At 73.1% G+C, this 52,427-nt stretch carries 66 protein-coding genes and 2 pseudogenes (1 of these 68 running past the window's edge); 36 read left to right on the top strand and 32 right to left on the bottom strand.

Annotation, left to right across the window (positions count from 1 at the left end; translation table 11 throughout):
- Positions 1 to 177: 177 nt before the first annotated feature.
- A complete protein-coding gene (locus QP939_RS43310; RefSeq protein WP_285452591.1) occupies positions 178 to 909 on the bottom strand; it encodes a GAF and ANTAR domain-containing protein in 732 nt (243 codons plus the stop codon).
- Between the two features lie 114 nt (positions 910 to 1,023).
- Here QP939_RS43310 and QP939_RS43305 point away from each other — a divergent pair, with 114 nt between their 5' ends.
- Entirely contained in the window at positions 1,024 to 1,767 is a 744-nt protein-coding gene (locus tag QP939_RS43305; protein WP_285452590.1) for a GAF and ANTAR domain-containing protein, read from the top strand.
- A 1-nt stretch (position 1,768) separates the two neighbouring features.
- Here QP939_RS43305 and QP939_RS43300 read toward each other — a convergent pair whose 3' ends face one another.
- The gene (locus tag QP939_RS43300) at positions 1,769 to 1,990 is read right to left on the bottom strand and encodes a hypothetical protein (protein ID WP_285452589.1); all 222 of its coding nucleotides are present in this window, start codon (positions 1,988 to 1,990) and stop codon (positions 1,769 to 1,771) included.
- A gap of 90 nt (positions 1,991 to 2,080) precedes the next feature.
- Here QP939_RS43300 and ligD (QP939_RS43295) point away from each other — a divergent pair, with 90 nt between their 5' ends.
- The 5 genes from ligD (QP939_RS43295) (at position 2,081) to QP939_RS43275 (ending at position 5,621) form a co-directional block, all read left to right on the top strand.
- The gene (gene ligD, locus QP939_RS43295) at positions 2,081 to 3,004 is read left to right on the top strand and encodes a non-homologous end-joining DNA ligase (protein WP_285459978.1); all 924 of its coding nucleotides are present in this window, start codon (positions 2,081 to 2,083) and stop codon (positions 3,002 to 3,004) included.
- Between the two features lie 291 nt (positions 3,005 to 3,295).
- Entirely contained in the window at positions 3,296 to 3,715 is a 420-nt protein-coding gene (locus QP939_RS43290) for a DUF6292 family protein (protein WP_285452588.1), read from the top strand.
- Positions 3,716 to 3,755: 40 nt separating this feature from the next.
- Entirely contained in the window at positions 3,756 to 4,730 is a 975-nt protein-coding gene (ligD, locus tag QP939_RS43285) for a non-homologous end-joining DNA ligase (RefSeq protein WP_285452587.1), read from the top strand.
- A complete protein-coding gene (locus tag QP939_RS43280; RefSeq protein WP_285452586.1) occupies positions 4,727 to 5,182 on the top strand; it encodes a GNAT family N-acetyltransferase in 456 nt (151 codons plus the stop codon). Before ligD (QP939_RS43285) ends, QP939_RS43280 begins: the two co-directional genes overlap by 4 nt.
- Positions 5,183 to 5,282: 100 nt before the next feature.
- Positions 5,283 to 5,621: a DoxX family protein gene (locus QP939_RS43275; RefSeq protein WP_285452585.1), complete on the top strand. Its 339-nt coding sequence runs from the start codon at positions 5,283 to 5,285 to the stop codon at positions 5,619 to 5,621.
- On the opposite strand, the gene QP939_RS43270 is transcribed toward QP939_RS43275, so the two are convergent.
- The gene (locus QP939_RS43270; RefSeq protein WP_285452584.1) at positions 5,582 to 6,436 is read right to left on the bottom strand and encodes an alpha/beta fold hydrolase; all 855 of its coding nucleotides are present in this window, start codon (positions 6,434 to 6,436) and stop codon (positions 5,582 to 5,584) included. The two genes, QP939_RS43275 and QP939_RS43270, sit on opposite strands and share 40 nt — an antisense overlap.
- A complete protein-coding gene (locus tag QP939_RS43265; protein ID WP_285452583.1) occupies positions 6,433 to 7,455 on the bottom strand; it encodes an alpha/beta hydrolase in 1,023 nt (340 codons plus the stop codon). The genes QP939_RS43270 and QP939_RS43265 overlap by 4 nt, the downstream gene beginning before the upstream one ends.
- 133 nt (positions 7,456 to 7,588) lie before the next feature.
- Here QP939_RS43265 and QP939_RS43260 point away from each other — a divergent pair, with 133 nt between their 5' ends.
- The 6 genes from QP939_RS43260 (at position 7,589) to QP939_RS43235 (ending at position 12,285) form a co-directional block, all read left to right on the top strand.
- On the top strand, positions 7,589 to 8,248 hold the full coding sequence (locus QP939_RS43260) for a hypothetical protein (protein ID WP_285452582.1): 660 nt from the start codon (positions 7,589 to 7,591) through the stop codon (positions 8,246 to 8,248).
- Positions 8,248 to 8,796 carry a DUF6529 family protein gene (locus tag QP939_RS43255; protein ID WP_285452581.1) on the top strand — a complete coding sequence of 183 codons (549 nt, stop codon included), beginning with the start codon at positions 8,248 to 8,250 and terminating at the stop codon, positions 8,794 to 8,796. The genes QP939_RS43260 and QP939_RS43255 overlap by 1 nt, the downstream gene beginning before the upstream one ends.
- Before the next feature lie 13 nt (positions 8,797 to 8,809).
- Positions 8,810 to 9,238: a Rieske (2Fe-2S) protein gene (locus tag QP939_RS43250; protein ID WP_285452580.1), complete on the top strand. Its 429-nt coding sequence runs from the start codon at positions 8,810 to 8,812 to the stop codon at positions 9,236 to 9,238.
- A 112-nt stretch (positions 9,239 to 9,350) separates the two neighbouring features.
- Complete coding sequence (locus QP939_RS43245) at positions 9,351 to 10,283, top strand: DUF3800 domain-containing protein (RefSeq protein WP_285452579.1); 933 nt, start codon at positions 9,351 to 9,353, stop codon at positions 10,281 to 10,283.
- A 194-nt stretch (positions 10,284 to 10,477) separates the two neighbouring features.
- Positions 10,478 to 11,380, top strand: a complete 903-nt coding sequence (locus tag QP939_RS43240) for a bifunctional helix-turn-helix transcriptional regulator/GNAT family N-acetyltransferase (RefSeq protein WP_285452578.1) — start codon at positions 10,478 to 10,480, stop codon at positions 11,378 to 11,380.
- Positions 11,380 to 12,285: an NAD-dependent protein deacetylase gene (locus tag QP939_RS43235; RefSeq protein WP_285452577.1), complete on the top strand. Its 906-nt coding sequence runs from the start codon at positions 11,380 to 11,382 to the stop codon at positions 12,283 to 12,285. Before QP939_RS43240 ends, QP939_RS43235 begins: the two co-directional genes overlap by 1 nt.
- Here QP939_RS43235 and QP939_RS43230 read toward each other — a convergent pair.
- The 3 genes from QP939_RS43230 to QP939_RS43220 form a co-directional block, all read right to left on the bottom strand.
- Positions 12,257 to 12,823: a TIGR03086 family metal-binding protein gene (locus tag QP939_RS43230; protein ID WP_285452576.1), complete on the bottom strand. Its 567-nt coding sequence runs from the start codon at positions 12,821 to 12,823 to the stop codon at positions 12,257 to 12,259. The genes QP939_RS43235 and QP939_RS43230 overlap by 29 nt on opposite strands.
- Positions 12,824 to 12,974: 151 nt before the next feature.
- Complete coding sequence (locus tag QP939_RS43225; protein ID WP_285452575.1) at positions 12,975 to 13,424, bottom strand: group II truncated hemoglobin; 450 nt, start codon at positions 13,422 to 13,424, stop codon at positions 12,975 to 12,977.
- Between the two features lie 40 nt (positions 13,425 to 13,464).
- Positions 13,465 to 14,403, bottom strand: a complete 939-nt coding sequence (locus QP939_RS43220; RefSeq protein WP_285452574.1) for an NAD(P)/FAD-dependent oxidoreductase — start codon at positions 14,401 to 14,403, stop codon at positions 13,465 to 13,467.
- 77 nt (positions 14,404 to 14,480) lie between these two features.
- On the opposite strand from QP939_RS43220, the pseudogene QP939_RS43215 reads away from it, so the two are divergent.
- Positions 14,481 to 15,066: pseudogene (locus tag QP939_RS43215) on the top strand (helix-turn-helix domain-containing protein).
- A gap of 2 nt (positions 15,067 to 15,068) precedes the next feature.
- Here the strand turns inward: QP939_RS43215 and QP939_RS43210 are convergent.
- Entirely contained in the window at positions 15,069 to 15,299 is a 231-nt protein-coding gene (locus tag QP939_RS43210) for a TetR family transcriptional regulator C-terminal domain-containing protein (protein ID WP_285459977.1), read from the bottom strand.
- Positions 15,265 to 15,681, bottom strand: coding sequence for a TetR/AcrR family transcriptional regulator (locus tag QP939_RS43205; RefSeq protein WP_285452573.1), 417 nt, complete (start codon positions 15,679 to 15,681; stop codon positions 15,265 to 15,267). The genes QP939_RS43210 and QP939_RS43205 overlap by 35 nt, the downstream gene beginning before the upstream one ends.
- Positions 15,682 to 15,761: 80 nt before the next feature.
- On the opposite strand from QP939_RS43205, the gene QP939_RS43200 reads away from it, so the two are divergent.
- Positions 15,762 to 16,508, top strand: a complete 747-nt coding sequence (locus QP939_RS43200; RefSeq protein WP_285452572.1) for an alpha/beta fold hydrolase — start codon at positions 15,762 to 15,764, stop codon at positions 16,506 to 16,508.
- 9 nt (positions 16,509 to 16,517) lie between these two features.
- Here the strand turns inward: QP939_RS43200 and QP939_RS43195 are convergent, their stop codons facing one another.
- Positions 16,518 to 17,015, bottom strand: coding sequence for a GNAT family N-acetyltransferase (locus QP939_RS43195; RefSeq protein WP_285452571.1), 498 nt, complete (start codon positions 17,013 to 17,015; stop codon positions 16,518 to 16,520).
- A gap of 18 nt (positions 17,016 to 17,033) precedes the next feature.
- Here QP939_RS43195 and QP939_RS43190 point away from each other — a divergent pair, with 18 nt between their 5' ends.
- The 4 genes from QP939_RS43190 to QP939_RS43175 all read left to right on the top strand — a co-directional run bounded on the left by QP939_RS43190 (position 17,034) and on the right by QP939_RS43175 (position 19,849).
- Positions 17,034 to 17,603 carry a helix-turn-helix domain-containing protein gene (locus tag QP939_RS43190; RefSeq protein ID WP_285452570.1) on the top strand — a complete coding sequence of 190 codons (570 nt, stop codon included), beginning with the start codon at positions 17,034 to 17,036 and terminating at the stop codon, positions 17,601 to 17,603.
- A gap of 234 nt (positions 17,604 to 17,837) precedes the next feature.
- On the top strand, positions 17,838 to 19,025 hold the full coding sequence (tuf, locus tag QP939_RS43185) for an elongation factor Tu (protein WP_285452569.1): 1,188 nt from the start codon (positions 17,838 to 17,840) through the stop codon (positions 19,023 to 19,025).
- Between the two features lie 80 nt (positions 19,026 to 19,105).
- The gene (locus QP939_RS43180; protein WP_285452568.1) at positions 19,106 to 19,381 is read left to right on the top strand and encodes a hypothetical protein; all 276 of its coding nucleotides are present in this window, start codon (positions 19,106 to 19,108) and stop codon (positions 19,379 to 19,381) included.
- 69 nt (positions 19,382 to 19,450) lie between these two features.
- Positions 19,451 to 19,849 (top strand): superantigen-like protein SSL4, encoded by a 399-nt coding sequence (locus tag QP939_RS43175; RefSeq protein ID WP_285452567.1) that lies wholly within the window; start codon positions 19,451 to 19,453, stop codon positions 19,847 to 19,849.
- Between the two features lie 20 nt (positions 19,850 to 19,869).
- On the opposite strand, the gene QP939_RS43170 is transcribed toward QP939_RS43175, so the two are convergent.
- Together QP939_RS43170 and QP939_RS43165 are read right to left on the bottom strand one after the other, a co-directional pair.
- Positions 19,870 to 20,085, bottom strand: coding sequence for a hypothetical protein (locus tag QP939_RS43170; RefSeq protein ID WP_285452566.1), 216 nt, complete (start codon positions 20,083 to 20,085; stop codon positions 19,870 to 19,872).
- Positions 20,086 to 20,135: 50 nt separating this feature from the next.
- Positions 20,136 to 20,516 (bottom strand): OsmC family protein, encoded by a 381-nt coding sequence (locus QP939_RS43165; RefSeq protein ID WP_285452565.1) that lies wholly within the window; start codon positions 20,514 to 20,516, stop codon positions 20,136 to 20,138.
- Between the two features lie 87 nt (positions 20,517 to 20,603).
- On the opposite strand from QP939_RS43165, the gene QP939_RS43160 reads away from it, so the two are divergent.
- Both QP939_RS43160 and dmpG read left to right on the top strand, forming a co-directional pair.
- The gene (locus tag QP939_RS43160; RefSeq protein WP_285452564.1) at positions 20,604 to 21,503 is read left to right on the top strand and encodes an acetaldehyde dehydrogenase (acetylating); all 900 of its coding nucleotides are present in this window, start codon (positions 20,604 to 20,606) and stop codon (positions 21,501 to 21,503) included.
- Positions 21,500 to 22,525, top strand: a complete 1,026-nt coding sequence (dmpG, locus tag QP939_RS43155; RefSeq protein WP_285452563.1) for a 4-hydroxy-2-oxovalerate aldolase — start codon at positions 21,500 to 21,502, stop codon at positions 22,523 to 22,525. Before QP939_RS43160 ends, dmpG begins: the two co-directional genes overlap by 4 nt.
- Here the strand turns inward: dmpG and pip are convergent.
- On the bottom strand, positions 22,522 to 23,466 hold the full coding sequence (gene pip, locus QP939_RS43150) for a prolyl aminopeptidase (RefSeq protein ID WP_285452562.1): 945 nt from the start codon (positions 23,464 to 23,466) through the stop codon (positions 22,522 to 22,524). The two genes, dmpG and pip, sit on opposite strands and share 4 nt — an antisense overlap.
- An 87-nt stretch (positions 23,467 to 23,553) precedes the next feature.
- Entirely contained in the window at positions 23,554 to 25,071 is a 1,518-nt protein-coding gene (locus QP939_RS43145) for an FAD-dependent monooxygenase (protein ID WP_285452561.1), read from the bottom strand.
- A 64-nt stretch (positions 25,072 to 25,135) separates the two neighbouring features.
- On the opposite strand from QP939_RS43145, the gene QP939_RS43140 reads away from it, so the two are divergent.
- A complete protein-coding gene (locus QP939_RS43140; protein ID WP_285452560.1) occupies positions 25,136 to 25,774 on the top strand; it encodes a TetR/AcrR family transcriptional regulator in 639 nt (212 codons plus the stop codon).
- 147 nt (positions 25,775 to 25,921) lie between these two features.
- The gene (locus QP939_RS43135) at positions 25,922 to 26,182 is read left to right on the top strand and encodes a hypothetical protein (RefSeq protein WP_285452559.1); all 261 of its coding nucleotides are present in this window, start codon (positions 25,922 to 25,924) and stop codon (positions 26,180 to 26,182) included.
- On the opposite strand, the gene QP939_RS43130 is transcribed toward QP939_RS43135, so the two are convergent.
- Together QP939_RS43130 and QP939_RS43125 are read right to left on the bottom strand one after the other, a co-directional pair.
- Positions 26,098 to 28,740 carry a tetratricopeptide repeat protein gene (locus QP939_RS43130; protein ID WP_285452558.1) on the bottom strand — a complete coding sequence of 881 codons (2,643 nt, stop codon included), beginning with the start codon at positions 28,738 to 28,740 and terminating at the stop codon, positions 26,098 to 26,100. The two genes, QP939_RS43135 and QP939_RS43130, sit on opposite strands and share 85 nt — an antisense overlap.
- A gap of 372 nt (positions 28,741 to 29,112) precedes the next feature.
- A pseudogene (locus QP939_RS43125) lies at positions 29,113 to 29,995 on the bottom strand (LysR family transcriptional regulator ArgP).
- A gap of 70 nt (positions 29,996 to 30,065) precedes the next feature.
- On the opposite strand from QP939_RS43125, the gene QP939_RS43120 reads away from it, so the two are divergent.
- Positions 30,066 to 30,668 (top strand): LysE/ArgO family amino acid transporter, encoded by a 603-nt coding sequence (locus tag QP939_RS43120; protein ID WP_285452557.1) that lies wholly within the window; start codon positions 30,066 to 30,068, stop codon positions 30,666 to 30,668.
- Positions 30,669 to 30,678: 10 nt separating this feature from the next.
- On the opposite strand, the gene QP939_RS43115 is transcribed toward QP939_RS43120, so the two are convergent.
- Genes QP939_RS43115 through QP939_RS43105 form a run of 3 tightly spaced genes read right to left on the bottom strand, consistent with a single transcriptional unit; the run spans position 30,679 to position 32,308 of the window.
- On the bottom strand, positions 30,679 to 31,167 hold the full coding sequence (locus QP939_RS43115) for a methylated-DNA--[protein]-cysteine S-methyltransferase (protein WP_285452556.1): 489 nt from the start codon (positions 31,165 to 31,167) through the stop codon (positions 30,679 to 30,681).
- Entirely contained in the window at positions 31,164 to 31,544 is a 381-nt protein-coding gene (locus QP939_RS43110) for a hypothetical protein (RefSeq protein WP_285452555.1), read from the bottom strand. The genes QP939_RS43115 and QP939_RS43110 overlap by 4 nt, the downstream gene beginning before the upstream one ends.
- A 50-nt stretch (positions 31,545 to 31,594) precedes the next feature.
- A complete protein-coding gene (locus QP939_RS43105; RefSeq protein ID WP_285452554.1) occupies positions 31,595 to 32,308 on the bottom strand; it encodes a 2OG-Fe(II) oxygenase in 714 nt (237 codons plus the stop codon).
- Between the two features lie 77 nt (positions 32,309 to 32,385).
- Between QP939_RS43105 and QP939_RS43100 the strand changes: the two genes are divergently transcribed.
- Positions 32,386 to 33,021, top strand: coding sequence for a Pr6Pr family membrane protein (locus QP939_RS43100; protein WP_285452553.1), 636 nt, complete (start codon positions 32,386 to 32,388; stop codon positions 33,019 to 33,021).
- Here the strand turns inward: QP939_RS43100 and QP939_RS43095 are convergent.
- From QP939_RS43095 to QP939_RS43080, 4 genes are read right to left on the bottom strand one after another with little or no spacing between them, the layout of a single operon-like run.
- Positions 32,999 to 33,595 (bottom strand): methylated-DNA--[protein]-cysteine S-methyltransferase, encoded by a 597-nt coding sequence (locus QP939_RS43095; RefSeq protein WP_285452552.1) that lies wholly within the window; start codon positions 33,593 to 33,595, stop codon positions 32,999 to 33,001. The genes QP939_RS43100 and QP939_RS43095 overlap by 23 nt on opposite strands.
- Entirely contained in the window at positions 33,592 to 34,074 is a 483-nt protein-coding gene (locus QP939_RS43090) for an RNA polymerase sigma factor (RefSeq protein WP_285452551.1), read from the bottom strand. Before QP939_RS43090 ends, QP939_RS43095 begins: the two co-directional genes overlap by 4 nt.
- 44 nt (positions 34,075 to 34,118) lie before the next feature.
- Positions 34,119 to 34,895, bottom strand: coding sequence for a putative protein N(5)-glutamine methyltransferase (locus QP939_RS43085; protein WP_285452549.1), 777 nt, complete (start codon positions 34,893 to 34,895; stop codon positions 34,119 to 34,121).
- A 12-nt stretch (positions 34,896 to 34,907) separates the two neighbouring features.
- Positions 34,908 to 35,408: a L,D-transpeptidase gene (locus QP939_RS43080; RefSeq protein WP_285452547.1), complete on the bottom strand. Its 501-nt coding sequence runs from the start codon at positions 35,406 to 35,408 to the stop codon at positions 34,908 to 34,910.
- Between the two features lie 140 nt (positions 35,409 to 35,548).
- On the opposite strand from QP939_RS43080, the gene QP939_RS43075 reads away from it, so the two are divergent.
- From QP939_RS43075 to QP939_RS43055, 5 genes are read left to right on the top strand one after another with little or no spacing between them, the layout of a single operon-like run.
- Positions 35,549 to 36,253 carry a transglycosylase SLT domain-containing protein gene (locus QP939_RS43075; protein WP_285452545.1) on the top strand — a complete coding sequence of 235 codons (705 nt, stop codon included), beginning with the start codon at positions 35,549 to 35,551 and terminating at the stop codon, positions 36,251 to 36,253.
- 1 nt (position 36,254) lies between these two features.
- A complete protein-coding gene (locus QP939_RS43070; RefSeq protein WP_285452544.1) occupies positions 36,255 to 36,971 on the top strand; it encodes a hypothetical protein in 717 nt (238 codons plus the stop codon).
- Positions 36,950 to 37,246, top strand: coding sequence for a CHAP domain-containing protein (locus tag QP939_RS43065; RefSeq protein ID WP_285452543.1), 297 nt, complete (start codon positions 36,950 to 36,952; stop codon positions 37,244 to 37,246). Before QP939_RS43070 ends, QP939_RS43065 begins: the two co-directional genes overlap by 22 nt.
- Positions 37,243 to 37,494: a YbaB/EbfC family DNA-binding protein gene (locus QP939_RS43060; protein WP_285452542.1), complete on the top strand. Its 252-nt coding sequence runs from the start codon at positions 37,243 to 37,245 to the stop codon at positions 37,492 to 37,494. Before QP939_RS43065 ends, QP939_RS43060 begins: the two co-directional genes overlap by 4 nt.
- Complete coding sequence (locus QP939_RS43055) at positions 37,491 to 37,838, top strand: hypothetical protein (RefSeq protein ID WP_285452540.1); 348 nt, start codon at positions 37,491 to 37,493, stop codon at positions 37,836 to 37,838. Before QP939_RS43060 ends, QP939_RS43055 begins: the two co-directional genes overlap by 4 nt.
- 6 nt (positions 37,839 to 37,844) lie before the next feature.
- On the opposite strand, the gene QP939_RS43050 is transcribed toward QP939_RS43055, so the two are convergent.
- Complete coding sequence (locus QP939_RS43050) at positions 37,845 to 38,618, bottom strand: ESX secretion-associated protein EspG (protein WP_285452538.1); 774 nt, start codon at positions 38,616 to 38,618, stop codon at positions 37,845 to 37,847.
- Positions 38,619 to 38,666: 48 nt separating this feature from the next.
- Here QP939_RS43050 and QP939_RS43045 point away from each other — a divergent pair, with 48 nt between their 5' ends.
- Positions 38,667 to 39,455, top strand: a complete 789-nt coding sequence (locus QP939_RS43045) for a helix-turn-helix transcriptional regulator (RefSeq protein WP_285452537.1) — start codon at positions 38,667 to 38,669, stop codon at positions 39,453 to 39,455.
- Between the two features lie 81 nt (positions 39,456 to 39,536).
- Here QP939_RS43045 and QP939_RS43040 read toward each other — a convergent pair whose 3' ends face one another.
- The 5 genes from QP939_RS43040 to QP939_RS43020 all read right to left on the bottom strand — a co-directional run bounded on the left by QP939_RS43040 (position 39,537) and on the right by QP939_RS43020 (position 42,765).
- Positions 39,537 to 40,088 (bottom strand): hypothetical protein, encoded by a 552-nt coding sequence (locus QP939_RS43040; RefSeq protein WP_285452536.1) that lies wholly within the window; start codon positions 40,086 to 40,088, stop codon positions 39,537 to 39,539.
- Positions 40,085 to 40,774 (bottom strand): hypothetical protein, encoded by a 690-nt coding sequence (locus tag QP939_RS43035; protein ID WP_285452535.1) that lies wholly within the window; start codon positions 40,772 to 40,774, stop codon positions 40,085 to 40,087. The genes QP939_RS43040 and QP939_RS43035 overlap by 4 nt, the downstream gene beginning before the upstream one ends.
- A gap of 86 nt (positions 40,775 to 40,860) precedes the next feature.
- Positions 40,861 to 41,154: a hypothetical protein gene (locus tag QP939_RS43030; RefSeq protein ID WP_285452533.1), complete on the bottom strand. Its 294-nt coding sequence runs from the start codon at positions 41,152 to 41,154 to the stop codon at positions 40,861 to 40,863.
- Positions 41,151 to 42,302, bottom strand: a complete 1,152-nt coding sequence (locus QP939_RS43025) for a PPE domain-containing protein (protein WP_285452531.1) — start codon at positions 42,300 to 42,302, stop codon at positions 41,151 to 41,153. Before QP939_RS43025 ends, QP939_RS43030 begins: the two co-directional genes overlap by 4 nt.
- Entirely contained in the window at positions 42,295 to 42,765 is a 471-nt protein-coding gene (locus QP939_RS43020) for a hypothetical protein (protein WP_285452528.1), read from the bottom strand. The genes QP939_RS43025 and QP939_RS43020 overlap by 8 nt, the downstream gene beginning before the upstream one ends.
- Positions 42,766 to 42,882: 117 nt before the next feature.
- Between QP939_RS43020 and QP939_RS43015 the strand changes: the two genes are divergently transcribed.
- Positions 42,883 to 43,407, top strand: coding sequence for a copper resistance CopC family protein (locus QP939_RS43015; protein WP_285452527.1), 525 nt, complete (start codon positions 42,883 to 42,885; stop codon positions 43,405 to 43,407).
- Between the two features lies 1 nt (position 43,408).
- Here the strand turns inward: QP939_RS43015 and QP939_RS43010 are convergent, their stop codons facing one another.
- Complete coding sequence (locus QP939_RS43010; protein ID WP_285452525.1) at positions 43,409 to 44,782, bottom strand: APC family permease; 1,374 nt, start codon at positions 44,780 to 44,782, stop codon at positions 43,409 to 43,411.
- Between the two features lie 170 nt (positions 44,783 to 44,952).
- Between QP939_RS43010 and QP939_RS43005 the strand changes: the two genes are divergently transcribed.
- From QP939_RS43005 to QP939_RS42985, 5 genes are all read left to right on the top strand, one after another.
- The gene (locus tag QP939_RS43005) at positions 44,953 to 45,447 is read left to right on the top strand and encodes an Lrp/AsnC family transcriptional regulator (protein WP_285452523.1); all 495 of its coding nucleotides are present in this window, start codon (positions 44,953 to 44,955) and stop codon (positions 45,445 to 45,447) included.
- A 117-nt stretch (positions 45,448 to 45,564) separates the two neighbouring features.
- A complete protein-coding gene (locus QP939_RS43000; protein ID WP_285452521.1) occupies positions 45,565 to 46,956 on the top strand; it encodes an aspartate aminotransferase family protein in 1,392 nt (463 codons plus the stop codon).
- 203 nt (positions 46,957 to 47,159) lie between these two features.
- Complete coding sequence (locus QP939_RS42995; protein ID WP_285452520.1) at positions 47,160 to 48,365, top strand: cytochrome P450; 1,206 nt, start codon at positions 47,160 to 47,162, stop codon at positions 48,363 to 48,365.
- 31 nt (positions 48,366 to 48,396) lie between these two features.
- Positions 48,397 to 48,786: a hypothetical protein gene (locus QP939_RS42990; protein WP_285452518.1), complete on the top strand. Its 390-nt coding sequence runs from the start codon at positions 48,397 to 48,399 to the stop codon at positions 48,784 to 48,786.
- A gap of 3 nt (positions 48,787 to 48,789) precedes the next feature.
- Positions 48,790 to 49,452, top strand: a complete 663-nt coding sequence (locus QP939_RS42985) for a response regulator transcription factor (protein ID WP_285452516.1) — start codon at positions 48,790 to 48,792, stop codon at positions 49,450 to 49,452.
- 49 nt (positions 49,453 to 49,501) lie between these two features.
- On the opposite strand, the gene QP939_RS42980 is transcribed toward QP939_RS42985, so the two are convergent.
- On the bottom strand, positions 49,502 to 50,653 hold the full coding sequence (locus QP939_RS42980) for a S53 family peptidase (protein ID WP_285452514.1): 1,152 nt from the start codon (positions 50,651 to 50,653) through the stop codon (positions 49,502 to 49,504).
- Between the two features lie 14 nt (positions 50,654 to 50,667).
- Positions 50,668 to 52,427, bottom strand: partial view of a hypothetical protein gene (locus QP939_RS42975; protein ID WP_285452512.1) — the 3' portion only. 361 nt of this gene lie beyond the right edge of the window; the window shows 1,760 of its 2,121 coding nt (coding positions 362–2,121); its start codon lies beyond the right edge, outside the window; the stop codon is at positions 50,668 to 50,670.

Below are 52,427 nucleotides of genomic sequence, written 5' to 3'. Positions count from 1 at the left end.
GACGCGGGGCAGCGTGGTCAGCCCGTTCAGGTAGGCGTCGAGCTTCCAGCAGGCTCAGGCTGCCACCCAGCGCGAAGTACCGCATCCACAGCTGTTCCGGGCTCAGGCCGCTGCGGGCGAAGCAGGCGGCGAGCAGCCGTTGCTGCTCCTCCGCGGGCAGAAAGCGCATCGGCGGCTTCACCTTCCCCGCGGTGCCAAGAGGTCCGCCGCGGTTTCGGCGGGGGTCCGGCCGCCGTCGCGCGCCAGCTCCAGCAGCCGGTCGAACGCGGCGGCTTCGCCCAAGCCGTCCCGCCCCATCAGGAACCCCTTCGCCGCGGTGACCAGGTCGCGGTCGCGGAGCGTCTCCTTGAACCGGTCGCTGAACCGGCCCGCGCGCTCACGGGCGCGGGCATTGGCGACCAGGACCGCGGTGCGGGCGGCGAACGTCGTCAGGGTGTGCTCGTCGGCGGGGCCGAACGCGCCGGGCGCCGTCGCGTAGACCTTGATCGCGCCCTGGCAGCCGTCCTCGGTGACGAGCGGGGTGGTCAGCACCGAGCGCAGCCCGGCGCCGGCGGCCGCGGCGCACCACCGCGGCCAGCGCCGGTCGGTGGTCACGTCGTCGATCCGCAGCGGCGCGCACTCCTTCAGCGCGGCCAGGCAGGGCCCTTCGCCGAGCTCGTACTGCAGGGTGTCGGCGTCGTGGACCAGCGGACCCGACGCGCTCGTCGTGGCGAGCCCGCCCTCGTCGTCGATCAACGTCACCCCCACCCCCGCCGCGGCCGGGATCGTCAGTCCCGCCAGGGAAACGATCAGGTCGAGCACCGAATCCACGGTCTCGCGCGACAGCAGCAACCCCGACATCCGCGCGGCGACCACGGCCAGCTCGCCGTCCAGCGGCAACCCGCCCGGCGCGGCCTCATCCGACGACATGGGCGCTGATTACCATCCGGCGACCCCGCACAAACCTGATCCGGGGACCCCGCGCACATGGCCGGGCGGGAAACGGGGTACCCGGGCGCTTCGCGCCGAGCGGGAGGAGCGGACATGGACCGGACGGAGCGGATCGCGCCGGCGTCGCCGGTGTTCGACGACGTCACCGGTGCCCTCGAGGCACTGACCGCCGTGCTGCGGGAGGAGGACGACTTCCGCGTGCTGCTGCAGCACGTCTGCCTGCAGGTGCGCCACGCCGTCCCCGGGGTGGACGAAGCCTCGGTCACCCTGGTGCGCGGGGACGAGCCGCACACCGCGACGGCGACGAGCGGGGTGGTGAGCGAGCTCGACGGCGACCAGTACCGGATCGGCGACGGCCCCTGCCTCGAGGCGGTCCGCAGCGGCAAGATCGTCCGCACCTCGGTGCCGGACGCGATCGAGCGCTGGCCGGACTTCGCCCGCGGGGCGCGGGAAGCGGGCTTCGGGAGCTTCCTCGCCGCGCCGCTGGTGGCGGACGAACGGTTCGCCGGCGCGGTCAACTGCTACGGACGGCAGGACGACGGCTTCGCGGAGCTCGAAGCCCAGCTGCTCGAGCTGTACACGGCCGCGGTGGAGGCCGTCCTCCGCGTCTACCACCGGTACCTGCGGGCCCGCGACACCACCGAGCACCTGCGGACGGCGCTCACCTCGCGCGCGGTCATCGACCAGGCCAAGGGCATGCTGATGGCGATCCGCCGGATCGACGCCGACGACGCGTTCGCCCTGCTGGTCGAGCAGTCGCAGCGGGAGAACACGAAGCTGCGGGACGTCGCGGAGCGGTTCGTGGCCCGGGTGGTGTCCGGGCAGGTCACCCCCTGAACTACTTCCGCCGCCCGAGCGCCTTCGCGCGGTCGTGCGCCCAGCCCGCGAGCACGACACCCACCGCCGTCGCCACCAGGTAGCAGACGAGCGTGTCGGCGAACCCGGCGCCGAGCCAGCCGAGCACGCCGAAGTGCTCGTGGTCGAGCAGCAGCCGGATCGCGCCCTGCGCGCCCGCCACCGTCAGGACCGCCCCCACGATCTGCAGCACGTCGTACTTCACTCGCGTCCCCTCCCGTTGGTGATACAACTGCATCATAACCATGGGTGACCGGCTCGGCCGGTGGCGGGGGAGCGCGGTAGCGTGGGCGTCGTGGTGGGGAGCCGGATCACGGTGCGCGTGGGCGAGCGGCAGCTGACGCTTTCGAACCTCGAAAAGGTGCTGTACCCGCGGCACGGGTTCACCAAGGGCGAGGTGCTCGACTACTACACGCGGATCGCGCCCGTGCTGCTGCCGCACATCCGCGACCGGGCCATGACGTTCGTGCGCTTCCCTGACGGCGTCACCGGTGGCTCGTTCTTCGAGAAGAACGTCTCCCGGCACGCCCCGGACTGGGTCCGCACCGCGCGCCTGGCCGTCGGCGGCGGTCGCGGCAAGGAGTCCGAGATCGTCGACTACCCGCTGATCAACGACCTGCCCGAGCTCGTGTGGGCGGCCAACCTCGCCGCGCTCGAGCTGCACGTCCACCAGTGGACCGTCGAGGACGGCGACGAGCGGAGCACGCCCGACCGGCTCGTGTTCGACCTCGACCCGGGCCCGGGTGCCACGGTCGTCGACTGCTGCCGCGTCGCCGAGCGGCTGCACGACGTCCTCACCGCCGACGGGTTCACCCCGATCGCGAAGACCAGCGGCTCCAAGGGGATGCAGCTCTACGCGGGCGTGGTGACCACCGAGGGCGACGAGACGTCGCGGTACGCCAAGGCGCTGGCCGAACGGCTCGCCGCGGAGACGCCCGACCTCGTCGTGGCGCGGATGACGAAAACCCTGCGCCCGGGCAAGGTCTTCATCGACTGGAGCCAGAACAACCCGTTCAAGACGACGGTGGCGCCGTACTCGCTGCGCGGGCGCGACGAGCCGACCGTGTCGACGCCGGTGACGTGGGACGAGGTCCGCGCCTGCCGCCACGTCACGCACCTGCGCTTCACCGCCGAGCAGGTGCTGGAGCGCGTCGAGGACCTCGGTGACCTCTTCGCCGATCTGGAGCGCACCCGCGTGCCGATTCCCGCATTCGGCTGAATTTCGGGAACCGCAATTCTCCGGTGAATGGCACGCGGATCCCCGCGTGGGCGCCGGGAATTGCGGGACAACGAGCCCGACCTGGTGTTCATGATCGTCCATAGTGGACTTCTGCACGTGCAGACGGCCCGGTCGGCTGCACGTCCCGCCGATCGCGATCTTTTCGTTGTGCACCAAGGTGGACGAACTCGGTACGGTCTACGCGGGAACCGTCACGAAGGCCGTCGGAACGCGGGCGACAGCGATCTTGCGGCGGTTCGCATTCTTGTCGAACCAAGGGAAAGGAAACGGGTGTCCGGCCTGATCGACACCGATCTCGAGTTCTGGTTCCAGCGCGGCCTGCGCGCCTATCTCGGCGAGGTGGCCGGCGCGCTCGGCTTCGGCCTCGAGTCCTGCACCGTGGACGTGGACGTCCCGGTGTCGGCCTACGTCGCGGTGGACTGGCGGCTGCGCCGGTTCCCCGAGCGCGACGTGGCGCTGCTCTGGGACGAGGTGCACGGCTGGGCCGTCGCCGTCGAGGCGGCGTGCGGGGAGGAGATGATCGTGCTGGCCTACCTCGGCGGGGCCGACATCCTGCCGCCGCCGCGCGCGATCGTGCGGTTCCTGGCCGCCCTGCGGGCCGGTGACCTGGGGCCAGGCGGACCCCGGTCGCCCGTCCTGCGCCGCGCGGGCAGCCACCAGGAACTGCTGCCATTGCTGCCCGCCGGCTGAGACGGCCTAAGATCCTCCCCACGCGTTGGGGGAGGTGGCGATGGGGACGGTGCCGGACGCCGTGGCGCCGATGCTGGCCGTCGACGGGCCACTGCCGGACGACGACCGCCACGGCTACGAGTGGAAGTGGGACGGTTTCCGCGGCTGCGTGCGCGTCGCGGCCGACGGGCAGGCCAAGATCACCAGCCGCAGCGGCAGCGACCACACCGACCGCTACCCGGAGCTGCAGGACGTCTTCGGCGCCGCGCTCGGCGGCCGGGTGGCGGTGCTCGACGGCGAGGTCGTCGCGCTGAACGCGGCCGGGCGGCCCGAGTTCGAGCTGATGCAGCGCCGCGCCATGTACGAGCCGACGGCGAAGCTGCAGGCCGAGGTCCCGGTCGTCTACTTCGCGTTCGACCTGCTGCGCGTCGACGACGAGTCCCTGCTGAACCTGCCGTACGAACAGCGGCGCGCGCTGCTGGCGGAGCTGCTCGAGCCCGAGGACGGCAGGCTCGTCGTGCCGCCGTGGTACACCCGCGCCGACATCGCGCCGGACCAGCTCCTGGCGACGGCGGCCCAGCACGGCATCGAAGGCGTCGTCGCGAAGCGCCTGGACGCGCCGTACCTGCCGGGTGCCCGTTCGCCGCTGTGGACGAAGCACGCGCTGACGCAGACACGCGAAGTCGTCATCGGCGGCTGGCGCACCGGGGCGGGCCGCCGCGCGGGCACGCTCGGCGCGTTGCTGCTCGGTGCGTACGACGACGAAGGGGCGCTGGTGTACCTCGGCGACGTCGGCACCGGGTTCACCGACGACGCGCTCGACCACCTCCGCGAGGTCCTCGCGCCGCTGGCCCGCGCGGAGAGCCCGTTCGCCACCGAGGTTCCGCGCGACCGCGCCCGGGGTGCGCAGTGGGTGGCGCCGACGCTCGTCGGCGAGGTCGTCTACCGGCGGATGACGCCGGACCGGCGGCTGCGGCACACGTCGTGGCGCGGACTGCGCCCGGACCGGACGCCGGACGAGGTGCGCGTCCCGTGAGTTCGGTGCGGCTGGTCGAAATCACCGACGAGAACCGGGATGCCGTGTGCGCGTTGCGGGTGCGGCCGGGGCAGGAGCGGTTCGTCGCTTCGGTGGCCCGGTCGCTCGAGGACGCGGCGAGCACGCCCGAGGCCGAGCCGTGGTTCCGGGCGGTGTACGCGGACGGCGAACCGGTCGGCTTCGTGATGCTGAGCTGGAACGTCCCGCCCGGCCGCCCCGGCATCCTCGGGCCGTACTTCCTGTGGCGGCTGCTCATCGACGGACGGCACCAGGGGCGCGGGTTCGGCCGCGCGGTGCTCGACGAGGTCGTCGCGCTGGTGCGGGCCGACGGCGGCACCGAGCTGCTGACGAGCCACCAGCCGGACGGGCCGGGGCCGTTCTACCGCGAGTACGGGTTCCGCCCGACCGGCGAGGTCGACCACGGCGAAACGGTGGTCCGGCTGACGCTGTGACCGCCGTCACGAATCCGGCTGTCACATCGGTTCCGGCGGCGGAGTCGAGGGGGTGACGGACCCGGAACCCCGGCGTCCGCGGTTCCCCGAAGGAGTTCCGATGTCCACCGCGTACGTGATCGTCACCCTCGTCGGCGCCGCACTGGCCGGCTTCTCGGCCGTCTCGGTCTTCACCCGCGCGAAGTGGGTCGTGGAGCCGATCACGGCGTACGGCGTGCCCGAGTCGTGGTGGCCGCTGCTCGGCACGGCGAAGGCGGCCGGAGCGGTCGGCTTGGTCGCCGGGGTGTTCGTGCCGCCGATCGGCGTCGCGGCGGCGATCGGGCTGGTGCTGTACTTCCTCGGCGCGGTCGTCACGGTGGCGCGGGCGCGGGTGTACTCGCACCTGGTGTTCCCGCTGATCTACATGGCGCCCGCGGTGGCTTCGCTGGCGCTGCTGTGACCGGCGAGCCACGCGAGGGCGTCGGCGGCGTGGCGAAGCACGGAGAGGTGCCCGTCGCCGGGCGTGGTCCGGAGTTCGGCGCCGGGGCACCGCCGCGCGAGCCACGCGCTGTGGGCGGCGGGGATCATCCGGTCGTCTTCGCCGTGCAGCAGCAGAACGGGGGCGGTGATCTCCGCCGGGTCGGCGTCCCAGGGGGCGACGTAGGCGAGGTCGTCGTCGACGAGGCCACCGTTGCCGTGTTCGAGGGCGCCGCGGACGACGTCGTCGAGCCAGGAGTGGTCGCCTTTCAGGGCGGCGAAGTCGGCTTCGGTGAAGACGTCCGGATCGAATTCGGCGGTGGCTTCGTACTGTTCTTTCGCGGCCCGGCCTTTGGCGGCGGCTTCGAGAGATGCCTTGCCGGCCGCGGCCATGCCGTCGAACCAGCCTTCGGCGCCGAAGGGCGCGACGGCGGCGAGGCTCGCGACGGCGACGACGCGGTCGGTCAGCCGCGCGGCGGTGGCGAGGGCGTGCGAGCTGCCACCGGAGTGGCCCATGACGGCGAAGCGCTCGATCCCGAGGGCATCGGCGACGGCGCTGGCCCAGATGGCGGCGTCGCCGACGGCGCGGCCGGGCGCGGGGGTGGAGGATCCGTAGCCGGGCCGGTCGTAGGAGATCCAGCGGAGGCCGAGCTTTTCGGCGAGCGGCAGCAGGGGGCGGGGTGGCGTGCCGAGGTTCGGGGTGCCGTGGTGCCAGAGCACGGTCAGCCGGGCCGGGCCGCCGGTGTCGTAGACGTGCAGGGTTCGGCCGCCGGGCAGGGAAAGATCGGTCTCGTTCACCGGGCCAGCCGTTCCGCCAGCCAGGCGAGCGAAAGCGGGTAGCGGTAGTCGATCGCGGCATGGCCCGCGTCGAACAGCTCGAAGCGCACCCGCTCGTCCGGCAGGCCCGCCTTCGCCACCTCCGCCCGGAACGCCTGCGCGCCGACGTCGAGGAAGTACTCGTCGCTCGTGCCCGCGTCGATCCACACCGCGCGGAGCTCGCGGATCGCCGACGCGTGGCCGGGGACCATGCGGACCGGGTCCCAGTCCAGCCAGCGCTGCCACACCCGCGGCCGCAGCACGCCCGTCGCCGGGTCGAACGGCAGCTCCGGCCTTCCTTCCTGGTCCGCCGAGAAGCACGCCGAAACGCCGATCAGCTGCAGCAGGTTCGCGTCTTCCGGCTTGGTGAACGCCGGGCGGCTCCGGAAATCCGCCCACCACGCCTGGATGTCCTGGTCGTACTCGCGCAGCGCGCGCACCGCCTTGCCGAAGTCCGGCAGGTAGCACAGCTCGTACAGCGAGTCGCCCGCGTGGGTCGCCAGCGCGCCGAACAGGTCGGGGCGCAGCATCGGCGTGATCATCGCGCCGAACCCGCCCGACGACTTGCCCGCGATCGCGCGGGACTCGCGGTCCGGGATCGTGCGGTAGCGCGCGTCCACCCACGGCACGATCTCGTCGCACAAGTACGAGTGGTAGCGGCCCGTGCCCGGCGAGTCGACGAACTGCGAACCGCCGTACGCGGTCCACGCGTCGACGTACACCACGACGCAGCCCGGTGCGCCCGCCGCGAACACCGCGTCCGCCGTCTCCACGAACGGCTGCCGGAACGGCGTCCGGTTGGCCCACATCGTCAGGTGCCCGGTGTAGCCCTGGATCACGTACACCGCCGGGTACCGCTCGGTGCTCTCGTCGTAGCCCGGCGGGACGTACACCCACAGCGGCCGCTCGTGCGGGTCGCCGAGCGGGTTGTCCCGCAGCAGCGCGGAGTCGACGGTGTGCCGGTCGAGCCGGCCGGCGAGGTCGCCGTCCCAGGGCAGCATGCCGCCAGTCAACCACGGCCCAACCGGTTGCGGGGGCTAAGCGATACCTCTTTTCCGCGCGTAGCGTTGAGCCGTTTCGGCCCGACCCCCGTGTTAGGGACACGGTGGTGGGTAGAGGGATGCGGGGAAGACCATGAAACATCCGGGGCCGTTGTTCACCCTGCTCGCGGGCGTCGCGCTCGCCGGCGGGATCGGGATCGTCAACCTGGCGACGGGGACCGGCGCCGCGCCGGTCGCCGGGGCCGCGAGCGTGGTGGGTACCGCGAGCACCACGGTGGAACCACCACCGCCGAAGCCGACGTCGGAAGCGCCGCAGGCACCCGCGCGGGCCGACTACGCCGGGCGCGTGACGGGCGGCGGCGCGTCGGTCGCCGTGTCGGTGCGCGACGGCCGCGCCATCGCGTACCTCTGCGACGGCAAGAAGGTCGAAGCCTGGCTGCAGGGCGTCACCGCGGGCGGGAAGCTGGACCTCAAGGGCGCCAAGAACAGTAGCCTGACCGGCACCTTCGACGCGGCCGCGGTCACCGGGACCGTGACGGCGGCCGGGAAGACGTGGCAGTTCACCGCGCCGACCGCGAAGAAACCCGCCGGGCTCTACCGGGCGACGACGAAGAACGGCGGCAAGGCCGGCTGGATCGTGCAGCCCGACGGCAGCCAGGTCGGCATCCTCACGACCGGCGACGAGTCCGTCGCCGCCCCGGCCCTCGACCCGGCGGCGAGCACCGCCACCGTCGACGGCGCCCCGCTGACCGCCGAGCCGGTCAGCGGCCTGGCCGGAAGCGGTGACTTCTGATGGCGGCCCCGGTGGGGAACCGCGCCGCGGGCGCGCTCCTGGTCCCCTTGCTGGCCGGCGCTGTCGTGGCGGTGGTGCTCGGCGTCTACGGCAGCTTGCACACGCCGACCGGCGTCGCGGTCAACGTCGCGGGGTTCTCCAGTGCGCAGTCGGTGAAGGCGTGGCTCGCCACGGTCGTCGTCGTGCTGGCCCTCGTGCAGCTGGTCTCGGCGCTGGCGATGTACGGCAAGTGCCGCGGCGCCGCGCCCGCGTGGGTCGCGCCGGTGCACCGCTGGTCGGGACGGCTGGCGTTCCTCGTGTCGATCCCGGTCGCCCTGCACTGCCTCTACGCGCTCGGCTTCCAGGCGTTCGACACGCGGGTCCTGCTGCACTCGCTGCTCGGCTGCTTCTTCTACGGCGTGTTCGTGGCGAAGATGCTGTTGCTGCGCAAGGACGGCGCGCCCGCGTGGACGCTGCCGGTGGTCGGCGGCCTGGTCTTCACCGCGCTCGTCGGGCTGTGGCTGAGCGCGTCCCTGTGGTTCTTCACCTGGTCCGGCCTGACTTTCTGAAGCGGAGAACGACATGCGCGACGACGAAGACCGCTCGGTGACGCGCCGGACGGCGCTCGCGGCCGCGAGCGCCGGGCTGCTGGCCGGGTGCAGCACCTACGGCAGCGGTGCCACGCCGACGTCCGCGGCTCAGCAGCAGCCCGCTCCGGCGGCGGGCACCGAGCTCGGCGCGGCCGCCGACGTGCCGGTCGGCGGCGGCAAGGTGTTCGCGGACAAGCAGGTAGTAGTGACGCAACCGACGGCGGGCACGTTCGCGGCGTTCTCGGCGGTCTGCACGCACCAGGGCTGCACCGTCGACAAGGTCGCGGACGGCAAGATCGCGTGTCCCTGCCACGGCAGCGAGTTCGCGATCGCCGACGGCTCGGTCGCGAACGGCCCGGCCGCCCGGCCATTGGAGAAGAAGACGATCACGGTCACCGGCGGCCGCATCACCCTCGCCTGACCCGTCGTGAGTGTTTAGGGCGGTTAGAACCGCCCTAAACACTCACGACGGCGGGGCGGGGCCTGCCGGTAATCGGTCGCCACCGGTGCGCGCGTCTGGCACCATCGGAGCGGTGAGCCCGGTCGAGATCGCCTGCGACGAGTCGGGCTCGGAGGGCGAAAACCTGCTCGGCGGCGAAACCGACGTCTTCGCCCACGCGGGCGTGCGGCTCTCGCCCGAGGCCGCGGCCGCCTGCGTGCGGGAGATCCGGGCCCGCATCGGCTCGCCCGCCGAGGAGTACAAGGCCAACCACCTGCTGCGCGCCAAGCACCGGCCGGTGCTCGAGTGGCTGCTCGACCCCGGCGGCCCGCTCGCCGGGCACGGCCACGTGCACCTGACCGACAAGACGTTCTTCGCCGTGCGCGCGGCGGTCCGGCTGCTGGCCGAGGACGGCACCGACGCGATGGCCCGCTCGCTCCACCGCGCGGGCCCGGCCGCCTTCGGGGCCGCGCGCTGGGACTACTTCCTGACGGCGTTCACCAGCGTGCTGCGGCTGAACCCGCGCCGCGGCGTGACGACGTCACCGCAAGCTTTCTTCGCCCTGGTCCGCGAACTCGCCGACGTGCCGGGCGAAGCCGGGGAGATCGTCGCGCGGTTCCGCGACGGCGGCGAGCGCGTCGCCGCCTACCGCGCGCGGCTGGCGAGCGACCCCGGGCTGGTGCCGGTGCTGGACCCGCTGGTGCCCGCGGTGCTCCACACCGTCCGGCACTGGAGCGCGGACGGCACGCCGGTTTCCCTGGTCCACGACGAGCAGCTCGCCCTGACCGCCGAACGCGTCCTGCAGTTGAAGGCCGTTCTCGGCCACCGCCTCGCCGACGTCCGGTTCGTCGACTCCCGCTCCGACGCGCGGGTGCAGATAGCGGACTTCCTCGCCGGGGTGGCCCGGCGGATCGCCTCCGACGAGCTGAACGGCCGCGGCGACGTCCGGCTGACCACCCTGCTGGCGTCCTTTGTGGACACCGAGTCGGTGTGGGACGGCTCAGCGGCTGAACACCCGCGTCGGTGAACCGCTCGGGCGCCATGTAGGCGAGGGCGCCGCCGGTCGCGGCGAGCCTGCTGCCGAGGTCGTCGCCGTCGACCAGGCGCATGTCGCGGCGGAACGCTCCTGGAACTCGCGCGAACTGCGGCGCGAGCAGCCCCGGACACCGGGGTAGTCGCGCGCAGGCGTGTTACTGGCAATTCTCTGACTATAGTCAGGGAATGGACCGCGACCTGGTCGACGGCGTCCGGCGGTTCAACCGGACGGTCACCCAGCGGATCGGCGCGCTCGACGACGCCTTCCTGGCCCGCGCCCGCCCGCTCGGCCAGGCGCGGGTGCTGTGGGAGATCGGCGACGGTGGCCGGGACGTCCGTGAGCTGCGGGAACGGCTCGACCTCGACTCCGGCTACCTGAGCAGGCTGCTGCGCGGGCTGGAGGCCGACGGCCTCGTGCGCGTCGAGCCCAGCGGCGCCGACGGCCGCGTCCGCACCACGCGGCTCACCGAAGCCGGGCGGGCTGAACGCGCGACGCTCGACCGGCTCTCCGACGACGCGGCCGCCGCGATTCTCGCCCCGCTGTCCGGCGGCCAGCGCACCCGGCTCGTCACCGCGATGGCCGAGGTCGAGCGGCTCCTGACGGCTTCGGCCGTCGAGGTCGCCCCGAGCTCGCCGGTGCACCCGGACGCGCGGTTCTGCCTGCGCGCCTACTTCGCCGAGCTGACCGAACGGTTCGACGAGGGCTTCGACCCCGAGCTCAGCATTTCCGCCGCCGACGCCGAAATGACCCCGCCCGCCGGGGTGCTGCTGGTGGCCCGGCTGCACGGCGAGCCGGTCGGGTGCGGGGCGCTGAAGTTCCACGGCGACGCGCCCGCCGAACTCAAGCGGATGTGGGTGGCGCGTTCGGCCCGCGGTCTCGGGCTGGGCCGGCGGCTGCTGAGCGAGCTGGAGGCGCACGCGGCCGCCGAGGGCGTCCGCACCCTGCGGCTGGAGACGAACCGCGCGCTCGCCGAAGCGATCGGCTTGTACCGGGCGGCGGGCTACCGCGAGGTCGCGCCGTTCAACGACGAGCACTACGCCGATCACTGGTTCGAGAAGCACCTCGGCGGCCCACGTACCCTGGCGTAGTGCGGACCCGCCCCACCCTGACCTGGACGTCGGCGGACGCGCCGCTGCCGCGGACGTCCAGCCTCGACGAGCTGACCGACGTCGTCGCGCGCGGCCGCGTCGCCGTGCTCAGCGGCGCCGGCCTGTCCACCGAATCCGGCATCCCCGACTACCGCGGGGAGTCCGGCAGCCTGCGCCGGCACACGCCGATGACCTACGACGAGTTCGTCACCAGCGCCGAAGGGCGGCAGCGGTACTGGGCGCGCAGTCACCTCGGCTGGCGCACGATCGCCCGCGCCGACCCGAACGACGGCCACCGCGCGGTCGCGGCCCTGCGCGACGAAGGGTACGTCTCCGGCGTCATCACGCAGAACGTCGATGGCCTGCACCAGGCGGCGGGCACCGCGGACGCGGTCGAGCTGCACGGCAGCCTCGACCGCGTGATCTGCCTGTCCTGCCGCCGCACCAGCCCGCGCGCCGAGCTGGACCGGCGGCTGCGGGCGGCGAACCCGGCGTTCGAGGGCGAAGCCACTCGGATCAACCCGGACGGCGACGTCGAGCTGCCCGAAGCCGTCGTGCGCCGGTTCACGCCGGTGCCGTGCGCGGACTGCGACGGCGTGCTCAAGCCTGACGTCGTGTTCTTCGGCGAGAACGTGCCCCGGCCGCGGGTCGAGCGGTGCTACCGGCTGGTCGACGACGCGGAAGCGGTGCTCGTGCTGGGTTCGTCCTTGACCGTGATGTCCGGGCTGCGGTTCGTCCGCCACGCGGCGGCCGCGGGCAAGCCGGTCGTGATCGTCAACCAGGGCGAGACCCGCGGCGACCGCTACGCGTCGGTGCGCGTCGACCGGCCGCTGGGGCACGCGCTGACCGAACTGGCCGGGCGGCTGGGCTGCGGCGTCAGCGAGGATCGCGGCCGAACCGCGTGAGGAGCCGGTCCTGGCGCGACGCGCCGGGCGGGCCGGGCGGCGGGGCGGCGAAGAACCGCGGGCCCAGCGCGAGCCCAGCGTAGATCGCGTCGAAGTCCTCGTCGAGCCACGCGACCAGGCTCGGGTCGAGGGTGTCGTCGGCGCCGAGGGCGCGGGCGAGGTCCCAGGTGTGCACGGCGCTGTCGGCCGTGCGGACGTCCAGCGCCCGCCCTCCGGTGAGCTTCCCGAGCGGGTAGTCGACGACGCGGTCCAGCGCGCCGTCCTCGGCGAAGGCGGCCGCGAAGACCCGCACCGACTCGGCGAACGCGCCGACCGGGTCGTCCCCGAGCGCGTCGGCGTCGCGCAGCGCCAGGAACTCCTCCCGGGTGGCGCCGCGCAGGAGCCCGACGTAGTTGATGTTGCCGCGGGTCATGTGGTTGACCAGGGCCCGCACGTCCCACTCCGTGCATGGTGTCGGCGCGGTCCACCGATCCGGGGACACCGCGCGCAGGTGGTCGGCGAAACCCTTGCTCGCCAGCAGGAAACGGTCGAGAGCCATGCCGCCCAGTCTGGCCCGGCGCGCGGGCTCGCCGCTGGCGGGTTTCGGACGAGCCGGCCCGGACGGGTGGGGGGATACCCGGCCGGACCGGCTCGGCGACGGACCTCCACAGCCGGTCGCTGTCTGCTAGACGCGGGGGACGCCCCGGTCGTTACACGAGCCCGTCCCACGACCACCGCGGCACGGCCAGCCCGGCGGGCACCTCGTCGGCCGGGCCCGGGTAGGTGAGCACCTCGGCCACCGCCCACTCCATGTAGGCCCGCAGCGCGGCGCGGAACTCGGGGTCGGCGGGCAGGCCCGCGTCGTCCGCCGCCCGCACGAAGCAGGCGACGAACCGGCGGCCGAGGTCGCTCATGTCGCCGTTGCCCGCGTGCATCCGCAGCATCCCCGAGTGGTCGCCGCACCCGGCCGAGAACCGCGGCGGCCCGCCCATGACTTCGGCCCAGTACCAGGCCAGCCGTTCGACGTGCCGCGGGTGCTGCCCCGGGTGCGAGAACGGGTGGTTCAGCTCCGGGTCGGCCAGGCAGCGCTCGTGGTGGGCGGCGGCCAGGGCGAGGAACGCTGGGTCGCCGCCGGCGAACTCGTAGAGCGTCGGGCGCACCCGGCGAGCCTCGCACGCGCGGCCGCCGAACGCCAGGGCGTCAGCGCGCCGCCGCGGCCGCGCGTTCGGCGGCCGGGGTGAAGCCGCCGAACGCCTCGACCGCCCGCCGGACGTCCTCGGTGACGAGGTCGTGGTTCAGCGCGCCCGCCGCGGACGCGCCCATCGCCGCGGCGATGACCACGGTCGCCCGCGCGTCGGCGACGTTCCCGGCCACCCACACGCCCGGCACGTTCGTCTTCCCGGACGGGTCGGTGGCGTCGGCGTCGTAGCCGAGTCCGTGGAGCAGCTCGTCGTGCGGCACGGTCCGGGTGCGGAGGAACAGCGCGGTCCGCGCCACGACCCGGCCGCCCACCTCGACCCCGGTGAGGTGGCCGCCTTCGCGCCGGAGGGCGGTGACTTCACCGTCGACGACGCGGATGCCGCGCGCGTCGAGCCGCTCCCGGTCCTCTTCGGACGGTGGGACGGCGTGCGCGAAGTACACGACGTCGGGCGACCACTGGCGGACCAGCAGGGCGTGCTCGACGCTCGCGGGTTCGGTGCCGAGCACGCCGAGCGGCTGGTCGCGGACTTCGTAGCCGTGGCAGTAGGGGCAGGTCACCGCGTCGGTGCCCCAGCTTTCCCGCAGCCCGGGCAGGTCCGGTAGGTCGTCGTGGACGCCGGTGGCGAGCAGGACCCGCCGGGCGGTCAGCTCCCGGCCGCTGCCGAGCTTCGCGGTGAAACCCGGCTCGAGGCTCGTCACGGTGTCTTCGACGAGCTCGACTCCGTAACCGGCCAGCTCTTCTCGGCCGATCTTGAGCAGTTCCGACGGCGGCAGGCCGTCACGGGAGATGAAGCCGTGCATGTGCGACGCGGGCGCGTTGCGCGGGGCCCCGCCGTCGACGACCACGACGCGCCGCCGTGCGCGGCCCAGCATCAGCGCGGCGTTGAGGCCGGCCGCGCCGCCTCCCACCACCAGGACGTCATAGCTGTTTTCGGTCATGTGGCCACGATGAACCCGGCTTCGCGATTTCGACAACAAATGTTGCCGTTTCCGGGACGAGCGGGTTTCCTGGAGGCATGACGGACGCGATCAACCAGGCCCTCGCCGAGGTCGGGCCCCGCCTCAAGCGGGTCCGCACCCAGCGGCGGGTCACCCTCGCCGACCTGTCGGCGGCGACGGGCATTTCGAAGAGCACGCTGTCCCGGCTGGAGTCCGGGCAGCGCAAGCCGAGCCTCGAGCTTCCTGCTGCCGATCGCGCAGGCCCACCAGGTCCCGCTGGACGAGCTGGTCGGTGCCCCGGAGGTCGGCGACCCGCGCGTCCGGCTGACCGCCCGCCGCATCCCGCGCCACAACGGCGCGACGATGACGGTGCTGCCGCTGACCCGCCAGCCGGGCGCGCCCCAGGCGTTCAAGATGATCCTGGAGCCGGAGACGGGCGAACCGGACCCCCAGGTGCACGAGGGCTACGAGTGGCTGTACGTGATGTCCGGCCGCTTGCGCCTGATCCTGGCCGACCGTGACATGACGCTGGGCCCGGGCGAGGCGGCGGAGTTCGACACGCGGCTGCCGCACTGGTTCGGCGCGGTCGACCGCCCGGCGGAGATCCTCAGCCTGTTCGGCAAGCAGGGGGAGCGGCTGCACCTGCGGGCCAAGTCCCGCTGAGGTCAGGCCGCCAACGCCCGCTGCCACTGCCGGGCGACGGCGCGGCCCAGCCGCCGGGTGTCGACGGCATCGGGGTCCAGCAGCCGTTGCATGCCGATGCCGCGCAGCTGTCCCAGCACCGCCACCGCCACGTCGTGGGGGTCGGTGTCCGCCCGGATCGTGCCGTCGGCGATCCCGGCGGCGACGTCGGCGCGGAGGTCAGCCCGGAACGACTCGTCGCGGTCCCGGAAGATCCCGGAGAAGCTCGGGAGCCGTGGCCGCCTCGGCCCACAGCAGCAGGAACGCCCGCCCGGCGACGCCGTCGCGGCCGAGTTCTCCGACGTAGCCCTCGATCAGGAGCAGCAGGCGGTCGAGCCCGGGCGGCCGGTCGTCGACGCCCGGGACGAACCCGCTCTGGCTCGCCTTCGCCAGCGCGTCGAGCAGGGCCTGTTTCGAGCCGAAGTGGTGAGTGACGATTCCGCGGCTGTACCCGGCCCGCTCCCCGGTGCGAGCCAGCGTCACCGCGCGCATTCCGGACTCCACCACCAGCTCCGCGGCCGCGCTCAGCAACGCGGCTCTGGTCGCGGAGCGCCGCTGCTCCTGGGTGCGACGTGCTGGGGTGGGATGCGCTTCCATGGGACCAGCGTAGGCAACTTGCGTGTCGAATAGCAAGTATGTCAGGGTGGATCTCGTCCCCTTGGAACGTCAGGAGTCCCATGACCGCAGTTTTCGTGAACGGCAACCCCGAGACCGCCGCGATCTGGGACCCGCTGTGCGCCGAACTCGACCGGACGGACGTCGTGCGCCTGTCGCCGCCCGGCTTCGGCGCACCGATCCCGGACGGCTTCGAGTGCACCGTGTCGGCCTACCGGGACTGGCTTGTCGCGGAGTTGACGGCACTGGGCGAGCCGGTCGATCTCGTCGGGCACGACGTGGGCGGCAGCACGGTCGTCTCCGTCGCCATGGCCAGGCCCGACCTGCTGCGGACCTGGGTGAGCGACTCGCTGGGCGTGTTCGACCCGGACTACGTCTGGCGCGACCTCGCCCAGGGCTGGCAGACACCCGGGGTCGGCGAGCGGTCGGTCGCGGAGTTGCTGGGCGGCACCCTCGGCGACCGCGCCGAGCGGATGGTGGGCCGGGGCATTCCCCGGCCGATCGCCGAACGGCTGGCCGCGGCCCAGGGACCGGTGATGGGGCAGGCGATCCTGGCCTTCTACCGCTCCGCCCGGCAGCCGGTCATGGCCGAGCTCGGCCGGAACCTGCCCGCCGCCGCGGCGCGTCCCGGCCTGGCGATCATCGGCACCGACGACCACTTCGTCGGCTCGCCGGAACTGCGCCGCCGGTCCGCCGCCCGGGCCGGTGCCCGGGTCGAGGTACTCGACGGGCTCGGCCACTGGTGGATGGTGCAGGACCCGGTCCGCGGCGCGCGAGCACTCGTCGCGTTCTGGGCCGAGCACGCTTGAGCGGCGAGGTCAGCCGAGTTCGCGTTGCAGCAGCAGGGTGTCGAGCCAGCGGTCGTGCTTGAAGCCGACGCGGCGCAGCACGCCCGCGTCGGTGAAGCCGGCCTTGCGGTGCAGGTTGGCCGACGCCGGGCTGCCGGAGTCGACGACGACCGCGATCGCCTGGCGGGCCCCGGCTTCGGCGCAGCGCTTGAGCAGTTCGTCGAGGAGGCGGCGTCCGTAGCCGCGGCCCGTCGTCCCCTGGGCGAGGTAGATCGTCGTCTCCACCGTGTGCCGGTACGCCGGTTTCGGCCGCCACGGCGCGGCGTACGCGTACCCGAGGACGACGTCGTCGCGGGCTAACACGAGGAACGGCAGCGGGCTGTCGCGGATCTTCGCGCGCCACTGCTCAGCCGTCGGTGGCGTGGTCTCGAACGTGACGACCGAGTCCGTGGCGTACGGCGCGAAGACGGCCGCGATGCCCTCGGCGTCGGACTCCGTCGCCGGCCGCACTTCCTCTATAGTGGACATGATCGGTATTATAGAGGAATGATTGACCCGGTGATCCTCGGCCGCCGCCTGCACGACCTGCGGGCCGACCGCGGTCTCGCGCTCAGTGCCCTGGCGAAGGAGGCCGGGGTCAGCGTCAGCATGCTGTCGGCCATCGAGCGCGGCGAAAAGACGCCGACGGTCGTGGTGCTGTCGCGGATCGCCGACGGCCTCGGGCTGTCCCTCTCGCGGCTGCTGGCCGACCTGGAGACCGACCGGGTGATCGTCCGCCGCGCCGCCGACCAGGACCACGTCGCCGAGGCGGGCGGCTGGCACCGCACGGTGCTGACGCCGGTCGTCCCCGGCGTCAACTTCGAATGGATCCGCACAACCCTGCCCGCGCGGTGCGACGCGGGCACGTTCCCCGCCTACGCCCCGGGTTCCCACGAGTTCGTCGCGGTCGAGTCGGGCACGCTGCACCTCGGCGTCGGCGACGCGGAATACGCGTTGACCGCGGGCGACTCGCTCTACTTTCCCGCCGACGCAAGGCATTCCTACGCCAACCGCGGCGCGGAACCGTGCGTGTACCACGTGACGGCGCTGATCATGCGGCCGCGGAAAACAGGATGACACCGGCGCCGGAGGCGTGACACCCTCCGAGCCATGTTCCCCGTGTCCGATCGCGCGACGCTCGCAGGCTCGTCCCTGCCGAGCGCCCGTTCGGCACGGCTGCTCGCGGTCCTGTCCAGCGGCGCTCGACGCTGACCCTTCCCCGATTCCCCTGTCCTGCCGCGGAACCGCCGGGGGAGGGTCGACGCGCTCCGCCCGGTTTCGCGCACTTTTCTTCCAGCACAGGGAAAACCCATGAGCAAGCAGCAGTACGTGCGGACCAAGCCGCACCTCAACATCGGCACGATGGGCCACGTCGACCACGGCAAGACCACCCTGACCGCGGCCATCACCAAGGTGCTCGCCGAGCAGGGCGGCACCAACCGCTACGTCGCCTTCGACCGCATCGACCGCGCGCCGGAGGAGGTCGAGCGCGGCATCACGATCAACATCGCGCACGTCGAGTACGAGACGCCGACGCGGCACTACGCGCACGTCGACATGCCCGGCCACGCCGACTACGTCAAGAACATGATCACCGGCGCGGCCCAGCTGGACGGCGCGGTGCTCGTGGTGTCGGCGCAGGACGGCGCGATGCCGCAGACGCGGGAGCACGTCGTGCTGGCGCGCCGGATCGGCGTCGAGCACCTGGTGGTCGCGCTGAACAAGGCCGACCTGGCCAACGACGAGGACCTGCTCGACCTGGTCGAGCTGGAGGTCCGCGAGCTGCTGACCCGCTACGGGTTCGACGGCGACGCGGTGCCGGTCGTCCGGGTGTCGGGGCTGCGCGCGCTGGCGGGCGACCCGCGCTGGACGCAACGGATACTCGACCTCCTCGCGGCGGTCGACGAGCACGTGCCGATCCCGCCGCGCCGGCTGGACCTGCCGTTCCTGATGCCGATCGAGAACGTCCTGACGATCACCGGCCGCGGCACGGTCGTGACCGGCGCGGTGGAGCAGGGCACGCTCGCGGTCGGCGACGCGGTGGAGGTGGTCGGGCTCGGGCCGTCGGTGTCCACTGTGGCCACCGGGCTGGAGACGTTCGGCAAGCCGATGGAGCGCGCGGAGGCGGGCGACAACGCGGCGGTGCTGCTGCGCGGGGTGAAGCGCGGCGAGGTCCGCCGCGGCCAGGTGGTGTGCCTGCCGGGCAGCGTCAGCCCGCACACGAGGTTCCGCGCCGAGGTCCACGTGCTGTCGACGGCGGAGGGCGGCAGGCACACGCCGTTCGCCGCGAACTACCGGCCGCAGTTCCACTTCCGCACGAGCGACGTCGTCGGGGTGGTCGCGCTCGCCGAAGGGGTGGCGGTGGTCCGCCCGGGCGAGCGGGCGACGCTGACGGTCGAGCTCGGCCAGCCGGTGCCGATGAGCCCGGGCCTGGGCTTCGCGATGCGCGAAGGCCGCCTGACGGTGGCCGCGGGCACGGTGAGCGAAGTCCTCGGCTGAAGACCCGCCCCCGCATTAGTGCGGGGGCGGGTTTCCCGGTTTCGCCGGTTTCGCGGGCGGAGCGCTGCTAGCGTCCGGGCGTGCGAGTGTGGTGGTGTGGCCTGGTGGTGGCCGTCGGCCTGGTGGCCGGAGCGTGCGCGTCGGGCCGCTCGGGGAGTGGTTCGCTGATCCCGCCGCCGTCGCCGACTACGGCATCAGCGGATTACCCGGCCCCGACCGCATTCCCGACGACGACGGGTTCGTCGCCGGGAACGACGCAGACGCAGACTCGGGCGCACACGCCGACGTTGACGACGAAGAAGCCGACCACCCAGCGGCGCCCCACTCCGCGGCCGACCACCCGCCGGACCCGCTGAGCGTAACCATCGGGGCTTTCCCGGCGACTGAACAACGGTCCGGCCGTGCGAACTCGCCGAGGTGCGCTGATGAAGACGTGGTGGGGAGGGCTGTTCGCGGTGGCTTTGGCCGCGGCGACGGCGGGGTGCGGCGCGTCGGCGCCCGCTCCTCGTGCGCCTGCCGTCCCGGTCACCACCGAATCGGTCGTGACCGTCGAAGAGCCGACACCGGTCGCGACCCTCACCGCGCCGCCGACGACGTCGAGCGCCGCCCCGGCCCCGACCCGCACCTCCGCGAAGGCGACGGTCCGCAAGACGCCGACGCGCAAGCCGCCCCAGTACGGCTACCAGTGCCGCGACGGCGACGAGCTGAAGTACGAAGTCTGCGCGGGCCACAAGGCGTGGGTCGACGGGCAGCGGGAGTTCACCGACTGCCTGACCGGCGGCGGCACCTGGGACGAAGCCACCCAGCGCTGCCTGCGTCCCTGACCCAGGCAGCCGTCAAGGCCTCAGCGGCCGCGCAGACTGGGCCGCGCCAGGCCCACCGCGGCCACGACGATCAACGCGACCGCCGCCACCGCCGCGATCACCGACAGGACCGGTGCCGGGGCGTTCGTTCTCGTCAACGTCAAAACACTGGACAGCAGCAGTACCGCGCCCACCCCCAGGTACAGCCAGCACAACGGAGCAGTGGTCGGGATGACGTGCCAACGCCGTTCGGCCATCGGACCTCCTTGATCGGCCTCCTCCCAGGTTTGCCCCGGCCGGGTGACGGTCAAACGCGCCGGACCGGCGGGCCCGCCCGGAGGGCGCGCGGGATCTCGGCCACTTCGTCGACCACCGCCAGCAGCCGGGCCAGCTCCTCCGCGGGGGCGGAGGAGTCCAGTTCGACCGAATACGTGATGCCCGTGGACGCCCACGTCGTCGTGTCGAAGCCGCCCGTCGCCCGCACGCGGACGCCGTCCAGGCGGATGCCGAGCGGCTCCGCCTCGCGGTACAGGTCGTTGAGGACGCACCCCGCCGCCGCGAGGTTCAGGAGGTGGCCGCCCGTGAATTCCGTGTCCACGCTGACCCCCGCCGTCGTCCAGCGGTGGGGGAACCGCACGCCCGTCTCGCTGCGCATCGTGCCCGCGCCTGCCACGACCTCGAATGCCATCCGCCCACTGTCGCACACTCGCGACCGTTCCACTGACCGGAACACGTGGCTGTCGCCTCCGGCCGCCGCGGTGCGACGGTCTGCGGCATGGCTCCCGTGATGGCGGCGATCGTCGGCCCCGGCAACATCGGTACGGATTTGCTGGCGAAGCTGCGACGCAGTGAAGTGCTCGAAGTCGGTTACATGGTCGGGGTGGTCGAGTCCGACGGTCTCCAGCGCGCCCGCGCGCAGGGGATCGAGGCGTCCGCCGAGGGCGTCGACTGGCTGCTGCGCCAGGATCCCTTGCCGGACCTCGTTTTCGAGGCGACGTCCGCGAAGGCGCACGCCGCGAACGCTCCGCGCTACGAAGCCGCGGGGATCCAGGCGATCGACCTGACGCCCGCGCACCTCGGCCCGATGGTGTGCCCGCCGGTGAACCTCGGCGCGCACCTCGACGCGCCGAACGTCTCGATGATCACCTGTGGCGGCCAGGCCACGATTCCCATGGTGCACGCCGTTTCCCGGGTGACGCCGGTGCCCTACGCCGAGATCGTCGCGTCGGTCGCCTCCCGCGGCGCGGGCCCGGGCACGCGGGCGAACATCGACGAGTTCACCTTCACGACGTCGCAGGCGGTCGCCGAGGTCGGCGGGGCCGGGCGCGGCAAGGCGATCATCATCCTCAACCCCGTCGAACCGCCGATGATCATGCGGGACACCGTGTTCTGCGCGATCGGCGCCGACGCCGACCGCGACGCGATCACCACCTCGATCCACGAAATGGCCGAAGACGTCCGGAAGTACGTGCCCGGCTACACGTTGCGCGCCGATCCGCAGTTCGACGACGCGCGCGAAGAGTGGGACGGGAACGCGCGCGTCGGGATCTTCCTCGAGGTCCGCGGCAACGGCGACTACCTCCCGGAGTACGCCGGGAACCTCGACATCATGACCGCCGCGGCCGCCCGCGTCGGCGAGCTGATGGCGCGCGCGAAGCAGGAGGTCTCCGCATGAGCCGCCCCGAACTGAACCACGACGTCCGGATCATCGACACGACGCTGCGCGACGGCAGCCACGCGATGGCGCACCGCTTCACCGAACAGCAGGTGCGCGACACCGTCCGCGCGCTCGACCGCGCCGGCGTCGAGGTGATCGAGGTGACCCACGGCGACGGCCTCGGCGGCTCGTCGTTCACCTACGGCTTCTCCGCCGTCGACGAGCTGAAGCTGATCGCGGCGGCGCGCGAAGAGGCGAAGCAGGCGAAGATCGCGGTGCTGCTCGTGCCCGGGATCGGCACGGCCGAAGACCTGCGGCGCGCGTTCGACGCGGGTGCGGAGATGGTGCGCGTCGCGACGCACTGCACCGAAGCCGACGTCTCGCCGCAGCACTTCGGGCTGGCGCGCGAACTCGGCATGGAGACCGCCGGGTTCCTGATGATGGCGCACCGGACGCCGCCGGAAGACCTCGCGAAGCAGGCCCGCATCATGGTCGACGCGGGCTGCCAGGCGGCGTACGTGACGGACTCGGCAGGCGCACTGCTGATGCACGAAGCGCGCGAGCGGTTCGAGGCGCTGGTCGCCGAAGTCGGCGACACGGCGTGGGTCGGCTACCACGGGCACCAGAACCTCTCGCTCGGCGTCGCGAACTCCGTGCTGGCGTACGAAGCCGGGGTCCGCTACATCGACGGGTCGGTCTGCGCGCTCGGCGCGGGCGCGGGCAACTCGCCGACGGAGGTGCTCGCGGCGGTGTTCGACCGCCTGGGCATCGACACGGGTCTCGACGTCGGCGGCCTGCTCGACGCGGCCGAGGAGGTCGTCCGCCCGTACCTGCACCGGTGGCCGAAGATGGACCGCAACGCGATCGTGCAGGGCTGGGCCGGGGTGTACTCGAGCTTCCTCCTGCACGCGGAGCGCGCGGCCGAGCGCTACGGCGTTCCGGCGCAGGCGATCCTGCGCCGCTGCGGCGAGCTCGCCCTGGTGGGCGGCCAGGAGGACATGATCATCGACGTCGCCGTGCAGCTGGCGGCCGAGGGCTAACGCGCGAACCGGTCCAGCGCCGCGAGCTTCCAGGCGCGCTTGACGTCGCTGGCCCGGTGCCCCGAGTGGTCGTCGACGAGCAGTTCGGCGCCCGGCCACGCCTGCGCCAGCTCCCACGCCGTCGTCACCGGGCAGCTCAGGTCGAGCCTGCCGTGGATCAGCACGCCGGGAATGCCCGCCAGGCGCCCGGCGTCGCGGATCACGGCGCCTTCCTCCAGCCAGCCCGCGTTCGCGTAGTAGTGCGTGGTGAGCCGGACGAACGCGAGCGCCGCGTCGTCGACGGGCTCGTCCCGCATCGGGGGTGCGCCGGGTTCGAGGGACAGCACGACGTCTTCCCACCGGCTCCACGCGGCCGCCGCGCGGTGGCGGACCGCCGGGTCCGGGTCGGCCATCAGCCGCGCGTACCCGGCGACGTCGTCTTCGCCGCCTAGGGTGAAGCGCGCCCACTCCTCGGGGAAGAACCGGCCCGCACCCCGGTAGAGCCAGTCGATCTCGGACCGGCGAGTGGTGCTGATCGCGCTGACCACGATCTCCGACACGCGCTCCGGGAAGCGCTCGGCGTACACGAGCGCGAGCGTGGTGCCCCACGAGCCGCCGGTCAGGAGCCAGCGCTCGATGCCGAGGTGCTCGCGGAGCCGTTCCAGGTCGGCGACCAGGTGGTCGGTCGTGTTGTGGCGCAACGACTCCGTGGCGTGCGGGCGGCTCCGGCCGCAGCCGCGCTGGTCGGTCAGCACGATCCGGTAGCGGGCGGGGTCGAACGTCCGGCGCATGCCGGGGACGCAGCCCTGTCCGGGGCCGCCGTGCAGGACCAGCGCCGGCTTGCCGTCCGGGTTGCCGGACGTCTCCCAATAGATCCGGTGCCCGTCGCCGACGTCGAGCAGTCCGTGGGCGTGGGGTTCGATCGGCGGGTACAGCTCGCCCTCCCTCGATGGCCGGGACAACGCCGGTGATCATTCCGGTCCGGGCCCGGTTTTTCGAGGGGATTTCCGGAAAGCGGGGGCGCGCCGGGCAGGCGCGCCCCCGCCGGGTCACGCGGGCTCGCCGAACCAGCGACGCAGGGCCGCTTCGAGGCCCGTCGTCGAGCCGTCCTCGGTCGCCCAGGCGATGTGCCCGTCCGGCCGGACCAGCACGCCCGTCAGCGCGGGCTCGCCGACGCACTTCGCGGTCAGCACCTGGACGCGACCGGCCCACCCACGCGCGGTCTCGGGCAGGGCGGCGTTTTCGGCGAGGTCCAGCAGGAGCGCCTTGCCGTCGTGCAGGTGCTCGCCGAGCCGGGTGCCGTCGGCGAACGCGAAGTCGGGCGCGGCGCGACCGGTGAGGTCGTGGTCGCCTTCGAGCGCGTACCGGTGCAGAACGCCGGACAGCTTCTTCGCCAGGTACGTCGCGCCGTCACCGGTGTGCAGCAGGTCCGACATCACCTGGCGCAGCGCCTTGGTCCGGACGTCACTGCGCATCAGCGCGACCTGCGCCCGCGTCCACTCGAGCACCCACTCGCCGATCGGGTGCCGCTCGGTGGTGTAGCTGTCGAGAAGTCCCTCCGGCGCCCAGCCCCGGATCGTCGCGGCGAGCTTCCAGCCGAGGTTGACGGCGTCGCCGATGCCGAGGTTGAGCCCCTGCCCGCCGAAGGGGGAGTGGACGTGCGCCGCGTCGCCGGCGAGGAGCACGCGGCCCAGCCGGTAGGTCGTGGCCTGCCGCGCGTTGTCGGTGAACCGCGTCGCGCTGTGGACCTTCTTCACCCGGATGTCCGCGCCGGACACGCGCCGGAGGCTGTCTTCGAGCTCCTGCGCGGTTACCGGGGCGTCGCGGTCCTCGGGCGGCCCGTCGAACTCGACGATCAGCGCCCGGCCGGGCATCGGCCCGAGGACGTAGAGCCCGCCGGTGCCGTGCTGCCAGCCGGCGGGCAGCCCGTCCGCACCCTCGAACTCGGCCATCGCCTGCCGCCCGGTGATGGCCGGATCCGTGCCGGGGAAGGCGAACCCGGCCCGCTTGCGGACGAAGCTGCGGCCGCCGTCGCAGCCGACGAGCCAGCCGGCGCGGACCTGCTCACCGTCGGCGAGGTGCACGGTCACGCCGTCGTCGTCGGTGTCGAACCCGGTCAGCTCGGCCCCGCGCCGGATCTCGACGCCCAGCTCGGTGGCGCGCTCGGCGAGGATCGCCTCGACGGCCTGCTGCTGGATCACCACCACGCGGGCGGCCGGCCCGACGTCGCGGAAGGCGGGGTCGTCGAAGTCGACGCCGCCCGAGGCGACCATGATCCCGGCGAAGTGCCCCACCGGGATCGGACCGCCGGGCCCGCCGCCACCGCGCGACTTCAGGAACTCCTGGATCTTTTCGAAGTTCTGCCGCACCACCTCGTCCATCGCGGGCAGCAGCCCGCGGCGGTAGAAGGCTTCGGCCGTCGTCAGGTTGACCGACCCGGCCTTGATCGTCTGGTCCGGTTCGGGCAGCCGTTCGACGACGAGCACGTCCACGCCCGCCAGCCGCAGTTCGCAGGCCAGCATCAAGCCGACCGGTCCGCCCCCGGAGATCACCACATCCCTGTTCATGGCTCCGATGATGCCACAAACTTTTACCGAGTCAAAGTTTGTGTCCGGTCTATACTCTCGGTTCATGGCGGATCACGGACTGCGGGAGCGGAAGAAGCAGGCGACGAGGCAACTGATCTCGAACGTCGCGACCGGCCTCTTCGCCCAGCGCGGCTTCGAAGAGGTGACGGTCGCCGAGATCGCCGAAGCGGCCGGCGTCTCGAAGATGACGGTGTTCAACTACTTCCCGCGCAAGGAGGACCTGTTCCTCGACCGCCACGCCGACCGGCTGCGCGAGCTGACCGAGGTGGTCCGCGACCGGCCTGCCGGGACGTCCGCGGTCACCGCCCTGCGCCGCCACCAGCACGAGCTGCTGGCGTCCGGGCACCCGTTGTCCGGCGCCATCGCCGGCGGACCCGGGTTCTGGTGGGTGCTGACGTCGAGCCCGGCGCTGACAGCGCGCTGGTACGAGCAGGAACGCGAGATCGCGGACGCGTTCACCGAGGTGCTCACCGCCGAGACCGGGGACGCGTTCCGGTCCCGGATGGTGGCCGGCCTGCTGACGACGGCGATCACGACGGTCTTCGCCCACGCGATGGGCCGGATCGTCGCCGGCGACGACGCCGACGTGGTCCGCCGCGAGCAGGCCGCCGTCGTCGACCAGGCCTTCGACCTGGTGGAGCGCGGCGTCGGCGACTTCCCGGCGGAGCGCCGTCCCGGCTAGCGGGACCCGGCGTCCACGTTCGTCCAGCTCTGTCCAGGAGCGCCCGTGTGACAGTCGGGCTCCTGGTGTACTTCGCCCCGTCCGGCCGGGAGGGGGAGCGATGTCTTCGGGAAAAGGGTCCTGCCAGAACGCGGCACGCGGGTGCCGTTGACCGGAACATCGTGGTGGGCCGCGGTGGCCGTGGGCGCCGCCCTCGTGACGGCGCCACCGGCCGCGGCGGCCGCGCCGGTGTGCCCGCAGGTCTGCGCGCCCGGGCTGTACGTGTACCGCATCTCGACGGCCCGGAAGCTGGTCCCGGCGCCCGACGGCGGGTACCGGGTGGTCTACGTGCTCACGGAGACGCGCCGCACGTTCTGGTCGCAGCCACCGGTCCCGGCCGCGATCCCGCTGTCAGCGTCCTCGGGGTAGGCGGCTCGCGGCGATCCGGGCGCGGACCTTCTCGGCGCGCGGGTGCCGCAGGTCCTCGTAGACGGCGAGGGCGGCGGCCCACAGGCGCTGCGCGTCCTCCGGGTCCTCTTCGGCCAGTGTCTCGGCGAGCCCGTTGAGGGCCCGGGCCTGCTCGAAGCGGTCCCCGGCGTCGACCGCGAGGCTCGCGCCGCCTCGTGCTGGTGGCGGGCTTCCCGCAGGCGGCCGAGCCCGATCAGCGTGGTGCCGAAGCTGTTGTGGACGTGGGTGAGCATGCCGTGGCTGCCGGCCGCTTCGCCGACCGCGAGTGCTTGTTCGTGGAAGGGCACGGCCGCGGCGAAGTCCCCGGCTTCGGCGTGGTCGAGGGCGATCCCGTTGAGCGCGTCGGCCTCGCCTTCGGGGACGGAGAGCTCCCGGAAGAGGGCGAGCCCGCGCTCGTGCTGGTCGAGGGCGGCGGCGACGTGGCCGTTGGCGCGGTACGCGTCGCCCAGGTTGCTGAGCGCGTGCGCCTCGCCCAGCCGCTCGCCGAGGTCGCGGAACAGCTTCAGCGCCGCGGTCAGGTGCTCCTCGACGTCGCGGATCGCGTCCGAGCGCATCGACGTCACGGCCAGGTTCATCAGGACCGCGGCCTCACCCCGCCGGTCGCCGGTCTTCCGGCGCAGCCGCAGGGACCGCTCGTAGGCCGCGACGGCGTCGTCCAGCCGTCCGAGCAGACCGGCGACGATCCCGACGCTGTTGTGCGCCGCGGCCTCGCCGGTCTCGTCGCCGAGCTGCTGCCGCAGGACGACGCATTGCTGTGCGTACGAGAGGGACTCGAGGTAGTTCCCCGCCATCCGGTGCACCGTGCTGAGGTTGCGCAGGGCCTCGGCCTCGGCGGCGACGTCTTCCGCGGCGCGCGCGGCCGAGAGCGCGACGTGCTGCAGGGCCATGGCTTCGGCGGTGTGCGCCTGCGTGTCGAACTCCCGCCAGAGCGTTCCGGCGAGCACCCCGATCCACCGCGGCCAGCCGTGGGTTTCGGCCAGCCGCACCATCCCGAGCAGGGTGGCGCGCTCGGCGCCGAGCCAGGCCCGCGCCCGTTCGGCGTCCCCGAGATCGGGGACGGCGGTCGCCCCCGGACGGTCGACCCGCGGCCGCCGGTCCCGCTCGACCGGGTAGAGCGTGTCCATCGCGACCATGGCGGCGAACGCGTAGTAGCCGAAGAGGCGCTCGAGCGACTCGCGGGACTGGTCTTCACCGGCGACTTCGCGGGCGTACGCCGCGAGCAGGTCGTGCATGCCGTAGCGGCCGGGCCCGGTGGAGTTCACGAGGTGGGCCCGGACGAGCTCGTCGAGCAGCGCCGCCGTGGACATCAGGTCCGTGCCCGCCAGCGCGGCGGCGGCGTGCAGGTCGAAGTCCGGGCCGGGGTGGGCGCCCAGCAGCCGGAACAGGCGCGCCGGGCCCTCGGCCAGCGCGTGGTACGACCACGAGAACACGGCCCGCACGGCGGTCCGGTCGTCGCCGCCGGCGTCCAGCACGCTCAGCCGCCGCCGCTCGTCGTGCAGCTCCCGGACGGCGTCCCCGAGCGTCGCCTCCGGACGGCTGCGGATGTATTCACCGGCGATGCGCAGGGCCAGCGGCAGCCGGGCGCAGGCTTGCGCGAGCTCGGCGGCCGCGGCGGGCTCCTCGCCGACGCGGTCGCCGATCAGCGCCCGGACCAGGTCGACCGCGTCCGCCAGGGGCAGCAGGTCGAGGTCGATCCGCCGGGCACCGTCGCGCGCGACGAGCCCGGTCAGCGCGTCCCGGCTGGTGATCAGGGTCAGGCAGCCCGGCGCGCCGGGCAGCAGGTGCCGGACCTGCTCCGCGGAGCGCGCGTTGTCGAGGAAGAAGAGGAACCGCTTTCCCGCGCACACCGAACGCAGCAGCGCGGCGCGTTCGTCCAGCGAGCCGGGCAGGTCCGCGAGGTCGACGCCGAGAGCCCGCAGGAGCCGGCCGAGCGCCTCGTCCGGCCGCATCGGCGCTTCGACGTCGTAGCCGCGCAGGTTCAGGTGCAGCTGCCCGTCGGGGAACCGGGCGGCGACGCGGCGGGCCCAGTGCACGGCCAGCGCGGTCTTCCCGACCCCGGCGGTACCCGCGATGGCCGACACGACGACGGAAACGGGCGTGTCGCCATCGGGCGCGGGCAGGAGATCGTCCAGCGCGACGAGCTGGTGGTGGCGGCCGACGAACCCGGGAACGTCCGGCGGAAGCTGCCGCGGAACGACGGTGGGAGCCGGCTCCCGACGGCGGCCGTCCCGGTCGGCGGTGATCCGGAACCAGGCCTCGCTCCACGCGCCGAGCTCGTCCGGCTGAGCCCCCAGCGCGAGGACGATCCGGTCGAGGACGTCGATCGGCGGGAGCGCCTTGCCGGAGACGTAGGTGTGCGCGGTCGACCGGGGCAGCCCGGTGAGCCTGCTGAGGTCCTGCAGCGAGACGCGGCTTTTCCCGGTACCGCGGGCCGCCCGGCGGCGCAGCCGGTCGAGAGCTTCGGCCAGCCCGGCGAGGTCCGTGACGGTGTCCGGGTCCGGCTCTGAGCCTCCGCGCACGTGTTCCCTCTCCCTCCGGCCCCGCCGGGCCGGGACTTTCCGGAAGCATTCTCCCAAACGGCGCGCAGCCGGTCCCACCGCCCACAAGCGAGGATGCCACGCGGGTGCGGCCGGTGCGGGGGTTAAGGGGAGGGCGGGTCGGACGCGGTCGGTTGCGGCTCGCGCGGTGGTGGCGGGCGCGCTGTTGGCCATGGCCCGCTGATGGCCGCTAGGGCGCCGTTGGCCACAGCCCGCCGATGGCGGCTAGGGCGGGCGAATTGAGCTTCCACTGCCGCAGGTGGGGTTCAGCGGAGGGCAGTCCGCGCGCCGTCGGCCACCCTCGCGCTTCGGCCGCAGGGTGGGTGGTGTGCCTTGTGGTGGCCGGTGGGACGTTCAGCGGAGGGCGGTTCGCGCGCCGTCGGCCACGGCCCGGGCCACCGCCGCGAGCGCGGGTGAGTCGAGCTTCCACTGCTGCCAGTGCAGGGGCACGTCGAGTGGGCGGTCCGGCGCCAGGTCCACCAGCGCGTCGCCGCGGGAGGCGGCCTGGATCTCCGGCACCATGCCCCAGCCGAGTCCCGGCCGCCACCGCGTCCACAAAGGACTCCGAGGCGGGGATGTGGTGGCGCACCAGCGTGAAGTTCCGGCGGCGGGTGAGGCCGCGCAGGAACCGGTCCTGCAGGTCGTCCTTGCGGTCGAACACGATCACCGGCGCGGCGGGCAGCGCCTCGGCGAGCGGGCCGGACGCCAGCCGCCGCGCGACGAACTCCGGTGCGGCCATCGCGCGGTAGCGCATCCGTCCCAGCCGGCGGGACGTGCAGCCCTGCACCGGTTGCGGCGCCGCCGTCACCGCGGCCATCACCAGGCCTTCGCGCAGCAGGGCCGCCGTGTGGTCCTGGTCTTCGCGCTGCAGGTCGAAGCAGAGGCCGAGGTCGTCGGGCACGCCCGCGAGGGCCGGGAGGAACCAGGTGGCGAGCGAGTCCGCGTTGACGGCGATCGAGAGCGTGCGGGTCGACGAGCCGAGGCCGAGCTCGGCCAGCGCGTCCTGCTCCAGGCGCGCCAGCGACCGCGCGAACCGGACCAGCACCTTGCCCGACTCGGTCAGCGAGACCGGCTTCGTCCGCAGCAGCAGGACCCGCCCGGTCCGCTGCTCGAGGGCCTTGACCCGCTGGCTCACCGCGGACGGCGTCACGTGCAGCACGGCCGCGGCGGCGTCGAAGCTTTGCTCGTCCACGACGGCGAGCAGGGTCCTGACCTGGTCCAGCGGTAGATCTGACATCACGAACGCTAATGTTACGTAAGAATCTTTAGCTGGAGTGATCCAGCAGGACGGCCGTACCGTCGAGGGTGTGCTCGCTCTGCTCGTCGCCGGGTTCGGTACCGGCTTGTCCCTGATCGTCGCGATCGGCTCCCAGAACGCGTTCCTGCTGCAGCAGGGGCTGCGCGGGGGCGCGGTGGCGCCGCTGGTCGTCATCTGCGCCGTGTCGGACCTGGTGCTCATCGGCCTCGGCGTGAGCGGGATCGGGGCGATCCTCGGCCGCTGGCCGACGGCGATCGGCATCATCGCGGTCGGCGGTGGGCTGTTCCTCCTGGCGTACGGCGCCTTGGCGGCGCGCCGGGCGTTCCGGCCGTCGGTGCTGACGGTCGGCTCGGAGCGGACGCCGCTGCGCAAGGCGGTGCTGGCGTGCGTGGCGTTCACGTGGCTGAACCCCCACGTGTACCTGGACACCGTGTTGTTGCTCGGGTCGCTGGCGGTCGCCCACGGAGACGGGCGGTGGCTGTTCGGCCTCGGCGCGGGAATCGCGAGCGCGGTCTGGTTCAGCGCACTGGGCTTCGGCGCCCGGCGGCTGGCGGGGGTGTTCGCGAAGCCGGTCGCGTGGCGGGTACTGGACGTGCTGATCGCGGTGACGATGACCGGCCTGGGGGCGACGATGCTGCTGAGCCACGTCTGAGGCGCGCTCGTCACCACAGCTGCCCGCGTTCCTCCGCGGGTGGGCGTTCCAGCTCCAGCAGGAACTGCTTGCGCTTCAGGCCACCCGCGTAGCCGGTGAGCTTCCCGCCCTTGCCGACGACGCGGTGACACGCCACCAGGATGCACAGCGGGTTGCGCCCGACCGCCGCCCCGACTTCGTGCGGGAGTCCGCCGACCGCCTTGGCAAGGTCGCCGTACGTGGTGGGCGAGCCGTACGGGATCTTCGCGATCTCGGCCCAGACCGCGCGGTCGAATTCGCCGCCTTCGGCGCGGAGGGGCAGCTCGAAATCCGTGCGTTGCCCGGCGAAGTACTCCTTCAGCTGCCGGACGGCCTCGGGGAACGCCGTGTCGTCGCGCTCGCCGAACGTGGTGCGGTCCGGGCGGGTCCAGTGGCTCGGGAAGTACAGGCCCGTGATGACTTCGCCGTCGCCGACCAGGGTCAGGTCGCCGAGGGGTGAGTCGGTGATCGTGTGCTTCATCGGTTCTCCCAGGTTGTGCCGTCCGGGCGGGTGCCGCGGATGCCGGGCAGACGGAAGTCCGCCAGCGCCGACGTGACGATCGTCCGATGTGGACTCCACGTGGTCGATTGCCGCAGCCGGTGGGTCATTCCGGTCCAACCTGCCGGGGTGGCGCAGACCACCCAGACGTCCGGGTCCGGGCTCGCGAACCGGCGGGCTTGGCGCAGCCACGACGCTGCTGTCTCCGGCCACGTCACCGTTGCCAGTACGTCGCCGTCCCACGCCGCGGCGATACGGGCGCCGTCGGCCCGAGAGGTCGGGTCGGTTGCCGTGCCGATCACCGCGTGGCGGGCCGGGCCCATCAGCCGCAGCACGGCGGCCAGTTCTTCGGCTGTCATGTCGAGTCCTGGGTCGAAGTCAAGCGGCCGATGGGTGCCGCGCGCCGCTCTCATGCTGCGTCGTGGAAGACGAGGCCGAGTGTGTGGCGAACCCCCGACCGGACCGCCGAGACTCCGTGGCGGACCGGGGCCGCTGACCAGCCTCGTGCTGAGCGGACCGGCCGGTCGCGGGTCGTGAACACCAAGCCGTGGCCGCGGGGGATGAGCGTTGCCGTTCCGCGCGATTGCGCCCGAGGGCGCTGCTCGACCAGCAGGAACTCGCCGCCCGTGTGGTCGGTGCCCGGCTCGTTCAGGTTGATCACCACCTGCAGCGGGAACACCTTGTCGCCGTACAGGTCCCGGTGCAGGGCGTTCCAACCGCCCTTCTCGTACCGCAGCAGGATCGGTGTCGGACGCGGCTGGCCCGCGTCGTGGCAGATCGTCAGCCACTCGTCCAATGTGGATGGCCACTCCGCCTCTCGGCCCAGACGAGCGTGCCAGTCGCGGGCGATCGGCAGCAGGCGTGAGTAGAGCGCCTGGCGAAGCCTCTGCACCGGCTCCGGGAACGGCTCGGCGAAGTAGCGGTAGTCGCCGTTGTCCCCGAAGCGGTGGCGTCGCAAGTTCACCGTCGCCCGGAACCGCTCCGGCTCGTCCCACAGGGCGACGAGCTCCGCGCATTCGGCTGGGGTGAGCAGCGGGGGCAGGAGCGCGCAGCCGTAGTCGTCGACCTCGGCGGCCACGGCTTCCCAGTCGGCGGCCGCGACGCGGTTTTCGAAGGTGCTCATACCCGGTAGACGTCCCGGCCGGGTGAAACGTGAGATCGGACCGGCGAATCGGTGTTTCCCGGGTTGGCTTCGAACCCATGATCGGTGGCAAGACGACCGTCGGGTCGCGGTGGTGGCACGCCGTCATCGCGGCCGTTGTCGTGGTTTCGCTGGTGATCCAGCTCGTGCTGCTCTTCACCGGCGGCGCGGACGCAACTCCGGGCAGACCGGCACCTCGCTGGGCGTCGGCGTGCGGCTGTTCAGCTACTTCACCATCGAGAGTGCTGGCCGTGAACCCGCTCGCCGACGGCCGCCTGTGGCGGGTCGTGCGGCTCGATGCCCTGCTCGGCATTCTCATCACGGGGCTCGTCTACGCGATCGTCCTCGCTCCGCAAGTGCACCTGACCGGTGCCGCGCTGGCCGCCACCATCGGGTTCCACTACGTCTCGCCGTGGGCGACCGTGCCCGCGTGGCTGCTGTTCGGCCCGCGGCCGCGCGTCACCTGGGGCACCGTCTTCGCCGCCTTCGCGTGGCCCTTGCTGTGGCTGCTCTACATCTTCGTCCAGGGTGCGTTCACGCACTGGTACCCGTACCCGTTCCTCGACGCGGGGAAGCTCGGCCTCGGGGACGCGGTGCGCAACGCGCTGCTGGTCGTCGTCCTCGCGGCCGCCTTCGCCGCCCTCATGAAGTTGCTGGACCGCAAGCTCCCGGTCACGCCGCCGCTTCCAGCGTGAGCAGGACCCGCTTGGCCTCCTCGCCGCCCGCGTACTGGCCGTACGACCCGTCCGACCGGACCACCCGGTGGCACGGCACCACCACCGGCAGCGGGTTGCGCGCGCACGCCGTGCCGACCGCGCGGACCGCCTTCGGGCTGCCCGTGGCCGCCGCGACCTCGGCGTAGCTTTCCGTGTGGCCGTAGGCGATCTCCGGCAGGTGCTCCAGCACCGAGAGGCGGAACCCGCGGGCCAGCCGCAGGTCCAGCGGGACGTCGAAGGTCTTCCGCTTGCCCGCGAAGTACTCCTCGAGCTGGCGGACGGCCGGGTCGAGGCGGGCCGGGGTGCGCAGGATCCGCGGGCTGATCTCCGCCGCCAGCGCCACCAGCACCGCGTCGTGGTCCTGGCTGGCGAACGCCACCTTGACCAGGCCGCGCTCGGTCGCCGCCAGCAGCAGGGTGCCGACCGGGCTGTCGACCGTGCGGTAGGTGACGTCCAGCAGCCCGTCGCGCTCGGCGGCGGCCACCAGTCGCTCGTGCATGGGGTCGGGGTTGAGGATGTAGTCGCCCTGCACAGGCCAGAACATGTCCGTCATGAGCGCGCTCCTTCCAAGCTCGGGGAGTAGGTGGCCCGCAGGGCCTTGATGCCGTCGGCGGCCGCGCGGCGGGCGGCGTCCGTGCTGCCCCCGGTGATCTCCGCGATCTCGCGGTAGGGGAGCCCGGCCAGGTAGTGGTAGGCCACGGCAGTACGTTGCTTGTCCGGGAGCCGGGCCAGTGCGTCCCACAGTTCGTTGTCCCACGCCTCGGTGCGCCCCGGCCGGTCCGGGACTTCGCGGACCGGCACCGGGTGGCGGGCCCGCGCGCGGGTGACGTCGACGGCCTTGCGGTGCGCGATCGTGACGAGCCAGGCTTGGACGTTCGCGTCGGCGGGCAGCTCCGGGTACGCCTTCAGCGCCGACAGGAAGGTCTCCGACCAGGCGTCTTCGGCGTCGGCGGGCCCGAGCACGGCCCGGCAGACCCGGAGGACCATCGGCCCGTGCTCGGCCACGATCTGCTCGAACGGTTTCACGATCACACCCGGTAGACGTCCGCGGACCCTGGAACGTGAGATCGAGTCTGTCACGCGTGCGGGTGAACCGGCGCCGTGCCGGTGACGACCGTGGCGCCGAGGTCCTCGGACTCGTGGACCCGCGGCGTCAACCCGGCGGCGGCGAAGACGTCCGCGAGGACCGGAGCCTGCCGTTCGCCCGACTCCACGAGGACCGTCCCACCCGGTGCCAGCCAGCGCGGAGCCCCCGCGGCGACCCGGCGCGCGAGGTCGAGGCCGTCGGCGCCGCCGTCGAGCGCGACGAGGGGTTCGTGCAGCCGAGCCTCCGGAGGCATGGTCTCGACGGCGTCCGAAGGGACGTACGGCACGTTCGCCAGGAGGACGTCGACGCGGCCGCGCAGCGAATCCGGCAATGCGTCGTAGAGATCGCCCTCGTGGACGTGGGCGTCGGGGAGGTTCACGCGAGCGCACGCGACGGCAGCGGGTTCGACGTCGGCGGCGTGCAGCTCACGCGGCCGGTGTGCGGCGGCGAACGCGGCGCCGAGCGCCCCCGAGCCGCAGCACAGGTCCAGCACCACGGGCTCCGGCGGGGCGAGCGAGACGGCGACGTCGACCAGGAACTCCGTCCGGTGCCGGGGGACGAACACCCCGGGCCCCACGGTGATCCGCAGGCCGTGGAACTCCGCCCAGCCGAGCAGGTGCTCCAGCGGCAGCCCGGCGACGCGGCTTTCCACCAGCGCGTCGAGTTCCGCGGGCGTCGCGGCCGCGGCGACGAGGAGATCGGCCTCGTCCTCGGCGAACACGCAACCCGCGGCGCGCAGCCGGGAAACGACGGTGGGAGTGTCCAACAGGGAGCGACCCTACCGGACCTCCACCGCGTCCCCGACGGCCAGTCCGTCGAAGAACGCCGCCGAATCGGCGTCGCCGAGGTGCACGCAGCCGTGCGACGGCGCGTCCAGCGGCCCGGCGTGGAAGGCGATGCCGCCGGCGGCGAAGAACACCGAGTTGGGCATGTCCGTGCCGTAGACGCTGCTGCGGTGCTCGCGGTCCTTCCAGACGACGTGGAACGACCCGGCCGGGGTCGCCTGGTCGGGCGGGCCGAACCCGGCCGGGACCGGGCCGCGGACCACCCGGCCGTCGCGCAGCAGCCAGGCCAGCCGCTGGGCCAGGCTCACGCACGCGCCGGTCGTGACCGCGCACGGCGGGGACGGCGGCGGCGTGGTGGTGGGCGTGGTCGAGGCGGTCGGCGCGGTCAGCGGCGCCGGCTCGGCGATCGGGCTCGGCGTCGTCGTCCGCGGGACCGAACACGCCGCCGTGACCAGCGCCGACCCCAGCAGGGTCACCACTCCGGTGCCGCGCATCCGTGCATCCCCTCGTCGCAGGTCCATCCGGTGAGCAGTACGGGTGAGCGGCCCCGGAGGTTGAGCCGGGCGTGCACTCGGGTTGTCCCGGCGTGCAGCGCGGCTACCGGGGCGGGTACCCGGACGGTCAAGGTCGAACCATGACGAAGCTGAGCGCCGAGCAGATCGCGCGGCACGCGTACGCGGCCGGGTTCCGCGGCCAGGGCCTGACCACGGCGGTCGCCGTCGCGCTGGCCGAGTCCGGCGGGCGCACGACCGCGCACAACGCCACCCCGCCCGACGACTCCTACGGCCTGTGGCAGATCAACATGCTGGGCGCGCTCGGCCCCGAGCGGCGTCACCAGTACCACCTGAAGACGAACGACGAGCTGTTCGACCCGGCCACCAACGCCCGCGTCGCCAACCGCGTCTCGAGCGACGGCCACGACTTCACGCCCTGGTCGACGTACACGAACGGGGCGTACAAGCACCATCTCGCCGCCGCGCGGAAGGCCGCGCACGCCGTCACGAAGCCGCGGCCCGCGCCCGGTTCGGGCGGTGGCGGCGCGCTGCGGGTGGACGACGCCGTCCTGCACGCCTACGTGCGGCGGACCCGGCACGTCGCCGACGCGCTGGGCGGCGTGATCGAGCCGCTGCGGGACGTCCGGGAGATCGGGCACGAAAGCTTCGGCCGGATCGGGAAGGAATCGGGCTTCGCCGACGCGCTCGCCGGGTTCGGGCTCGCCCTGCAGCGGCAGGTCAAGGGCGTCGGCAAGCACGCCGACGGACTCGCCGACGCGGCGCGGAAAGCCGCCAAGACGTACCACGACCACGAAACGGCGACCGCCGCCGCCCTCCGGAGCTGACATGGACACGACCGCACTCGCGCGCTCGTTCGCGCACGACCTCATCGCGCACCGCGACAAGCTCGCCGGGAAGGCCGAAGACGCCGTCCGCGCCGAATACGCCCTGCACCAGGTGGCCACCGCCCTGGACGACCAGCACGACGCCTACCACAAGGAAAGCGCCACCGTGCTGGACCACTGGCACGGCCACGGCGCCGACGGATTCCGCCACACCAGCGCGAAACTGACGAAGGAACTGAAGGTCACCGGCGCGGCCGGGGCGGCGGCGGAGAAGGTCGTCGCCCACGTGGCGTCCACTGTGGACAGCGGACACACGGCCGTGCAGCGGCTGGTCGACGAGTACACCGCCAAGGCGAAGCAAGTCCTCGACGCGGGCGTCGCGGCCGGGACGCAGGCGGCGCTCATGCGGGCGGTCGGCCACGCGGCGGATCTGGCCCCGCACTACACGCGGCAGTCCGCGTCGACCCTGCGGCACGTCGACGCCGAACTCAAGGCGGCGGCGAAGAAGCTGCAGGAGCTGCGCAAGGACCTGACCCACGACGACGTCGCTTCGGGGGAGGCGCACCCGACCCACCCGGTCCGGAGCCGGGTCGTGGCCGCGGCGCGCAAAGACTCGGCACCCGCGAGAACCCGCCGGGCAGCAACCGGAACCCGTACGGCCCGACGGCGGCGTGGTGTTCGTCCTTCGCGACGGCGATGTGGCGCAAGGCCGGGGTGAAGATCCCGATCCTGCCGTTCAGCGGCGACGTCTACCACTGGGGCGAACGCAACGGCCACGCGTACGGCAAGCATTCGCTGCACCAGGCCAGGCCGGGGGACGTGCTGATCTTCGGGACCGGGCCGCAGAACACCTCGACGAGCACGCACATCGGCATCGTCGAGAAGGTCGAAGGGAACCAGGTCACGATGATCGAGGGGAACTCCGGGGACGCCGTCCGCCGGAACACGCACACGCTTTCGGCGTCGACGTTCTACGGCGGGGTGCACCCGTGATCACCGGGAAAGCCGCCGACCGGGTGGTCGCCGTGGAAGTCGCGCCCGGTGGGGCGCTGCAGGAGCTGACGCTGGAGCCGTCGGCGTTGCGGTTGGCGCCGTCGGAGCTGGCTCGCCGGATCTTGCTGTTGAGCGCGGCCGCTTCCGCTCGTGCCACGGCTTCGTTGTGGCACGTGGAGGGCTTGGGACTGCCGTCGGCGGACGAGGCCGCCGAGGAGACCACGCCGGAGAGCTGGCGGGCCCAATGAATGACGAGAAGACGGCGCTCGAGCTGGCCGAGGATGCTTGGGCGGCGCCGGATCCGGGGTACGGCGCCCGGCTGGCGGCGATCCGGGCCGCCGCGGCGGGGGACGGGGTCTCGGTTGTCGTGGACCTGCACGGCGGGCTGGTGGACCTGCGGTTCGACCCGTGGGCGTTGCGCCGGTCGCCCGGGGAGCTGGCCGGGGTGGTGTGCCGCCTGGCGGAAGAAGCCGGGGCCGACGCCCTGCGGCAAGGGCGTGAGGTCTTGGGCGACCTGCTGCCGGAATACGGGGCCGGCCGAGAGGGTGGGTCGCCGCAGGCCTCTTTCACCCCGGCTACCTGGGCGACCTGACCGCCGTCAGCGGGCGGCGTCGACCAGCCGCGCCACCCGGTCGGCCAGCCGGACGCCGTCCGCGGGCGTGACCACCACCCAGGGCTCGCCACCGGAGTCCTCCGGAGTCACGGCGTACCGTCCGGCCGCCGTGTCGAACCAGGCCAGCACCGGGGTGCGGCCCGCCGGTCCGGTCGCGGCCAGCTGGCCCGCGGCGTACCGCTCGGCGGTCACGAGGGTGGCGAGCGCTCGCACCGCCCGGCCGGTGATCCCGGCCGCGCCGAGGGCCCGCTCGAAGGCGTCGTAGCCGTTGCGCGCGTACGCGTCCATCGCCGCCGCGTATGTCGCGCGGGGGAGGCGCAGCTGGTCGCCCGGGCCCGCGGGCTGGTCGCCGAGCATGCGGACGACCGCCGCCACGAGGTTGTCCGGGCGCGACGGCTCCAGCACCAGCTCCCGGTCGTCCTGCACGGCGAGTACCCCCGCCGTCTTCCGTGCCGCCGCGAGGAGCCGCCACGGTGCTTCGCCCAGCACGAGCGCGTCGATGCTCAGCGTCGGCGAAGCCAGCAGAGCGACCAGGTCCGCGAGGTCGGCGTCGACGTCGTCGCCGTCGGTCAGGCCCGCCTCGGCCAGCCCGGCGAACACGCGGACGCCCAGGTCGTCGCGCTCGCCGTGGGTCGCGCCGTGGGCGGGCACGTCCAGCGGGTACGGCGGCGGCCCGCCCGGTCCCAGGTCCTCCCAGAGGAGATCGAATTCGAGATGCGACAGGATCACCCCCGCCGTCGTCGCGGTGCGGCGCGCCATGGTCCCCCTTCCCGTGGTGGGCGACCGGCGTCGGGCACGATGGTGCCGATGGCCGAGCACCCGGTGGACGTACCCGCGAGCGGGTACCTGGTCGTCCGCGCTTCGGGCGCGGCGGCGGCGCGAGCGGCGATCCTCGGTGGTACCGCGGACCCCGAGAGCGTCCAGCTGCTGATGCGCTGCCCGGTCCCGCGCGCGGTCGCCGAGTCCGGCGCGAAGCTGACGTTCGCCGACGCGACGCTGCACCTGCTGCCGTCCGAACGCGGCGTCGTGATGCTGACGGTGGCGGCGGCGAAGCTGTCGATCCCGTTCACCGAGCTGCGGCCGCTGATGTTCCGCCCGGTCGAGGTCGACGCGCCGTTGCGGACGTTGTTCGCCAGCGCTGTGGCGCACGTCCTGGCGGCCGGTTCCCGGCTCGACCCGCACGGGCTGGCCCACCACCTCCTCGGCTTGGCGGAGCTGGTGCTGCGCAGCGCGCTTCGGGTCGAGCTGGACCGCGTCGACGCGCTGGCCGCGCGACGGCGGGCGGCGCTCGAGTACATGCGGGCGCACCTGGGGGAGCAGTCGCTGACCGCGGACAAGATCGCCGAGGCGCTGTACATCTCGCGAAGGCGGCTGTACCAGCTCTTCGACGACGGCCAGGGTGTGTCGGAACGGCTGAAGGGCCTGCGGATCGAACGGGCGAAGACGCTGCTCGCCGACCCGGCCAAGGCGGGGCGGGGGATCGCGGAAATCGCGCGGGACTGCGGATTCACGAGCGCTCCGCACTTCTCGCGGACCTTCCGGCGGGCGACCGGCCGGACGCCGCGGGAGTTCCGGGAACAAGCGTTGCGGGGGTGAGGTTCATGGGGCCGCCGCGAGTTCCGGGCGCTGGGGGTGAGGTTTGTCGGCGGAACGCCGCGCAAGTTGCGGGCGTGAGGCTCATCGGCGGACCGTCGCTCGGGGCTCGGCGGGCGTCAGGTCCACGCCCGCCACGAGCGTCCCGGCCAGGGCTGCGACCTCCAGCCAGCCGCGGCCGCCCGGTGAGTGGAGCGTGAACACCGCCGCGCGCGGACGGTCCGGGTCCAGGACCACCGCCTGCAGCTGGGCGCCCGACAGGCCGATCCGCTCGACGATCACCACCGGGTAGCCGCGGCCGGTGCGGGCGCTGCTCACCTCGCGGATGCCCGGCGTCCTGTCCGCGACGAAATGGCCGAGACCGGCGGCCGCGGACTCGTCGAGCGGGCCGTCGACCGGCACGATTCCGGCGATCAGGAGCGCGGGGTCGGCGTCGCGGTGTTGGACCAGCGCCAGGAGTCCGGCTTTCTGTTCGTGCGCGATCTCCGCGGACTGCACGGCCGCCGCCTCCAAGCCCAGATCCCGGGCCGCGTCCGGGCCGCGCAGGCGGGCCATGTGGGCGTGCAGCTCGGCCGTGGTCCGCTCGACCGAGTCCAGGCTGACCGGGGTGATCCCGGAAACGGCGGGCAGTCTCACCGGCCACCCAAGGCGTTGGCGAACGCGCTCACGGCGCCCGGCGGCGGTGTCACGGGCGTGACGGGGGTGCGCGCGACCGTCACGCCCAGCTCGCGCCCGGCGGCCGAGAACGTCTCCAATTGTGTTGCCAGGGTTGGGAAATCGGGTGCCTCCGGTAGCGGGACGCCGTCGCCGAGGGCTCGCAGCCGGTCCGCGACGCGGGTTGCTTCGGCCGTGTGGGCGCGTTCCAGCTCGCGGGCTTCGGTGAGGATGCGGTCGAGGGCGGTCCGGCGTTCGGCGAGTCGGGCGCGGGCGGTGGCGACTTCCGCGGTGCTGGGGGAGAACTGCGCTTCGGTCTCGGCGCGTTCGACTTCGTCCTCGGCGTCGAGGAGCGCGCGTCGTGCGGCCGTGGCGCGGAGGTCGAGTTCTTCGGCGTGCCGGAGGTGGGCGGCCAGGGTTTCGGCCCAGGTGTCCAGGACGGCGGCGGCCGAGCGCAGGGCATCCGGCAGGTCGGCGAGTCCGGCCGCGGCTTGCTCGGCGCGGTCGGTCAGCGCGCGGGCGGACGGTCCGGCCCACTCGGGGATTTCGCCGGGCACCGGGGAATCGCCGAGCCGAGCTGCAGCTTCCGTGCATCGGCGCGCCGCTTCGGTGACGGCTACGGGGCGGCCGAGGACGGGGTCGAACCCGAGGCCGCGGAATTCAGCCATCGGCCCGGCCCGCTCGGGGGATTGCGCCGGGCACCGGAGAACCGCCGAGCCGGGCGGCGGCTTCGGGGCGGCCGAGGCCGCGGAACTCAGCCATCGGCTCGCCCCAGCTCCTCGGCGGCGTCGGCATCCGCGGCACGATAGACCTTCGCCGCCGCGCGGACGCTTCCGGCCGCCGCCGCGAAATCCCTTTCCACCGCCCGAATCCGGTCGGCCCAGCCGCCCGTCAGGGAGGCGAACGCCCCCGATACCGCGACCGCTCCGAGATCAGCCGCGCCCGCCGATGCCACCTCGGCCGCCGTCCTGGCGTGGTCCTCCGCCGCCTCCTCCAGTCGACGCGCCAACTCTTCGAGCGCCGCCGGGTCCGTGGCGAACCCGCTCATTCGCCGAACACCGGCGGGTACGCGGGTGGCAGGTCGTCGAGCAGGTCGTACCCCTCGGCGTACTTGTCGCGATGCTCCGTGTCCTCCTCGCGTCGCGCGCCCTGGCCCTGCGGTGGGTACATCCCGTACCCACCCGCTGCACCACGGCCGCCGGACTGGCCGGGCGAGAATCCGGAACCACCCGTCCCGAACCGGCCCGAACCCGCCCGCGAGCCGTCGCCCAGAGCCCCCAGTACGCCCGGCACGCCCGGCACGCCCGCAACGCCTGATGTTCCCGGCACGGAAACACCAGCACCGCCGGGAACCGAGGCGGTTCCGGGTCCGATCACTCCGGCCCCGGTGAGCGTCGGCGGCACCGCGGACGCCGTCGACGTCGCATCCTCGGGCACGAAACCGGAATCCGGCGGACGCGGAACCGGAGGCGCAGGCGTGGGCGGAACAGGCGGAACAGGCGGGGAAGGGGGAGCCGGAACGGCATCCCCGCTCACCGCGGCCACCTGCGGCGCCGTGTCGAACATCGGGGGCAGCCGGTGCCGGACGTCGTGGCTCGCGCTCTCGTACTGCTCCATCACGCGGACCGCCTCGGCCTTGGCTTCGTCCGCCTGCTTCTTCGTCGGCAGCTGGTCGTCGAGGAGGTCGTCCAGCATGTACGTGCCCTCCGGCCCGTCCAGCCGCTTGACCGCGTACCCCTCGCGGAACCACCGCTCGGCCCAGTAGTGCACCGGCTCCGGCATCTTGCGGCGGGCTTCGGCGATCGCCGTCGTGTACGTATCGAGGCCGTCGCCGATGTGGCGGGCGTTCTCGCCCGCCGTGTCCGCCCAGCCCGTCAGGCGCTGCACCGACTCCGCCGCGCGGGCCGCCGACGGGCCGCGCCACGACAGCAGCAGCTTCTGCACCAGCGCGTGGACGTCGCCGGTGGCCGTGTCGACGCCCTTCGCCAGCTCGGCCCAGCGGTGGGCCTGCTCGCCGAGCTTCGACGGCTCCGCCGAGTGGACCATGTCCCACAGCTCGCGGTGGTCGTAGCTGTCCCAGTGGATCCGGCCGAACGCGGCTTCCCGGCTGTTCGCGGCCTTCTCCCGCCGCACGCGCTTGGCCTTGGCCCGCTCGCGCGCGGTCGGCCCGTGGTGGGTCGAGTGGAACTCAGGCACCGCGCTCACCCGCCCGCAGCACCGCGGCGGCCTCTTCGTCGTTGCCGCGGTGCGTGGCCGCGACCGTGTCGAGCGTCTGGCGCAGCGAGGCCAGCTCGGCGAGGTACGACTCCAGCGCCTGCTGGACGCCGCCCGCCTCCGCGCCGCCCCGCAGCCCGAACGACCGGCGCATCCAGTGCGACACCGGCCCGTTGCCGTCGGCCAGTGGCGTGCCCAGCTCGCGGGCGTTCTCGAGGTGACGGGACAGCTCCTGGTGACGCGCGTCGAGGGCCTTCTTGGCTGCTTCGATCTCGGCGTAGTCCAACGCGATGACGTCGGAGCCGTCGGCGACCAGGGCCGCCGCGCCCGCGCCCGTCGGCTCCGCGACGCTCGAGGCTTTCTCCCGCGGTTCGGGCCGCTTCTCGCGTTCGTGCTCCGCCCGCAGCTGCCGCCGTGCGTCGGCTTCGTCGCGCACTGTCGCCATGGAGGTCCTTCCCTCGCCACCCAGGCCTTCATCCTGGCCAATGCGGGGCGCGAAGAGAAGGGACGGCTGCACGGGTGGGCACGAAGCCTGCACACCCGGATAGGGCAGGATGTCCGGATGATCCCGCGTCGTGCTTTCGGGGCCCTGCTCGCCGCCCTCATCGGGCTCGTGGTGCTGGCCGGGCCCGCGTCGGCCCACACCGAGCTCGAGTCCAGCTCACCCGCCGAAGGGGCGTCGCTCGCCGAAGCGCCGACGCGGATCCAGCTGACGTTCGGCGAGCCGGTCACGCTGCCGCCGGACCCGGTCAAGATCACCGGGCGCGACGGCACCGCCTGGCAGACCGGCGCCGCGACCGTCACGGACAAGGTCGTCACGGTGCCCGTGACGCCGTCCGGGCCCGCCCAGGCCTACACCCTGACCTGGAAGGCGATCGCGGCCGACGGCGACAACGTCACGGGCACCGTGCACTTCACCGTGACTGCCGCCGCGTCCAGCACGGCCGCCCCGACGACGACCGCGCCGGGCAAGCCGACCGTGGACACCAGCGCCATCCCCGGCTGGGTGTGGGTGCTGGTCGCGGTCGCCGCCGTGCTCGCGGCGGGCGTCGCGCTGCTGCGCGTGCTGAAGGGCCCGAAGCGCTGACCTACTCCTGAGGGACCGTGACGACCCACCGCTCGGGACGCCGCCGCAGGTGGCCCCACCAGTACAGCGCCGACACCACCAGCACCCCGGCGGTGATCCCGAGGTCCAGTGCGCTCTGCTCGACCAGGACGTACGCCAGCGCCGCGACGGCGAGCACCGGCACCACCGGCCACGCCGGCATCCGCCACACGTGCGGTTTCCGGTGCGCCGCCCGGCGCGCGCCGAGCGCGGCGGCCGCGACGCTGAGGTAGAGCGCGACGACGGCGACCCCGGTGACGCCGCTGAGCGTGTCCACCGGCACGAAGCACAGCACGGCCTCGGACAACCCGACCACGAGCGTCGCCACCCACGGCGAACCGAACCGCTCGCTCACGACGCTCATCACGCGGTTCACCGGCGTCGGCCACGCCTGGTCGCGCGCCGAGGCGTAGAGCACCCGCGAGTTCTGGATGACCATGACGATCACCGCGTTGACGATCGCCGCCGCGATGCAGAGGCTGATCGCCGCGCCCACGCCGGAGCCGCTCCAGGCGGTGACCAGCGCGGTGAGGTCGACGCCGGCGAGCGCGGCGGTGTCCGGCACGGCCAGGGTGATCGCCACGACCGGTACGAGGATGACGACGGCGCTGATCCCGAGCGTCCAGAACACCGTGCGCGCCACGGTCCTGCGCGGCTCGCGCATCTCCTCGGCGAGGTAGACGGCCGTGCTGAAGCCCTGCACCACGAACAACGCGACGGCGAGCCCGGTGACGACCGCGATCAGCCCGATCCCGCTCGTGCCCAGGGTCGGCTTCAGCAGCACGGCCGGGCTCTGCGTGGTGTGCGTGAACCCCAGCAGCGAGACGACGAAGATCGCGACGACCTCGATCACCAGGAACACCCCGGTGATCCAGGCGTTGGAGCGCAGGTTGAGCAGGCCCATCACGGTCGACGCGAGCATCACCAGCGCACCCGCCACCGAGGGGTTGATGTCGGCGACCGCGGCGACGTAGTCCGCGACGCCGATCGCGATGATCGGCGGCACGACGAGGATGACGACGAACGACAGCATGAACGTCAGCCAGCCGGCGAACCGGTTGGCCACCGTCGTCACCATCGCGTACTCGCCGCCCGCGCTGGGCACCAGCGTGCCGAGTTCCGAGTAGCAGAAGGCGATCCCGACGCAGAGCAGCACGGCCAGCGCGATGGCGAGCGCGGTGCCGGTGCCGAGGTCGGCGAACAGCGGGGGCACGAGGACGAACAGCGACGACGCCGGCGTCACGCAGCTGAGCGTGAGCAGCGTGCCGCCGCCGACGCCGATGGAGCGGGTGAGCGTGCGCGGGGCCGCCGGTGCGGTCGCGGCGGCGACGTCGGGCGGGGCGGGAGTGCGGGGCATGGGCGTTCCCTCCGGCCGGGGGCAAGGTGCGACGGATGGAACAGCACCGATTCGGTGTTGTCAACGCGCTGAAGACAACCGAATTCGTCGTCAGGCGGGGTCGCGGCCTTCGGATTTAGTCACCGAACGTGACGGCGTGCCGGGATTGCCCCACGTCGCCCGCGTCGGGAATGATCCGGGGCGTGAGCAGCCAGGACAACACCGGCCGGCCCGCCCCGCCGGTGCTCGACGACATCTCGCGGCAGATCATCGCGCAGCTGCAGGAGGACGGGCGGCGCGCGTACGCGACGATCGGCAAGGCGGTCGGCCTCTCGGAGGCGGCCGTCCGGCAGCGGGTGCAGCGGCTGTCGGACTCCGGGGTCATCCAGATCGTGGCCGTCTCGGATCCCTTGCAGGTCGGGCTGTTCCGGCAGGCGATGATCGCGATCACCGTCGACGGCCCGCTGGAGCCGGTCGGCGACGCACTGGCCGAAATGGACGAAATCGCGTACGTGATCCTCTGCGCCGGGCGCTACGACCTGCTCTGCGAAGCGGTGTGCGCCGACGACGAGGCCCTGCTGGAGCTGATCTCGACGCGGATCCGCGCGCTGCCCGGCGTCCGGCACGCGGAGGCGATGGTCTACCTCAAGCTGCGGAAACAGACCTACCAGTGGGGCACTCGCTGAGCGTGACGACTAAATCCGAAGGCTAGCCCGGGATGTTGACCATGGATTAGTTGTCGATGCTCCACTGAACGACTGAATCGCTTGCGTACCGACGGCGACGCGTGCGATAACCGAGGCATGACCACTACCGCCGACCACGTTTCCGCCGACGCGCCGGGCCTCGCCCGGGCGGCCCGCGAGAACCTCTGGATGCACTTCACCCGCCACTCCGCCTACGCCGAGACCGACGTCCCGGTGATCGTGCGCGGCGAAGGCGCCTACATCTGGGACGCCCGCGGGAAGCGCTATCTCGACGGGCTCGCGGGCCTGTTCGCGGTCCAGGTCGGCCACGGCCGCGAAGAGCTCGCCGACGCCGCCGCGCGGCAGACGAAGCAGCTCGCGTACTTCCCCCTGTGGGGCCACGCGCACCCAGCGGCGATCGAGTTGGCCTCACGGCTCGCTTCCGCGGCTCCGGGCGACCTCAACCGCGTGTTCTTCACGGTGAGCGGCGGCGAATCGGTCGAAACGGCGTGGAAACTCGCCAAGCAGTACTTCAAGCTCGCCGGGAAACCGGGCAAGCACAAGGTGATCAGCCGCGCACTGGCCTACCACGGGACGTCGCAGGGCGCGTTGTCGATCACCGGCATCCCCGGCGCGAAGGCCGACTTCGAGCCGCTCGTGCCGAGCACCCTGCGCGTGCCGAACACCAACTTCTACCGGGCGCCGGAGCACGCCGACGACTACGTCGCCTACGGGCGCTGGGCCGCGGACCAGATCGAGCAGGCGATCGAGTTCGAGGGCGCGGACACCGTCGCCGCGGTGTTCCTCGAGCCGGTGCAGAACACCGGCGGCTGCTTCGTGCCGCCGCCCGGCTACTTCGAGCGGGTGCGCGAAATCTGCGACAAGCACGACGTGCTGCTCGTGTCGGACGAGGTGATCTGCGCGTTCGGCCGCGTCGGGTACGACTTCGCCGCCAAGCGCTACGGCTACCAGCCGGACATCATCACGACGGCGAAGGGCCTGACGTCCGGCTACGCGCCGCTCGGCGCGGTGCTGGCTTCGGAGCGGCTGATGGAACCGTTCACGCGCGGGGAAACGACGTTCATGCACGGCTCGACCTACGGCGGGCACCCGGTGTCGTGCGCGGTGGCGCTGGCCAATCTCGACCTCATCGAGCGCGAGGACCTCTACGGGCACGTGCTGGCGCGCGAGTCGGCGTTCCGGTCCACTTTGGACAAGCTGACGGACCTCCCGATCGTCGGCGACGTGCGCGGGGCCGGGTTCTTCTACGGCATCGAGCTGGTGAAGGACAAGGCGACCAAGGAGACCTTCAGCGCGGCGGAGTCCGAGCGGGTGCTGCGCGGGTTCCTGTCGGAGGCGTTGTTCGAAGCCGGGTTGTACTGCCGGGCCGACGACCGCGCGGAGCCCGTCGTGCAGCTTTCGCCGCCGTTGATCTGCGACCAGGCGCAGTTCGACGAGATGGAACAGATCCTGCGGGACACGCTCGCGCGGGCGTGGAAAATGCTGTAGGGCGGGCCTCGGCCCCCCGATATCCAGGCTAGCCGGGGGCACCGACAATTTCGGGGCACTGGCCCCGAAAGGGCGGGGAATCGCGCGTTCCCCGCCCCGCCGCGGGATTCTGAGTACCGTGGACGACAGGGGGACCGGGGGAGCGGCCGGTGACCGGCCCGCCCGTGTCCGCGCCGACCGGCCGCGCACCGGGAGGAGACCCGATGACCGCCACCGAGACGCCGCGCCTGCCCTTCGAGCGGCCGAACGTCCTCGAGATCGCTCCGCTGTTCGAGGTGCTGCGGCGGCAGGGCCCGGTCGTGCGCGTGACCACCCCCGCCGGGGACCCCGCCTGGCTCGTCACCGGGTTCGAGCAGGTCCGGGCGGTCTTCACCGATCCGCGGTTCGGGCGCTCGCACCCGGCGCCGGAAGAGGCGTCGGCGTTGTCGGACGCCGCCATCCTCAGCCGGCCGCAGGGTGACCACGAAACCGAGCACGTCGAGCACGCCCGGATGCGGCGGATGCTCGTGCCCGCCTTCTCCGCCAACCGGATCCGGCGGCTCGCCGGGCACGTCCAGGAGCTGGCCGACGGCTGCTTCGCCGCCATGGAGCGGGCGCGGCTCGACGGCGAGCCCGTCGACCTGCACGAACACCTGTCCTTCCCGCTGCCCGTGCTCGTCATCTGCGAACTCCTCGGCGTCCCCTACGAAGACCGGGACACCTTCCGCGTCCTCTCGGAGCGGATGGGCCGGATGGACATCGGCGCCGGCGCCGAGGCCGCGCTCGACGAGTTCGCCGCCTACATGGCCGGGCTCGCCGCGGAGAAGCGGCGCGCACCCGGCCAGGACGTCGTCTCCGACATGGTCCGCGCGCAGGCCGGCAACCCGGACTTCGGCGACGACGACCTCGCCCGGCTCGCCGCCGGTCTGCTCTTCGCGGGCCACGAAACCACGTCCAACCGGATCGATCTCGGCGTCCTGTACCTGCTCACCGACCTCGCCCGGCGGGACGCGCTGGCCGCCGACCCCGAAGGCCGCGTGCACGGGGTGGTCGAGGAAATCCTGCGGCTGTCCGCGCCCGGTGGCCTCGGCGTCCTCCGTTACGCCCACGACGACGTCGAAGTCGGCGGCGTCACGATCGCTCGCGGCGACGCCGTCGTCCTGTCGATCGCGGCCGCCAACCGGGACTCGTCCGTGTTCCCGGACCCGGAATCCTTCGACCCCGACCGGAAGCCCAACGGCCACGTCGCCTTCGCCTACGGCGGCTGGTTCTGCATCGGCGCCAGCCTCGCCCGCACCGAGCTGCGCGTCGTGTTCGGGTCGCTGTTCCGCCGGTTCCCCGGGCTGCGGCTGGCCGTGCCGGTCGATGAACTGGAGATCCGCACGAACCGTGTCACCGGGGGAGTGGACCGCGTGCCCGTCCTCTGGTAGACGTGGGCGCGGCCGTGGCGGGAGGACGAACGTGACCCTGTGGGACAAGCTCGGGATGGACGACAAGCTCGTCAAGGTGCTGCAGGAGATCCCGCCGGGCCCGGACGCGCCGGAGTTCGGGCCGGCCTACGTGACGATCCACCAGCTGGCCGTCGAGCTGGACCAGCGGTTCCCCGAGGTGCGACAGCAGCTGGACGTGCCGCTCGGCGGCGGTGCCACCCGGCACGCCGGGCTCGTCGAGCTGCTCGGCACGGAGCTGGTCGACAAGATCAAGCGCTACGGCGACGTCTACCCGATCGAAGCCGCGCAGCTCTCGTCGGTCCGGTTCCGCGAGCTGCGGCTGCGCGGGCCGGGTGGCCGGGACCTCGTCGGCGCGGCGAAGCGGGACCTGCCGTTGATCCGCCTGCGGCCCCAGGGCTGAGGCGTGCTCCCACCACCGCCGGTCCGCGTGCTGGTCGCCGACCGCGACCCGGCCGTGCGCACCCGCCTGGCAGCTGTGCTCGACGAAGCCGACGGCATCGAACTGGTCGGCGCGGCCGGTGACGCCGCGTCGGCCCGCGCGACGCTCCGGCGGCGGCTGCCGGACGTCGTGCTCCTGGACATGCGCCTGGCGCCACTGGGGCCGGTCGCCCGCCGCCCGGCCGTGCTGGTGCTGGCCACGTTCGACTCCGAAAGCGGGATCCTGCGGGCCCTGCGCGACGGCGCGGCCGGGTTCGTCCTGCGTTCGGCGCGGCGCAACGAGCTGATCAAGGTGGTCCGCCTGGCCGCCGACGGTCACGTGGTCCTCTCCCCGGACGCCTCCCGCCGCCTGGTCTCGGCGGCGACCCGCCTGTCCGGTCCCCGCGACGAGCGGCTGGCCCAGGTCGACCGGCTCACGGCCCGGGAGCGCGAGGTGCTGATCGGGATCGGCTCGGCCCTGTCCAACGCGGAGATAGCCACTCGTCTCGGCGTGCCGGAGCCGGTGGTCCGCGCCGTGGTGAGCCAGGTGGTGCGGAAGCTGGACTGCGCGCACCGGACCGCCGCGGGCTTGCTGGCCTACGAGCGCGGCCTCTGCCGCCCGGGCGCCGAGCCCGCCGAAACGCCGTGAAGGCCACCGTCGCGGTGATAGCTGCCGGGAAGGTGGCCTTCACGGACTTTCAGAAGCCCGTCAGGCCGTTCGGGACCCCGACTCCGGTCGGGGCGTCGTAGCCCGGGCCCGCGACGCACAGGTAGTCGCCGCCGCACTTCTTGCCGCCGCCGGACGGATCGTTGTTCCCCGCCGTGATGTCCACGAACTGCGTCGCGTGCGCGTAGAGGTCGGCGGGCTGGGCTGTGCCGGCGTGACCCGAGCGGCCGTACAGCCCCGCGATGAACGGCGCCGACGCGCTCGTGCCGTTCACCGGGAGCCAGCCGCCCGCGTCCGCGTAGTGGATCGCGATGTCCTCGGCCGCCGCCGCGACGTCCGCCACCGTGCGCTTCCCGCAGTGGGTGTCCCGCTGCCACGCCGGTTTCGCGATGTACGCCGAGCAGCCGCTGCCGCCGTACTGCCACGCCGACTCCGCCCAGCCGCGGGGTGAGCCCGGGTCGCGGGCCAGCGTCGTTCCGCCGACCGCCACCGTGGACGCCAGCACGGCGGGGTAGCTCGCCGCCGTGAAGCCCGCGTCGCCCGAGGACGCCACCACCGTCACGCCCGGGTGCTGGTAGTGACTCGCGAAGGCCAGTGGGGCGCCGCTTTCCCGCGCGCCGTAGCTGTTCGACACCACCTTCGCGCCGAGCCGGACCGCGGTGTCCTCCGTCTCGGCCAAGTCCGCGAACCCGGGCGAATCGCCCTCCACCACGACGATCCGGCACGACGGGCACGCCGCCGACACCATCGACACGTCCAAAGTGGATTCCAGCGCCCAGCCGAAGTCCGCGGCGGGCAACGGAGTGGCCGCACCGCGCTGGTTGACCTTGGTGAAGCAGCCGTTCGCCGTGGTGCAGGGTGGCAGGCCGTACTGCGCGCGGTACGCGGCCAGGTCCGCCTCCAGGTTCGGCGCGTCGTAGGCGATCGAGATGCCGACGACCGTGTCCGGGCCCGCTGCGGCGGGCAGCCGGTAGGCCGACGCCAGGTCGTCGGCACCCCAGGCGACCGGCCCGTCGGCCAGGGTGCGAACCGCGCCCGGCGCGAACGTGGTGAGGCACCGCGCGCGGCCGGGACCCGGGTCGGGGCACGCCGCGCGGGACACCGGCGCGGCGGCCGCGGCCGGGGCGAACCCGGCCACGGCCACCACCACCGCGGCCAGCGCGCCGATCCATCTTCTGTTCACAGTGGACATTCCCCTCAGGAGGTGTAGACGTGGTAGGCGGCGGTGATCGTCTCCGCCACGGTCGCCCCGGCGGCGTCGGCCGCGGTGACGCGCAGCGAGACTTCCGTGCCGCGGAACAACTCCGTGACCGCGGTGAAGTCCGCGTGGAAGACGCCGTCGCCGCGGGTGGTGACCGTCGCGTCGTGCCAGGTCGTGCCGTCGGTCGAATACTGGACCGTCGCGCCGGTGACCGGCGAAGCGGCGCTCTGCTGCAGGTGCCCGACAGTGAGGTCGAGGCTCTGCGGCCCGGACACCGTGGAGCCGTCCGGACGCAGTCCGCCGACGGCGTAGCCGAGCGTCAGCATCGGCTCGACCGCGCACGACCGGTCGACACTGCCCTTTTCGCGCAGACAGACCAGCGCCGCCGGGAGCCGCGCGCCCTCGACGTGCCGCGACGGCCACGTCCACTCGGTGTGGGTCGCGGTGCTCTGGCGGTACATCGGCCCGGTGCGCCCGGCGTCGACGGTCAGCCCCAGTGTCGACGGTTCGGACGTCACCGGTTGCTCCAGCATGAGCGCGGTGACCCCGGCCGGGTTGCCCTCGGCGATCGGGGTGCCGTCCTGGGTCAGCGTGTAGTGCCCGGTGACGGTGTCCCGCGCCTCGCCGGAGAAACCGAAGCCCAGGTGCCCTGGCTGGTTGTCGCTGAACGGCGTGAGCGACAGCCGCAGCAGGTCACCGGCGCGCGTGGCGGCCGGTTGCTCCGGCGCGCTGCCGTCGTCCAGCGGCAGGAGCGCCACGCTGCCCGCCGGGTGGAGCGGGAACTTGTTCCAGTTCTCGGTGACCGTCGAGCCGCCCTGGTAGGCGTGGAACGCCTCGTACTGGCCACCGGCCCAGCCGGGGAACGGCCCGGGCAGTACGTACTTGGAGAACCCGCCGAACCAGCGCAGGTCGGGCGCCGCGGAGACGTACTCGGTCTGCTTGCGGGGCAGCTGGATCGGGTGCGACACCCGGCCGCTGACGTCCTCGAAGGCGAACATCCCGCTGCGCTGCCGCAGCCCGAGCGAGGAGTACTCGCTGAAGTAGGTGGCGTCGACCGCGGCGACGTCCTTCGCCGTGATCACGTACCGCTGCCGCGGGATCGTGCCCGTGCTCGCCTTCTGCAGCACGTATTCGTAGGGCGTGCCCGGCCCGGGCGGGGACACGAGCCTGCTGTACGGGTAGGTCTGGAGCGCGCCGGTGCGGACCGGCACGGCCGTCGGCGACACCGAGATCGGCACGCCGGGCCCGGCGTCGAAGTCGACGAGCAACGCGGGCCCGGTCTGCGCCGCCCGGCGGAAGAGGAACCCGGTGTCGTCGAGCAACGCCGGGTGCGGGGTCACCCAGGTGACCTCGCTGGTCGCGCGGGAGGCGTCCACGCGCACGGTCGTGTCCGCCCGCACCGCGAACTCGGGGCGCGCGCTGAACCGCACCTCGGTCGGGTTGCCGTCGGCATCGGCGGTCCAGAAGAGGCCGAGCGCACTGTAGTTGCCGTCCGGCACGCTGAACTTCGCGGTGCCGCCGGAGAAGTAGTTGAGGCTCTCGTCCGGGTCGAGGAGGGTCCCGTCGTCGGTGTTGGAGAGGAACGCGACGCCGGTGTCGGCGGGCTTGCCGGAGATGTCGTTCGCGTCGAGCGAGACCGTGCGCATCACCGAACGCGGCTGGGCCGCCGGACGCGGTCCGGCGAGCGTGAAGCTCCGGCCTCCGGCGAAGAGCCCCTGACCGCCGAAGCTACCCCGTGCGTTGTCCTCTTTGAACT

Source organism: Amycolatopsis nalaikhensis, assembly GCF_030264295.1.
In the GTDB taxonomy this organism is placed as follows: Bacteria; Actinomycetota; Actinomycetes; order Mycobacteriales; family Pseudonocardiaceae; genus Amycolatopsis; species Amycolatopsis nalaikhensis.
The sequence above is the reverse complement of the archived record's forward strand: the minus strand, read 5'-3'. Positions and strand labels throughout refer to the sequence as shown.

Coding starts and splice junctions, on each gene's coding strand:
- QP939_RS43310 (WP_285452591.1), bottom strand. CDS start 909: ATGTCGTCGGATGAGGCCGCGCCGGGCGGGTTGCCGCTGGACGGCGAG.
- QP939_RS43305 (WP_285452590.1), top strand. CDS start 1,024: ATGGACCGGACGGAGCGGATCGCGCCGGCGTCGCCGGTGTTCGACGAC.
- ligD (WP_285452587.1), top strand. CDS start 3,756: ATGGGGACGGTGCCGGACGCCGTGGCGCCGATGCTGGCCGTCGACGGG.
- QP939_RS43275 (WP_285452585.1), top strand. CDS start 5,283: ATGTCCACCGCGTACGTGATCGTCACCCTCGTCGGCGCCGCACTGGCC.
- QP939_RS43265 (WP_285452583.1), bottom strand. CDS start 7,455: ATGCTGCCCTGGGACGGCGACCTCGCCGGCCGGCTCGACCGGCACACC.
- QP939_RS43260 (WP_285452582.1), top strand. CDS start 7,589: ATGAAACATCCGGGGCCGTTGTTCACCCTGCTCGCGGGCGTCGCGCTC.
- QP939_RS43255 (WP_285452581.1), top strand. CDS start 8,248: ATGGCGGCCCCGGTGGGGAACCGCGCCGCGGGCGCGCTCCTGGTCCCC.
- QP939_RS43250 (WP_285452580.1), top strand. CDS start 8,810: ATGCGCGACGACGAAGACCGCTCGGTGACGCGCCGGACGGCGCTCGCG.
- QP939_RS43240 (WP_285452578.1), top strand. CDS start 10,478: ATGGACCGCGACCTGGTCGACGGCGTCCGGCGGTTCAACCGGACGGTC.
- QP939_RS43230 (WP_285452576.1), bottom strand. CDS start 12,823: ATGGCTCTCGACCGTTTCCTGCTGGCGAGCAAGGGTTTCGCCGACCAC.
- QP939_RS43220 (WP_285452574.1), bottom strand. CDS start 14,403: ATGACCGAAAACAGCTATGACGTCCTGGTGGTGGGAGGCGGCGCGGCC.
- QP939_RS43205 (WP_285452573.1), bottom strand. CDS start 15,681: ATGGAAGCGCATCCCACCCCAGCACGTCGCACCCAGGAGCAGCGGCGC.
- QP939_RS43200 (WP_285452572.1), top strand. CDS start 15,762: ATGACCGCAGTTTTCGTGAACGGCAACCCCGAGACCGCCGCGATCTGG.
- QP939_RS43195 (WP_285452571.1), bottom strand. CDS start 17,015: ATGTCCACTATAGAGGAAGTGCGGCCGGCGACGGAGTCCGACGCCGAG.
- QP939_RS43190 (WP_285452570.1), top strand. CDS start 17,034: ATGATTGACCCGGTGATCCTCGGCCGCCGCCTGCACGACCTGCGGGCC.
- tuf (WP_285452569.1), top strand. CDS start 17,838: ATGAGCAAGCAGCAGTACGTGCGGACCAAGCCGCACCTCAACATCGGC.
- QP939_RS43175 (WP_285452567.1), top strand. CDS start 19,451: ATGAAGACGTGGTGGGGAGGGCTGTTCGCGGTGGCTTTGGCCGCGGCG.
- QP939_RS43170 (WP_285452566.1), bottom strand. CDS start 20,085: ATGGCCGAACGGCGTTGGCACGTCATCCCGACCACTGCTCCGTTGTGC.
- QP939_RS43165 (WP_285452565.1), bottom strand. CDS start 20,516: ATGGCATTCGAGGTCGTGGCAGGCGCGGGCACGATGCGCAGCGAGACG.
- QP939_RS43160 (WP_285452564.1), top strand. CDS start 20,604: ATGGCTCCCGTGATGGCGGCGATCGTCGGCCCCGGCAACATCGGTACG.
- dmpG (WP_285452563.1), top strand. CDS start 21,500: ATGAGCCGCCCCGAACTGAACCACGACGTCCGGATCATCGACACGACG.
- QP939_RS43145 (WP_285452561.1), bottom strand. CDS start 25,071: ATGAACAGGGATGTGGTGATCTCCGGGGGCGGACCGGTCGGCTTGATG.
- QP939_RS43140 (WP_285452560.1), top strand. CDS start 25,136: ATGGCGGATCACGGACTGCGGGAGCGGAAGAAGCAGGCGACGAGGCAA.
- QP939_RS43115 (WP_285452556.1), bottom strand. CDS start 31,167: ATGAAGCACACGATCACCGACTCACCCCTCGGCGACCTGACCCTGGTC.
- QP939_RS43110 (WP_285452555.1), bottom strand. CDS start 31,544: ATGACAGCCGAAGAACTGGCCGCCGTGCTGCGGCTGATGGGCCCGGCC.
- QP939_RS43105 (WP_285452554.1), bottom strand. CDS start 32,308: ATGAGCACCTTCGAAAACCGCGTCGCGGCCGCCGACTGGGAAGCCGTG.
- QP939_RS43100 (WP_285452553.1), top strand. CDS start 32,386: ATGATCGGTGGCAAGACGACCGTCGGGTCGCGGTGGTGGCACGCCGTC.
- QP939_RS43095 (WP_285452552.1), bottom strand. CDS start 33,595: ATGACGGACATGTTCTGGCCTGTGCAGGGCGACTACATCCTCAACCCC.
- QP939_RS43080 (WP_285452547.1), bottom strand. CDS start 35,408: ATGCGCGGCACCGGAGTGGTGACCCTGCTGGGGTCGGCGCTGGTCACG.
- QP939_RS43075 (WP_285452545.1), top strand. CDS start 35,549: ATGACGAAGCTGAGCGCCGAGCAGATCGCGCGGCACGCGTACGCGGCC.
- QP939_RS43070 (WP_285452544.1), top strand. CDS start 36,255: ATGGACACGACCGCACTCGCGCGCTCGTTCGCGCACGACCTCATCGCG.
- QP939_RS43065 (WP_285452543.1), top strand. CDS start 36,950: ATGTGGCGCAAGGCCGGGGTGAAGATCCCGATCCTGCCGTTCAGCGGC.
- QP939_RS43055 (WP_285452540.1), top strand. CDS start 37,491: ATGAATGACGAGAAGACGGCGCTCGAGCTGGCCGAGGATGCTTGGGCG.
- QP939_RS43050 (WP_285452538.1), bottom strand. CDS start 38,618: ATGGCGCGCCGCACCGCGACGACGGCGGGGGTGATCCTGTCGCATCTC.
- QP939_RS43045 (WP_285452537.1), top strand. CDS start 38,667: ATGGCCGAGCACCCGGTGGACGTACCCGCGAGCGGGTACCTGGTCGTC.
- QP939_RS43035 (WP_285452535.1), bottom strand. CDS start 40,774: ATGGCTGAATTCCGCGGCCTCGGGTTCGACCCCGTCCTCGGCCGCCCC.
- QP939_RS43030 (WP_285452533.1), bottom strand. CDS start 41,154: ATGAGCGGGTTCGCCACGGACCCGGCGGCGCTCGAAGAGTTGGCGCGT.
- QP939_RS43020 (WP_285452528.1), bottom strand. CDS start 42,765: ATGGCGACAGTGCGCGACGAAGCCGACGCACGGCGGCAGCTGCGGGCG.
- QP939_RS43015 (WP_285452527.1), top strand. CDS start 42,883: ATGATCCCGCGTCGTGCTTTCGGGGCCCTGCTCGCCGCCCTCATCGGG.
- QP939_RS43010 (WP_285452525.1), bottom strand. CDS start 44,782: ATGCCCCGCACTCCCGCCCCGCCCGACGTCGCCGCCGCGACCGCACCG.
- QP939_RS43005 (WP_285452523.1), top strand. CDS start 44,953: ATGATCCGGGGCGTGAGCAGCCAGGACAACACCGGCCGGCCCGCCCCG.
- QP939_RS43000 (WP_285452521.1), top strand. CDS start 45,565: ATGACCACTACCGCCGACCACGTTTCCGCCGACGCGCCGGGCCTCGCC.
- QP939_RS42995 (WP_285452520.1), top strand. CDS start 47,160: ATGACCGCCACCGAGACGCCGCGCCTGCCCTTCGAGCGGCCGAACGTC.